At 65.4% G+C, this 57,671-nt stretch carries 51 protein-coding genes and 4 tRNA genes; 45 read left to right on the top strand and 10 right to left on the bottom strand.

All coding sequences use genetic code 11. From position 1 onward, the window contains the following. Positions 1-49: 49 nt before the first annotated feature. Together IHE57_RS15035 and IHE57_RS15030 are read right to left on the bottom strand one after the other, a co-directional pair. A complete protein-coding gene (locus IHE57_RS15035; RefSeq protein ID WP_209325084.1) occupies positions 50-664 on the bottom strand; it encodes a GDSL-type esterase/lipase family protein in 615 nt (204 codons plus the stop codon). Beyond that, positions 661-4,383, bottom strand: a complete 3,723-nt coding sequence (locus IHE57_RS15030) for a multifunctional oxoglutarate decarboxylase/oxoglutarate dehydrogenase thiamine pyrophosphate-binding subunit/dihydrolipoyllysine-residue succinyltransferase subunit (protein ID WP_209325085.1) — start codon at positions 4,381-4,383, stop codon at positions 661-663. The genes IHE57_RS15035 and IHE57_RS15030 overlap by 4 nt, the downstream gene beginning before the upstream one ends. A gap of 101 nt (positions 4,384-4,484) precedes the next feature. Here IHE57_RS15030 and guaB1 point away from each other — a divergent pair, with 101 nt between their 5' ends. The 29 genes from guaB1 (at position 4,485) to murA (ending at position 35,884) form a co-directional block, all read left to right on the top strand. Beyond that, complete coding sequence (gene guaB1 / locus IHE57_RS15025; protein ID WP_209374383.1) at positions 4,485-5,942, top strand: GMP reductase; 1,458 nt, start codon at positions 4,485-4,487, stop codon at positions 5,940-5,942. A gap of 131 nt (positions 5,943-6,073) precedes the next feature. Further along, on the top strand, positions 6,074-7,405 hold the full coding sequence (locus tag IHE57_RS15020) for a hemolysin family protein (RefSeq protein ID WP_209325087.1): 1,332 nt from the start codon (positions 6,074-6,076) through the stop codon (positions 7,403-7,405). Continuing rightward, entirely contained in the window at positions 7,402-8,463 is a 1,062-nt protein-coding gene (locus IHE57_RS15015) for a hemolysin family protein (RefSeq protein WP_209374381.1), read from the top strand. The genes IHE57_RS15020 and IHE57_RS15015 overlap by 4 nt, the downstream gene beginning before the upstream one ends. A 293-nt stretch (positions 8,464-8,756) precedes the next feature. Beyond that, positions 8,757-9,815 carry a M15 family metallopeptidase gene (locus tag IHE57_RS15010; protein ID WP_209374379.1) on the top strand — a complete coding sequence of 353 codons (1,059 nt, stop codon included), beginning with the start codon at positions 8,757-8,759 and terminating at the stop codon, positions 9,813-9,815. Between the two features lie 112 nt (positions 9,816-9,927). Beyond that, positions 9,928-10,003 (top strand) — tRNA-Arg (locus IHE57_RS15005). A 123-nt stretch (positions 10,004-10,126) separates the two neighbouring features. Then, a complete protein-coding gene (locus IHE57_RS15000; protein WP_209374377.1) occupies positions 10,127-10,933 on the top strand; it encodes an ABC transporter ATP-binding protein in 807 nt (268 codons plus the stop codon). Then, positions 10,930-13,479, top strand: a complete 2,550-nt coding sequence (locus IHE57_RS14995; protein WP_209374375.1) for an ABC transporter permease — start codon at positions 10,930-10,932, stop codon at positions 13,477-13,479. The genes IHE57_RS15000 and IHE57_RS14995 overlap by 4 nt, the downstream gene beginning before the upstream one ends. Before the next feature lie 81 nt (positions 13,480-13,560). Then, positions 13,561-14,736 carry an MFS transporter gene (locus IHE57_RS14990; RefSeq protein WP_209374373.1) on the top strand — a complete coding sequence of 392 codons (1,176 nt, stop codon included), beginning with the start codon at positions 13,561-13,563 and terminating at the stop codon, positions 14,734-14,736. A 92-nt stretch (positions 14,737-14,828) separates the two neighbouring features. Further along, positions 14,829-15,599 (top strand): DALR anticodon-binding domain-containing protein, encoded by a 771-nt coding sequence (locus IHE57_RS14985; RefSeq protein WP_209374371.1) that lies wholly within the window; start codon positions 14,829-14,831, stop codon positions 15,597-15,599. Beyond that, on the top strand, positions 15,599-17,041 hold the full coding sequence (gene lysA, locus IHE57_RS14980) for a diaminopimelate decarboxylase (protein WP_209374369.1): 1,443 nt from the start codon (positions 15,599-15,601) through the stop codon (positions 17,039-17,041). The genes IHE57_RS14985 and lysA overlap by 1 nt, the downstream gene beginning before the upstream one ends. Before the next feature lie 32 nt (positions 17,042-17,073). Beyond that, positions 17,074-18,381, top strand: a complete 1,308-nt coding sequence (locus IHE57_RS14975) for a homoserine dehydrogenase (RefSeq protein WP_209374367.1) — start codon at positions 17,074-17,076, stop codon at positions 18,379-18,381. A gap of 2 nt (positions 18,382-18,383) precedes the next feature. Next, positions 18,384-19,469: a threonine synthase gene (gene thrC / locus IHE57_RS14970; protein WP_209374365.1), complete on the top strand. Its 1,086-nt coding sequence runs from the start codon at positions 18,384-18,386 to the stop codon at positions 19,467-19,469. 2 nt (positions 19,470-19,471) lie between these two features. Then, on the top strand, positions 19,472-20,374 hold the full coding sequence (gene thrB / locus IHE57_RS14965; RefSeq protein ID WP_366933983.1) for a homoserine kinase: 903 nt from the start codon (positions 19,472-19,474) through the stop codon (positions 20,372-20,374). A gap of 224 nt (positions 20,375-20,598) precedes the next feature. Beyond that, positions 20,599-22,668: a transcription termination factor Rho gene (gene rho, locus IHE57_RS14960; protein ID WP_209374363.1), complete on the top strand. Its 2,070-nt coding sequence runs from the start codon at positions 20,599-20,601 to the stop codon at positions 22,666-22,668. 1 nt (position 22,669) lies between these two features. After that, the gene (gene prfA, locus IHE57_RS14955) at positions 22,670-23,746 is read left to right on the top strand and encodes a peptide chain release factor 1 (RefSeq protein ID WP_209374361.1); all 1,077 of its coding nucleotides are present in this window, start codon (positions 22,670-22,672) and stop codon (positions 23,744-23,746) included. Between the two features lies 1 nt (position 23,747). After that, positions 23,748-24,659: a peptide chain release factor N(5)-glutamine methyltransferase gene (gene prmC / locus IHE57_RS14950; RefSeq protein WP_209374391.1), complete on the top strand. Its 912-nt coding sequence runs from the start codon at positions 23,748-23,750 to the stop codon at positions 24,657-24,659. 50 nt (positions 24,660-24,709) lie between these two features. Further along, the gene (locus IHE57_RS14945) at positions 24,710-25,360 is read left to right on the top strand and encodes an L-threonylcarbamoyladenylate synthase (RefSeq protein ID WP_209374359.1); all 651 of its coding nucleotides are present in this window, start codon (positions 24,710-24,712) and stop codon (positions 25,358-25,360) included. Continuing rightward, positions 25,361-26,470, top strand: coding sequence for an MraY family glycosyltransferase (locus tag IHE57_RS14940; RefSeq protein WP_209325101.1), 1,110 nt, complete (start codon positions 25,361-25,363; stop codon positions 26,468-26,470). It begins immediately after the preceding gene. Then, complete coding sequence (locus tag IHE57_RS14935; protein WP_209325102.1) at positions 26,467-26,913, top strand: Cg1360 family ATP-synthase-associated protein; 447 nt, start codon at positions 26,467-26,469, stop codon at positions 26,911-26,913. Before IHE57_RS14940 ends, IHE57_RS14935 begins: the two co-directional genes overlap by 4 nt. A 252-nt stretch (positions 26,914-27,165) precedes the next feature. Next, positions 27,166-27,978 carry a F0F1 ATP synthase subunit A gene (atpB, locus tag IHE57_RS14930; RefSeq protein WP_343071866.1) on the top strand — a complete coding sequence of 271 codons (813 nt, stop codon included), beginning with the start codon at positions 27,166-27,168 and terminating at the stop codon, positions 27,976-27,978. 79 nt (positions 27,979-28,057) lie between these two features. Continuing rightward, positions 28,058-28,282 carry a F0F1 ATP synthase subunit C gene (gene atpE / locus IHE57_RS14925; RefSeq protein WP_209325103.1) on the top strand — a complete coding sequence of 75 codons (225 nt, stop codon included), beginning with the start codon at positions 28,058-28,060 and terminating at the stop codon, positions 28,280-28,282. 19 nt (positions 28,283-28,301) lie between these two features. Continuing rightward, complete coding sequence (locus tag IHE57_RS14920) at positions 28,302-28,853, top strand: F0F1 ATP synthase subunit B (RefSeq protein WP_209325104.1); 552 nt, start codon at positions 28,302-28,304, stop codon at positions 28,851-28,853. Then, positions 28,853-29,659, top strand: a complete 807-nt coding sequence (locus IHE57_RS14915; RefSeq protein ID WP_209374357.1) for a F0F1 ATP synthase subunit delta — start codon at positions 28,853-28,855, stop codon at positions 29,657-29,659. The genes IHE57_RS14920 and IHE57_RS14915 overlap by 1 nt, the downstream gene beginning before the upstream one ends. Positions 29,660-29,743: 84 nt before the next feature. Beyond that, positions 29,744-31,378: a F0F1 ATP synthase subunit alpha gene (atpA, locus tag IHE57_RS14910; RefSeq protein ID WP_209325106.1), complete on the top strand. Its 1,635-nt coding sequence runs from the start codon at positions 29,744-29,746 to the stop codon at positions 31,376-31,378. Positions 31,379-31,409: 31 nt separating this feature from the next. Continuing rightward, the gene (locus IHE57_RS14905) at positions 31,410-32,342 is read left to right on the top strand and encodes a F0F1 ATP synthase subunit gamma (RefSeq protein WP_209325107.1); all 933 of its coding nucleotides are present in this window, start codon (positions 31,410-31,412) and stop codon (positions 32,340-32,342) included. A gap of 26 nt (positions 32,343-32,368) precedes the next feature. Beyond that, on the top strand, positions 32,369-33,817 hold the full coding sequence (gene atpD, locus IHE57_RS14900) for a F0F1 ATP synthase subunit beta (protein ID WP_209325108.1): 1,449 nt from the start codon (positions 32,369-32,371) through the stop codon (positions 33,815-33,817). 3 nt (positions 33,818-33,820) lie between these two features. Next, positions 33,821-34,081 carry a F0F1 ATP synthase subunit epsilon gene (locus IHE57_RS14895; RefSeq protein ID WP_209325109.1) on the top strand — a complete coding sequence of 87 codons (261 nt, stop codon included), beginning with the start codon at positions 33,821-33,823 and terminating at the stop codon, positions 34,079-34,081. A gap of 22 nt (positions 34,082-34,103) precedes the next feature. Continuing rightward, positions 34,104-34,571, top strand: coding sequence for a DUF2550 domain-containing protein (locus IHE57_RS14890; protein ID WP_209325110.1), 468 nt, complete (start codon positions 34,104-34,106; stop codon positions 34,569-34,571). Beyond that, the gene (gene murA, locus IHE57_RS14885) at positions 34,571-35,884 is read left to right on the top strand and encodes a UDP-N-acetylglucosamine 1-carboxyvinyltransferase (RefSeq protein WP_209374355.1); all 1,314 of its coding nucleotides are present in this window, start codon (positions 34,571-34,573) and stop codon (positions 35,882-35,884) included. Before IHE57_RS14890 ends, murA begins: the two co-directional genes overlap by 1 nt. 88 nt (positions 35,885-35,972) lie before the next feature. On the opposite strand, the gene nucS is transcribed toward murA, so the two are convergent. After that, positions 35,973-36,668 (bottom strand): endonuclease NucS, encoded by a 696-nt coding sequence (gene nucS / locus IHE57_RS14880; protein ID WP_209325112.1) that lies wholly within the window; start codon positions 36,666-36,668, stop codon positions 35,973-35,975. Positions 36,669-36,698: 30 nt separating this feature from the next. Between nucS and IHE57_RS14875 the strand changes: the two genes are divergently transcribed. Further along, a complete protein-coding gene (locus tag IHE57_RS14875) occupies positions 36,699-36,995 on the top strand; it encodes an Rv1322 family protein (RefSeq protein ID WP_253720362.1) in 297 nt (98 codons plus the stop codon). A gap of 98 nt (positions 36,996-37,093) precedes the next feature. On the opposite strand, the gene IHE57_RS14870 is transcribed toward IHE57_RS14875, so the two are convergent. Next, positions 37,094-38,689 (bottom strand): cell division protein, encoded by a 1,596-nt coding sequence (locus tag IHE57_RS14870; RefSeq protein WP_209374353.1) that lies wholly within the window; start codon positions 38,687-38,689, stop codon positions 37,094-37,096. A gap of 230 nt (positions 38,690-38,919) precedes the next feature. Here IHE57_RS14870 and IHE57_RS14865 point away from each other — a divergent pair, with 230 nt between their 5' ends. From IHE57_RS14865 to ettA, 9 genes are all read left to right on the top strand, one after another. After that, positions 38,920-40,110, top strand: coding sequence for an acetyl-CoA C-acetyltransferase (locus IHE57_RS14865; protein ID WP_209325114.1), 1,191 nt, complete (start codon positions 38,920-38,922; stop codon positions 40,108-40,110). Positions 40,111-40,178: 68 nt separating this feature from the next. Continuing rightward, a complete protein-coding gene (locus IHE57_RS14860; RefSeq protein ID WP_209374351.1) occupies positions 40,179-40,493 on the top strand; it encodes a thiamine-binding protein in 315 nt (104 codons plus the stop codon). 79 nt (positions 40,494-40,572) lie between these two features. Then, positions 40,573-40,779 carry a hypothetical protein gene (locus tag IHE57_RS14855; RefSeq protein WP_209374349.1) on the top strand — a complete coding sequence of 69 codons (207 nt, stop codon included), beginning with the start codon at positions 40,573-40,575 and terminating at the stop codon, positions 40,777-40,779. Between the two features lie 108 nt (positions 40,780-40,887). Further along, positions 40,888-40,961 (top strand) — tRNA-Arg (locus IHE57_RS14850). A gap of 220 nt (positions 40,962-41,181) precedes the next feature. Continuing rightward, positions 41,182-42,879 (top strand): dynamin family protein, encoded by a 1,698-nt coding sequence (locus IHE57_RS14845; RefSeq protein ID WP_216630057.1) that lies wholly within the window; start codon positions 41,182-41,184, stop codon positions 42,877-42,879. Next, positions 42,876-44,456, top strand: coding sequence for a GTPase (locus tag IHE57_RS14840; protein ID WP_209325117.1), 1,581 nt, complete (start codon positions 42,876-42,878; stop codon positions 44,454-44,456). The genes IHE57_RS14845 and IHE57_RS14840 overlap by 4 nt, the downstream gene beginning before the upstream one ends. A gap of 170 nt (positions 44,457-44,626) precedes the next feature. Then, positions 44,627-45,283, top strand: a complete 657-nt coding sequence (locus IHE57_RS14835; RefSeq protein ID WP_209374347.1) for a single-stranded DNA-binding protein — start codon at positions 44,627-44,629, stop codon at positions 45,281-45,283. Between the two features lie 77 nt (positions 45,284-45,360). Continuing rightward, positions 45,361-46,044 carry a DUF6993 domain-containing protein gene (locus tag IHE57_RS14830; RefSeq protein WP_209325119.1) on the top strand — a complete coding sequence of 228 codons (684 nt, stop codon included), beginning with the start codon at positions 45,361-45,363 and terminating at the stop codon, positions 46,042-46,044. Positions 46,045-46,090: 46 nt separating this feature from the next. After that, entirely contained in the window at positions 46,091-47,773 is a 1,683-nt protein-coding gene (gene ettA, locus IHE57_RS14825) for an energy-dependent translational throttle protein EttA (protein ID WP_209325120.1), read from the top strand. Positions 47,774-47,920: 147 nt separating this feature from the next. On the opposite strand, the gene IHE57_RS14820 is transcribed toward ettA, so the two are convergent. Together IHE57_RS14820 and IHE57_RS14815 are read right to left on the bottom strand one after the other, a co-directional pair. Continuing rightward, positions 47,921-48,154 carry a hypothetical protein gene (locus tag IHE57_RS14820; protein WP_209374345.1) on the bottom strand — a complete coding sequence of 78 codons (234 nt, stop codon included), beginning with the start codon at positions 48,152-48,154 and terminating at the stop codon, positions 47,921-47,923. After that, positions 48,151-49,059 carry an acyl-CoA thioesterase gene (locus IHE57_RS14815; protein WP_209374343.1) on the bottom strand — a complete coding sequence of 303 codons (909 nt, stop codon included), beginning with the start codon at positions 49,057-49,059 and terminating at the stop codon, positions 48,151-48,153. The genes IHE57_RS14820 and IHE57_RS14815 overlap by 4 nt, the downstream gene beginning before the upstream one ends. Positions 49,060-49,153: 94 nt before the next feature. On the opposite strand from IHE57_RS14815, the gene IHE57_RS14810 reads away from it, so the two are divergent. Continuing rightward, positions 49,154-49,696, top strand: a complete 543-nt coding sequence (locus IHE57_RS14810) for an acyl-CoA thioesterase (protein ID WP_209325123.1) — start codon at positions 49,154-49,156, stop codon at positions 49,694-49,696. Beyond that, positions 49,693-50,361 (top strand): DUF8185 domain-containing protein, encoded by a 669-nt coding sequence (locus tag IHE57_RS14805; protein WP_209374341.1) that lies wholly within the window; start codon positions 49,693-49,695, stop codon positions 50,359-50,361. The genes IHE57_RS14810 and IHE57_RS14805 overlap by 4 nt, the downstream gene beginning before the upstream one ends. 23 nt (positions 50,362-50,384) lie before the next feature. Here the strand turns inward: IHE57_RS14805 and IHE57_RS14800 are convergent, their stop codons facing one another. Genes IHE57_RS14800 through pepN form a run of 3 tightly spaced genes read right to left on the bottom strand, consistent with a single transcriptional unit; the run spans position 50,385 to position 54,576 of the window. Then, positions 50,385-50,789 carry a globin gene (locus IHE57_RS14800; RefSeq protein ID WP_209325125.1) on the bottom strand — a complete coding sequence of 135 codons (405 nt, stop codon included), beginning with the start codon at positions 50,787-50,789 and terminating at the stop codon, positions 50,385-50,387. Then, positions 50,773-51,918, bottom strand: coding sequence for a mechanosensitive ion channel family protein (locus tag IHE57_RS14795; protein WP_209374339.1), 1,146 nt, complete (start codon positions 51,916-51,918; stop codon positions 50,773-50,775). Before IHE57_RS14795 ends, IHE57_RS14800 begins: the two co-directional genes overlap by 17 nt. Before the next feature lie 12 nt (positions 51,919-51,930). Next, on the bottom strand, positions 51,931-54,576 hold the full coding sequence (gene pepN, locus IHE57_RS14790; protein ID WP_209374330.1) for an aminopeptidase N: 2,646 nt from the start codon (positions 54,574-54,576) through the stop codon (positions 51,931-51,933). Positions 54,577-54,769: 193 nt separating this feature from the next. On the opposite strand from pepN, the gene IHE57_RS14785 reads away from it, so the two are divergent. The 3 genes from IHE57_RS14785 (at position 54,770) to IHE57_RS14775 (ending at position 57,040) form a co-directional block, all read left to right on the top strand. Next, positions 54,770-55,375, top strand: a complete 606-nt coding sequence (locus tag IHE57_RS14785; protein ID WP_209325128.1) for a mycothiol-dependent nitroreductase Rv2466c family protein — start codon at positions 54,770-54,772, stop codon at positions 55,373-55,375. 65 nt (positions 55,376-55,440) lie between these two features. Next, a complete protein-coding gene (locus tag IHE57_RS14780; RefSeq protein ID WP_209374328.1) occupies positions 55,441-55,914 on the top strand; it encodes a ribose-5-phosphate isomerase in 474 nt (157 codons plus the stop codon). A 13-nt stretch (positions 55,915-55,927) separates the two neighbouring features. After that, the gene (locus IHE57_RS14775) at positions 55,928-57,040 is read left to right on the top strand and encodes an alcohol dehydrogenase catalytic domain-containing protein (protein ID WP_209374326.1); all 1,113 of its coding nucleotides are present in this window, start codon (positions 55,928-55,930) and stop codon (positions 57,038-57,040) included. Between the two features lie 122 nt (positions 57,041-57,162). Here the strand turns inward: IHE57_RS14775 and IHE57_RS14770 are convergent. Beyond that, a tRNA-Pro gene (locus IHE57_RS14770) sits at positions 57,163-57,236 on the bottom strand. A gap of 187 nt (positions 57,237-57,423) precedes the next feature. Here IHE57_RS14770 and IHE57_RS14765 point away from each other — a divergent pair. Beyond that, positions 57,424-57,494, top strand: a tRNA-Gly gene (locus IHE57_RS14765). The last annotated feature ends 177 nt before the right edge of the window (positions 57,495-57,671 follow it).

Here is a 57,671-nt window from a genome sequence, read left to right as displayed (position 1 = left end):
GGTGCGGGCACCGGGCACATGCGCTCCTGCCGGCGAGGAAGCTTCGCACTCAGCTGTCGCCGAGGACGTCGCGGACTCCCAGCCAGTTGAACCAGCCGCGATGGAGGACCAGCCAGGCCAGCAGACCGTAGCCCTCCTGCGCGGGCAGATGATCTCGCGATGAGGCGACCTCGCGCTGCCAGACGGGATGTCCGAGCAGGGGAGTGAAGGCATCGACATAGGTGATCCCACGCCTCTTCGCCACATCGGAGAAGCTCGTATTGAGCTCCGCGATGCGACGATTGCGATCTCCGTCGTGCTCCGGCGGAGGCCCGAGCACGAACGTCGACACCTTCCTGGCCAGCGCTTCGTCGAGGACGTTGGCCACGTCGAGGCGAGCCCTGGCGACCGAACGACCTGTATCGAGATCACCCGAGCCCAGAGCCAGCACCAGACGATTGTCACCGTCGGGGGTGAACCGCAGCGACGCCTCGGCGATGGTCCGGGCGTGGAGGCCGGAGGAGTCCTCGCCGGGCACCGCCAGAGGATAGACCTTGAGGTCGGGCAGACTCGGCAGAGTCCTTGCGGTCACCCGGCCGACCCACCCGAGACCACGGCCATCGCCGTGGCCGGCGACCAGGGGGCCTCCGACCACGGCGATGGTTGTGGTGACGTCGCTGCTCACCGGCTGAGGATCCGGTCGACGAGATCCTGCTGCTGCACCTCGTGGATGTGCTTGAGTCCCGTTGAGGTGGCGGCGGAAGCCGGCCGTGAGGTCACCTTGAGCTCACGGCCGCCGAGCAGCGCGGGCAGATGCAGAGCCATGAACGGCCACGCGCCCTGGTTCTCCGGTTCCTCCTGCGCCCACACGATCTCGGCATCGGCCGGGTAACGGTCGAGGACAGCGGTGATTGCCTCCTCGTCGAGCGGGTAGAGCTGCTCGAGACGGACGAGGGCCGTCTTCGTGTCGTTCTCCTTCTCCCGCTTGGCCTTGAGCTCCCAGTAGAGCTTGCCGGACACCATCACGACGCGGTCGACCTGACCGGCATCGATCTCGGCGTCGTCGATGACCGCTTGGAAGCTGCCCGTGGTGAAGTCCTCCGGCGAGTTCGCGGCGGCCTTGAGGCGCAGCATCGACTTCGGGGTGAAGACGATGAGCGGACGCTTGTTCGTCGTCGTCGCGTGACGGCGCAGCAGGTGGAAGTACGAGGCGCCGTTGGAGGGGTAGGCGACCGTCATGTTCGACTCCGCGCACAGCTGCAGGTAGCGCTCGATCCGGCCCGAGGAGTGGTCGGGTCCCTGACCCTCATACCCATGGGGCAGGAGCATGACGACTCCGGAGTTCTGCTGCCACTTCTGCTCGGATGACGAGATGAACTCGTCGATGACGGTCTGCGCACCCTGCGCGAAGTCACCGAACTGAGCCTCCCAGGCCACCAGTGCGTCCTTGCGTTGGACGGAATAGCCGTATTCGAAGCCGACTGCGGCGTATTCGCTCAGCAGCGAGTCATAGACCAGGAATCGAGCCTGATCCTCGGTGAGATTCTGCAGCGGGGTCCACTCGTTTCCGTTGACCGAATCGATGAGCACGGAGTGGCGCTGGACGAAGGTGCCGCGGCGGGAATCCTGTCCGGCCAGACGCACCGGCACTCCGTCCATGAGGAGCGAACCGAAGGCGATGAGCTCGGCGAAGCCCCAGTCGATGCCGCCCGACAGGGACATCTCCTTGCGCTTCTCCAGCAGGGCCCGCAGCTTCTTGTGGATCGTGAAGTCCGCGGGCACCTCGGCGAACGCCTCTCCGATGCGCTGGAGGGTCTCGGTGCTGATGGCCGTGTCGGCATCGTTGTACGTCTCGATGTCGCTGGGCTCGTAAGGAGCGTTGAAGGCCTCACCGTCATAGGGACCGGTCTCGGCCTCCTTGGTCTCGGCGAACGCCGACTCCAGCTTCGACTGGTAGTCCTTGAGCGCCTCGGCGGCCTCCTCGTCGGTGATGCACTTCCTGCCCACGAGGGATTCGGTGTAGAGCTTGCGCACCGAACCCTTCTTCTCGATGAGGGAGTACATCAGCGGCTGTGTCATCGAGGGGTCGTCGCCCTCGTTGTGGCCCCGGCGACGGTAGCAGACGAGATCGATGACGACGTCGCGGTTGAATTCCTGCCGGTACTCGAAGGCCAGGCGGGCGGCGCGCACGACCGCTTCCGGGTCATCGCCGTTGACGTGGAAGATCGGGGCGTTGATCGACTTCGCCACGTCCGTGCAGTAGAAGGACGAACGCGCCGAGGCGGGCGGAGTGGTGAACCCGACCTGGTTGTTGATGACGATATGGACGGTTCCACCGGTGCGGTAGCCGCGCAGCTCCGAGAGGTTGAGCGTTTCGGTGACCACGCCCTGACCGGCGAAGGCGGCATCGCCGTGAACGAGGACCGGCAACACCGTGAATCCCGATTCGCCCTGGTCGATGAGGTCCTGTTTGGCACGGACGATGCCCTCGAGGACCGGGTCGACGGTCTCCAGGTGGCTGGGATTGGCCGCCACGTAGACGTCGGTCGTGTTGCCCGACGGAGAGGTGAAGGAGCCCTGCGTCCCGAGGTGGTACTTGACATCGCCGGAGCCCTGCACGCTGTCCGGGTTCATGGTGCCGTCGAATTCGCGGAAGATCTGCCCATAGCTCTTGCCCGCGATGTTCGTCAGCACGTTGAGGCGACCGCGGTGTGCCATGCCGATCGCGACCTCGTCGAGTCCGGTGTCCGCGGACTGATTGAGGATCTCGTCGAGCATGACGATCGCGGACTCGCCGCCTTCGAGGCTGAAGCGCTTCTGCCCGATGTACTTCGTCTGCAGGAAGGTCTCGAACGCTTCCGCGGCGTTGAGTCGACCGAGGATGTGTCCCTGCTCGGAGCGAGTCAGCTCCTGATGGGGCACCTCGATCTTCGACTGGAACCAGCGCCGCTGCACCGGGTCGGCGATGTGCATGTACTCGAAGCCGATGGTGCGGCAGTAGCTCTCACGCAGCAGTCCGAGGATGTTGCGGAAGGGCATCATCGCCTTGGCGCCGAAACCGCCGGTGGGGAACTCGCGTTCGAGATCCCACAGCGTCAGACCGTGCTGGTTGATGTCGAGATCCGGATGGGACCGCTGACGGTAGACCAGGGGGTCGATGTTGGCCATGAGGTGGCCGCGGGTGCGGTAGGCGTCGATGAGCTCGATGACGCGGGCGGTCTTGTTGACGTCGTCCTGATCCTCGGCGGAGACGTCGGGCACCCAGCGGACGGGCTCATAGGGCAGGCGCAGCGATTCGAAGACGTCGTCGTAGAAGCCGTCCTCGCCCAGCAGGTAGCTGTGGACGAGTTTGAGGAACTCGCCGGAGCCCGCGCCCTGGATGACACGGTGATCATAGGTCGAGGTCAGGGTCAGCACCTTGGACACGGCCAGGGTGTTGATGGTCTGCTGGCTCGCGCCCTGGAACTCGGCGGGGTAGTCGAGAGCGCCGACGCCGATGATGCAGCCCTGCCCCTTGGTCAGGCGCGGCACCGAGTGCACGGTGCCGATGCCGCCGGGGTTGGTCAGCGAGACCGTGGTGCCGGCGAAGTCGTCGGCGGTGAGCTTGCCCTTGCGCGCCTTGTCGACGAGGCCGTCGTAGGCGTCGACGAACTGGCGGAAGGTCAGGGTTTCGGCCTTCTTGACATTGGGCACGAGCAGCGTGCGTGTGCCGTCCTTCTTCGGCACGTCGATGGCCAGTCCGAAGTTGATGTGGGCCGGCGAGACCATCACGGGCTTGCCGTCGCGGACATCGTAGGACACGTTCTGCGAGGGGAAATTCTGCAGCGCACGGATGACGGCGTAGCCGATGAGGTGCGTGAAGGAGACTTTGCCGCCGCGGGTGCGCTTGAGATGCGAGTTGATGACGATGCGGTTGTCGATGAGCGCCTTGGCAGGCAGTGACCGGACGGAGGTGGCGGTCGGGACTTCGATCGACTCATCCATGTTCTTGGCGATGAGCTTCGCGGGGCCGCGCAGGGGAGTGATCGTCTCCTCCGGGGCGGCCTTCGGCGCGGTCTCCTTGGCAGTGACCTGGGGGACGGACTTCGTCTCGGCCTTCAGAGTCTCGGACTCGGCCGAAGACGGCGAGACGCCGCGCGAGGTCTCCCGTGCAGTGGATGGAGCCGCCGAGGAACCGGAGGCCTTGGCCTCCGGCTTCGCAGCGGGCTTGTCGGCCGGCTTCGCAGCGGGCTGGGAAGCAGCGGTCTGGGAGCCGCCGCTGTTCTTCTCGTACTTGTCGAAGAACGGCCACCAGGACTTGTCGACCGAGTTCTTATCTGACTTGTACTGCTCATACAATTCCTCGACCAGCCACTCGTTGGACCCGAAGTCTTCAACGGTGCGGTTCGGAGTATTGACGGACACGGCGCTGATCGCCTACTTCCTGATTCAAGACTTGCTGCTTAACGACAACCCCAGCCTAACGCGATGTGCCCCGCAATGTGCACATAAGGGACAATAGTGTTATGCGTTTCATCTCAAATGACCCGAACAGTGATCTGACCTACTCCGATGTGTTCCTCGTCCCGAACTCATCGTCGCTGACCTCCCGCTTCGACGTCGACCTCGCAACGACCGATCCGACGGGGTCGACGACTCCTCTCGTGGCCGCGAACATGACCGCCGTCTCGGGGCGGCGGATGGCCGAGACAATGGCTCGCCGAGGCGGACTGGCGGTGCTTCCCCAGGACATCCCGCTGACCGCGGCCCGGGACACCATCACCTGGGTCAAGAGCCGCGATCGGATCTTCGAGTCCGCTCTGCGCTTCGCGCCGGAGGACACGGTGCTCAACGCGCTGCACGTGCTGGCCAAGCGCCCCCACGGCTTCGGAGTCGTCGTCGATGCCGCCGGACGACTCGAGGGCATCATCGATGCGGCGGGTCTGCGCGACGTCGATCGCTTCACCTCGGTCTCCGAGCTCCTCGACACCTCACCGCACATCATCCGCGCCTCAGAGATCGACTGGGCCGATGATGCGCAGCTCGAATCCCTCTTCGAGTCCATGACCGAATCCCGCGCGGAATTCGCCGCGGTCGTCGACGACGGCAATACCGTGCTCGGCGGTCTGACGCCGAAGTCCCTGCTGCGCTCGTCGATCTACGCTCCGAACGTCGACGAGCACGACCGGCTCAAGATCGCCGCGGCCATCGGTGTCAACGGCGCGGCGGTCGAGCGGGCCACCGCGCTGGTCGAGGCCGGTGCCGATGCCCTCGTCGTCGACACAGCCCACGGGCACCAGGTGAAGATGCTCGATGTGCTCTCCGCGATCGCCGATGCCGACCTCGGCGTGCCGATCGTCGCCGGCAACGTCGTCACCGCCGAAGGCGTGCGGGATCTCGTTTCGGCCGGTGCGCAGATCGTCAAGGTCGGGGTGGGCCCCGGAGCGATGTGCACGACGAGGATGATGACAGCGGTCGGACGCCCGCAGTTCTCCGCTGTGCTCGAATGCGCCGAGGCCGCCCGTGGACTCGGGGCCCATGTCTGGGCCGACGGGGGAGTCCGCTACCCCCGCGACGTCGCCCTGGCACTCGCGGCCGGCGCTTCGCAGGTCATGGTCGGCTCCTGGTTCGCCGGCACCCACGAATCGCCCGGTGACCTCCTCGTCGACGGCGAGGGGCGGAAATACAAGGAGAGCTTCGGCATGGCCTCTGCGCGTGCGGTGGCCAATCGAACCCGTACGGAGTCGGCATTCTCCCGGGCTCGGAAGGGACTGTTCGAAGAGGGCATCTCTTCGTCGACCATGTACATCGACCCTGAATCTCCTGGGGTCGAGGACCTGCTCGATGGGATCACCTCGGGCGTACGCAGCTCCTTCACGTACGCCGGGGCCCGGAATCTCGAGGAATTCGCGCAGTTGGCCGCGGTCGGCGTGCAGAGCGCTGCCGGTTACGAAGAGGGCAGGCCGCTGTCCGGAAGTTGGTAAGATCTCTCCATGCACAGTGACAGTCCCGGCCGGCGGGAAGCCGGCGCCCCTGACGACGACCCTCATCCCGCGAGGGTCCGTCTTCTCACTCCTGCAGATCTGCCTACCGCGAACGGCGGGGATCGTCGCTGATGGAATGGCTGTTCCTCGCTCTCGCTCTGTTCCTCATCCTCGGTACGGGCGTGTTCGTCGCGGCCGAGTTCTCATTGCTCACCCTCGATCGCCACACTGCCGACAAAGCCGTCGACGCCGGAGTCGTCGGGGCGAAGACGCTGCGCCGGTCGATGACCCACCTGTCCACCCAGCTGTCGGCGGCGCAGGTGGGCATCACGATCACGACGCTGCTCACGGGCTATCTCATGGAGCCGTCCCTGGGCAAGCTGCTGGCTCCTGTGTTCGAGGACTGGGGAGCCGGCCCCGGACTCGCCGCTCCGCTGGCGCTGACCATCGCCCTCATCATCTCCACAGTGGGGTCGATGATCTTCGGTGAGCTCGTGCCGAAGAACCTCGCGATCGCGGTGCCGCTGGCCACCGGACGGATCGCCGCCCCGATCCAGTATGTGTTCTCGATCGTCTTCAAGCCGGTCATCGCCGTGCTCAACGGCACGGCCAACAAGATCCTGCTGTCGATGGGCGTCGAACCGCAGGAGGAGGGCTCGGTCGGCCGGTCTCCGGAGGAGCTAACCTCGCTCGTGAGGCACTCCGCCGAGGAGGGCGTGCTCGACGAGCAGACAGCCGATCTGCTCGAGCGCACGCTGAGCTTCTCCGAGCGGACCGCCGAAGATGTGATGACTCCGCGCACACGCATGTCGACGGTGGCCAAGGACACGACGGCACGCCAGATCATCGAACAGGCCCGGGAGACCGGCTTCTCCCGCTTTCCCGTCGCCGGCGAGGACAAGGACCACATCGTGGGCGTCGTCCACGTCAAACAGGCGTTCGCGGTGCCGCCGGCGAACCGCGACGACGCCTATGCGGGCGGTCTCATGACCGAAGTCACCGAGATCCCGGAGACGCAGAGGCTCGACCCGCTGCTCATGGAGCTGCGGGCCACCGGCCTCCAGATGGCCGTGGTCGTCGACGAATTCGGCGGCACCGCCGGAGTGGTCACCCTCGAGGACGTCGTCGAGGAACTCGTCGGCGAGGTCGCGGACGAGCACGACCGGATGCGGGTTGCTGCGCGGCCGGCGCGCGACGGTTCCTGGATCGTGCCGGGACAGCTGCGACCCGACGAGATCTCGTCGACGATGGGCATCACCATCCCGGAGGACTCCGATTACGAGACCTTGGCCGGGTTCGTGCTCAAAGAGCTCGGCCGGATTCCGGAGCCCGGTGACCAAGTGCGCACCGATGAGGCGCTCATCCGTGTGGAGCGGATGCACGGGCGACGGATCGAACGCCTGCGGGTGGTGCTGCGCTCCACCGATGCGGGCGCCGTCGAAGCGGGAGGTGAGAGCCTGTGAGCACCGATTGGTTCGGTTTGATCTGGTTGGTCGTGCTCCTGCTGGGCAACTCGTTCTTCGTCGCCGCGGAATTCGCCGTGGTCGCGGCAAAACGCTCGCAGGTCGAACCCCGTGCGGCCGAGGGTTCAGCTGCCGCGAAGACCGCTCTCTACGCGATGGAGCACGTCTCTGTGATGCTGGCGATCTGCCAGCTCGGCATCACCGTGTGCTCACTGCTGCTGGGCAATGTGGCCGAACCGGCCATCCACCATCTGCTCGCCGGTCCGCTCGAGGGACTCGGCATCCCAGCCGGGCTGTCCTCGACGATCTCCTTCATTCTCGCGTTGGGGGTGGTCACCTACCTGCACGTGGTCATCGGCGAGATGGTGCCCAAGAACCTCGCTCTGGCGGCTTCCGGCCAAGCAGTGATGCTGCTGGCCACGCCTCTGGTCTTCCTCGCCCGCGTCTTCGGCTTCGTCATCCGGCCGCTCAACGGTCTGGCCAACGGGATCCTCCATCTGTTCAAGATCGAGGCCCGTGACGAGGTGAACGAGGCGTACACGATCGAGCAGGTCGAATCGATCGTGGCCGAGTCGAAGCGCGAGGGCCTCCTCAGCGACGATACGGGCCTGCTCAAGGGGGCCCTGGAGTTCAGCGACAAGACCGCCGCCGACATCATGGTCCCGATGTCCGAGCTCGTCGCGATCTCTGACAAGGTGACGCCGAACGAACTTGTGACCCTGGTCGGCAAGACCGGCTTCTCGAGGTACTTCGTCGTCGGCGAGGACGGATATCCCCAGCACTACCTCCACATCAAGGACGTCCTGTACGCCGACACCGATGACGCCTTCGGCGCACCCGTTCCGAGCAAGCGGTTCCGACCGCTGTTCACGGTCACCGCCGATGACGAGATCGAAGAGGCGCTGGCGCAGATGCAGAAGGTCGGGATCCACGTGGCCCGGGTCATCGACGCGCAGGCGCACGTGCTCGGTCTGCTCTTCCTCGAGGACGTGCTCGAGGAGCTCGTCGGCGAGGTCCAGGACGCCATGCAGCGAGGACGTTTCGACTTTCGCCGCTGAGGTCGCCGGGCGGTGATCGTCGAGCTTGTCGCCGACGATCACCGCCCGCACACCCGTTTGTAACGGATGGTAACGAACCGGGCTCCATCGTGGTCGCGCGATAGGTCGCCTGTAGTTCTTCGTGACCGTTCGAGACTTCGAATGACCAGGTCACACACGGTGTATGAACGAAAAGTGACATTCGGTAACGAGGTCGTTATAGTGTTGTGACATAAGCTTTTCGGACGCCCGGATCCGGGTCTCCAGCGCACAGCCGCAGTCATGTACAACCACAGCCGACAGTATGGAGCACTATGTCGAGTGAGCTCTCGACCGCCGAGGCGCCGCAGGTCCGCCGCCGCGATCTGCGCAAGCACCACGCCTCGTCGCCGATTTCGACGATCTTCTCCAGAACGCCCGCGACACCGTCGTCGCGCGTGCCTGAAACCGATCTCTCCGCCACGCTGTCCCCGCGCCGCGCCGCCATGGCCGCCGAGGCACGTGGCGCTGCCGGTTCGCCGCGCCGGGCCGCTATGGCCAAGGAGTTCGCACAGGGGCAGTCCCAGGTGATGACTCCGGCCGGACGCACCTCGACGCTGGCCGCCGCCGAGCTCGGCAGCCGCGGCTCCGACGGTTCGCTGCTGCGCTCGGTCCGTCGGCGTCAGGTCACGACCTTCTCCGCCCTGGCGACCGTCTCGGTCACGGGCACCGCCATCGCAGCGGTGATGGTCGCCGGCAACCTCAGCGGCAACCAGGAAGTGAAGGTCGACGACTCCGCTGCACGGGCGCAGCCGCGGGCGATCAACGCCGAATCCGTCTCCGCCGACATCAAGGTCGACGAGGACGACAAGACGTCGACGACGATCGGCGCACCGAGTGCCAAGCAGACCAAGGTCGAAGCCGCATCGCGCGCGATCACGAAGACCGTGCTGCCCGGCTGCGAGGGCGAGGCGCCGAAGGGCGACGCCAGCAACGGCGAGCTTCCCGACGAGTGGCTGTGCAAGATCGGAGTCGGCAACCACAAGCTGCGCACCGATGCCGCGGTCTCCTTCGCGAAGATGAACGCCGCCTTCAAGAAGGACACCGGGAAGGAGCTTGCGGTCACCGATTCCTACCGGTCGCTGGAATCACAGGTCTCCGTGGCCGCCCGCAAACCGGGCTTCGCCGCACGACCCGGAACCTCGAACCACGGTTGGGGGCTGGCACTCGATCTCGGAGCCGGAACCTCGAGCGGCACCGGCGAGCAGTACGACTGGCTGGTCGCGAACGCGAAGAAGTACGGCTGGGAGAACCCGGACTGGGCCAAGCGCAACTCCTACGAACTCTGGCACTGGGAATACGTTCCCGGCCGCAAGGACATGAAGGGCGCCTGAGCTCCGAATCCGATGCTGCTTCGCAGCGCCGACGCCGCGTGCAATCGACATCCGATTGCACGCGGCGTCGTTTTGGGAGGTGCCGTGCATCGGTGATAGCATTGCATCCGTTGCCCGCGTAGCTCAGTGGATAGAGCGTCTGCCTCCGGAGCAGAAGGTCGTAGGTTCGAATCCTGTCGCGGGCACCATGGCACCGTCCATCTCACCAGCTGAGGTGGGCGGTTCTGCATTTCCGTTCCGAGTGGTCGACGGCTCGGGCAGCATCTAAGGTAGTCGGAGAGGAATCCCGAACTGCGATATGAGGCCCTTTGATGTCGAAACCGTCCGATGCGACCGGCCGTGCGGCCGCGAACGCCGATGCGGTCTCAGCCGGCGCCACAGTGAGCGAGCCCGATATCATCCTCCGGGCGCAGAGCCTGCGCAAGAGCTTCGGCCGCGGCGAGACCGCCGTCGACGCACTCGATGACATCAGCGTCGACTTCGAATCGGGTCGCTTCACCGCCATCATGGGGCCCTCCGGCTCAGGGAAGTCGACCTTCATGCATGTGCTCGCCGGTCTCGACCGAGTCGACTCGGGATCGATCGTCATGCGCGGGAAGGACATCACCCGTCTCAACGATCGGCAGCTGACCCAGCTGCGTCGTGACCGAGTCGGATTCATCTTCCAGGCGTTCAATCTCGTCCCGACGCTCAGCGCCGAGCAGAACATCGAGCTGCCCGTGTCGCTGGCTCGGAAGCGGATCGACCGCGAGTGGAAGGCCGAGGTCGTCGAACGCCTCGAACTCGGCGACCGACTGCAGCACCGACCGCACGAACTCTCCGGCGGCCAGCAGCAGCGTGTGGCCGTAGCACGCGCTCTGCTGACCCGGCCCGATGTCATCTTCGCCGATGAGCCCACCGGCAATCTCGACTCCCATGCCGGTGCCGAGGTGCTCTCACTGCTCGGTCGCGCTACGAGCCTGTACGGCCAGACGATCATCATGGTCACCCACGATCCGGTAGCGGCCTCCCATGCCCACCGGGTCGTCCTCCTCAAGGACGGACGGGCCACCGGAGAGGTCCGGCAGCCCACCCGGGAGAGTGTGGTCACGGCCCTGAGCGAACTGAGCTCCCTGTGATCGCTGTCGCTCTGGCGCAGATCCGGATCCACTGGGCCCGCTTCCTCGCGATCGGTCTCGGAATCGCTCTGGCGGCGGGCTTCGTGGCGACGACCCTCATCATCAACTCCTCCCTGCAGAACAGCCTCGAGGACGCCGTCGGTCGTTCGTTCTCGCAGGCCGACCTCACGGTCATCCCCGACAAGGACGTGTTCGTCGGCGGAGACGAGGTCGCGCCGCTGCTCGGCCCCCTGGCCGAGACCGAGGGAGTCCGTTCCGCCTCGCTGTCGGCACGGACGCTGACCGCCGGGCGGGGTTCCGCCTTCTCCGAGAGCTCGTTCGCCCTGTCCCCGGTCCCGGCTGATGCAGGGCTGGACGCCTTCGACATCGTTTCAGGCGAACGCCCGCAATCGACCACCGACCTCGTGCTCGACACGCGCACGGCGAAGAGCCTCGGCGTCGGGATCGGCGACGAGATCCGCTTCACCGTCGATTCCGTCCCCGTGGAGACCGGTGAGGAGGATATGCCCGTCTACCGCGGACCGAGTCACAACAGCGTCACCTTCACAGTCGTCGGTCTCGCACAGATGGGGGAGGACCCGGCCCTGCCCGGAGCCAATCGCGCCCTGACGACCGCCTCCGGCTACCAGGATTACTTCGCGCAGCAGGGCGACGTCATCGCGATCCAGATCGCACTCGACGAGGGTGCCGACGCCGAAAGGGTGCGGTCGAAGCTGCAGTCGGTCATCGGATCCTCTCAGCTGGACGGCAGCCTCGAGGCGCTCACCGTCGGCGATGCCGTCGAGGTGAAGACCGATCGCCTGTCCGGAGGCAATGCCGTGATCACCGCGCTGCTGCTCGTCTTCGCCGGCATCTCGGTCGTCGTGGCGATCCTGGTCGTCTCCAACACCTTCTCGGTCATCGTGGCCGGGCGCCGTCGTGAACTCGCCCTGCTGCGCTGCCTCGGCGCGTCCCGCGGGCAGATGTACGGCTCCGTCGTCGCCGAAGGCCTCGTCGTCGGTCTGCTCGGATCGATCCTCGGCGTCCTCGCCGGCGTCGGCGTCAGCCACGCGCTGATGCTGGCGGCCGTGCGCTACTGGCCCGAGGAATTTCCCTACGACACCCTCACCGTTCCCGTCTCGGCTCTGATCACCGGTATCGCCGTCGGAGCACTGCTGACGATTCTGGCCACGATCCGCCCCGCCCGCAGCGCCATCGCCGTGACACCTCTCGAAGCACTCCAGCCCTTCGACGTCTCCTTCGCTCCGTCCACGCGGAACCGTCCCCGTCAGCTCATCGGCATCGGCTGCCTCGTCGTCGGCGCCGTGCTCGTCATCGTCTCCCTCTACGCGGTGTCGGCGGCACAGGCGTGGATCATCGGCGGTGCCCTCGGCGGGGGACTCATCGTCACCGGACTCGTCATCAGCTCTGTGCGGATCATCCCGCCGCTCGTCGGGTGGATCGGCGAAGTGCTGATCAGCCCCTGGGGGATGCCGGGTCAGCTGGCCACCCTGAACACCCTGCGCAATCCGCGGCGCACGGCGACCACCGCGACGGCCCTGGTCATCGGCGTCACGCTCGTCGCGACCATCCTCGTCGGCGGGATGTCGACGAAGGCGACGCTGGGCCACGGCCTCGACCAGCGCTATCCGGTCGATATCTCAGTGCCGCTGTCCGGCCTCGTCGCCGATGATTCGCTCGAGGAGGTGCGCGAGATCCCCGGAGTCGCCCACGCGATCTCCGCTCACCGCGCCGAGGCGGTCGAGGACTACAAAGACTCCCGCCCGGAGATCTATGTCATCGATCCCGAAACCGCTTCGACGGTCCTCGGTGACTCTGCCGCAGATCTGGTGACCGGCCGGGTGGTGGTGCCCGAGGACTACCCCGACTCGACGGTGCGGATCAGAGGGCTCAACGAGATGAACGTTCCCGTGCACAAGGAAGGCCTGTCCAGTCTGGCGTTCTTCACCACTCCCGAGGTGGGCAACAGCATCGGGGTGTCGGCGACGTCGACCGCGGTGCTCGTGCGCCTCGACGAGGACGTCGATGTCGATGAGATCAGCCGGATCCAGCAGTCCGTCGCCGAGGCTCTCGACGTGCCCAGCGGCGAGGTCGGCGGTTCCGCCGTCGCCCGCGGCGCCTATTCCGATTTCATCGACGTCATGCTCGCCGGAGCTGTGGCGCTGCTCCTCGTCTCCGTCCTCATTGCGCTCATCGGCGTCTCGAACACTGTGAGCCTCTCGGTCATCGAACGCAGGCGGGAGAACGCACTCATGCGTGCACTGGGCCTGAGCATCGCGCAGCTGCGCGCCCTGCTGGCCCTGGAAGCAGTGCTCATCTCCTCGGTGGCCGCACTCCTGGGCATCGTCCTGGGCAGCGCTCTGGGCATCGTCGGCACGCGGCTGCTCACCTATGAGTACTCCACCGATCTCATCGTCGACTTCTCAGTGCCTTCCTTCCTCGGCATCCTCGCCGTCGCGATCCTCGCCGGCATCCTCTCGGCACTGGCCCCGGCCCGTCGGGCCGCGCGACTCTCGCCCGTGGAGGGGCTCAAACTCGACTATTGAGATGATTCCCCGGTCGCGTCGAGGCCCTCGGCTCGACCCCGGTCGGCGGTCCGGCCGAACGCGTTTGATAGGAAAGAGGGCATGAACTCTGCGCGGACACGCATTCTGATCGTCGTCGGGATCGTCGTCGCCGCATTCAATCTGCGCCCGGGGGTCACCGGTCTCTCGCCGCTGCTCGACGTCATGGGCGAGGAGATCCATCTGAGTGCGGCGTTCCTGGCCATCATCGGCATGCTCCCTCCGCTGCTCTACGGCCTCAGCGGCTTTCTCACCCCACGGCTCTACTCGCGCTTCACTGATCTGGGTCTCGCTCTGGCGGCGATGGCGATGGTCACCATCGGACTCGGGGCCCGGGCCGTCATAGACTCCCCACCGGTGTTCCTCGCCCTCAGCGTGCTCGCGCTGCTGGGGATGGGTATCGGCAACGTCGTCCTTCCGCCATTGGTGAAGTCGTATTTCCCCGACCGGGTAGCACTGATGTCGACCGTCCACGTCGGTCTGCTCCAATTCGGGACCTTCATTCCGCCTCTCGTGGCGGTACCCCTGGCCACAGGGTTCGGCTGGCGCGGCTCCCTGCTCGTGTGGGCAGGGTTCGCCGCCTGCGGGGTCTGCGTGTGGATCGTCATCCGGCTGCTGCGGCCCGCGCCCTCCGCCGAGGTGGCCGCCGCGGTCGTCGGAGGCAGCGAACTGGCGAGACTGATGCGCAGCCGACGCGCCTGGGCGCTGATGACGATGACGGGACTGACCTCGTTCAACAACTTCATCCTCTTCACCTGGCTGCCGACGCTGCTGACACGATCCGGATTCGACGCGGCCTTCGCCGGTGCCATGCTCGCACTGGTCACCGCGATACCCCTCGTCCTCGGCTTCGTCCTCCCGGCCCTGGCGCAGAAGCTGACCTCGGCCTACCTCATCGTCGTCGGATTCTGCCTCAGCCTGGCCGTGGGCTACATCGGGCTCTGGCTGCTGCCGACCGCGGCTCCGGTGCTGTGGACCGTTCTGCTGGGCGTCGGGATCTCGACCTTCCCGCTGGCGCTCACCCTCATCACCCTGCGCGCCCGGGACGCGGACTCGGCGGCGGCGCTGTCGGGGTTCGTCCAAGGCGGAGGCTATCTTCTCGCAGCGACGGGCCCGCTGGTCTTCGCATTCCTCATCCAGAGCTTCGAGAGCATGTGGCCGGCTTTCGCGGTGGTGCTCGCTTCGGTGGCGGTCAAATTCCTCGTCAGCCATGCCGCCTGCCGCCCCGGCGCGATCTGATCGCAGCGGGCCGTGAGGTGCGTCGTCTCGTCATGAGAGCGAAGATGACGACAGATTCGTCCTCGCACGGGGCCTCCGAGTACTCTGTTCGGGTGACCCCGGAAGATCTGCAGACCGCACTCGCGCGCGCATTGACGCTGGCCGAATCCGGTCTCGTGGCACCGGGAGCCGCCGATGGGCCGATCGACGTCGTCGCGCCTCGTCGCCCGGAGAACGGGGACTGGTCGACGACTGCGGCGCTGCGAGCCGCCGCTCACCCGTCCGGGCGAAAGGCGCTCGCCGAACACATCTGCGACCACCTGCTGACTCTTCCCGAGGTCGCTGCCGCCGACACCGCCGACCCCGGCTTCGTCAACATCAGCCTCACGCCGACCGCTCGTGCCCGGGCGGCCATCGACGCCGCCTGCGCTCTGCAGCCACCCCGCGGCCCCTGGTCGAACGCCGGCTCGGGTCCATGGTCGGACGCTGCCGTCGATCCGAATGTGATCGGCGCTCTCCAACTTCGCCATGCTGCTGCCTGCAGAGAACGGCGGCGCGCGCGGGCCGCCGGAATCACGACCGACGAGGCCGACTCCTCGACGCTCGACCACCCCAGTGAGGCTCGATTGCTCAATGCGCTGGCGGCGCTTCCGGGAGCCGTCGACCGTTCGCGACGCCTCCGGCGCGCCGCACCGCTGGTCACAGGGCTGAGCGATGTGGCCGACGCGGTCGAGGAGTGGCTGAGCCGCTGTGCGGTGACACCGACGATCGATGAGGACATCACTGCGAGACATTCAGCCCGGCTCGTCCTCGTCCGAGCCGCCATCATCGTCCTCGCCGCAGGACTTCGACAACTGGGCGCTGCGGCGCCGGAGAGGATCTGATGCCCGCACATATCGCAGGGACGCTGCATGCGACGCCGGCCCCGGTGTGGCTGCCCTACCCTGATGACGTCAACGCGCTGCTGCCGAGCCTGTGGTCGGACAACGTCGCGAAGACCGACGAAGGGGTGCTCACCATCGCCGGACACTCCGTGACCGATCTGGCCGCCGACTACGGCACGCCCACCCTCGTCATGGACGTGGCCGACTTCAGATCCCGTGCTCAGGCCTATGCCTCGACGTTCGCGAATGCCTTCTCGACGGAGAAGGGACTGGCCGGCGCCGATGTCTACTACGCGGGCAAGGCCTTCCTGTGCACGGCTGTGGCCCGTTGGGTCCACGAAGCAGGACTCGGCCTCGACACCTGTTCGCTGGGGGAGATGATGGTGGCGCGGGCCGCCGGAGTCCCCGGCGAACGCGTGGGGCTGCACGGAAACAACAAGTCCGTCGCCGAACTCGAATACGCCCTCGACTACGGGGTCGGGCGGATCTTCGTCGACAGCCTCGACGAGGTCGAGCGGCTCGAGGCGATCGCCGCGGCGAAGGGCGTCCTCGCCCCGGTCATGCTGCGTGTGACCGTGGGCGTCGAAGCCCACACCCACGACTTCATCGCCACTGCCCACGAGGATCAGAAGTTCGGGCTGTCGCTGGCGGACGGGACCGCAGCCCGGGCCGCGGAGATGGTCGCGGACTCCGCTCATCTGCGTCTCGACGGGCTCCATTCGCACATCGGCTCGCAGATCTTCGACATCTCCGGCTTCCAGGTCGCCGCAGCCCGTGTGCTGGCCTTCCGCGCGGAGATCATGGCCGAACACGGTGTGGATCTGCCCGACGTCGACCTCGGCGGCGGCTTCGGCATCCGCTACACCACGCAGGACACACCGATCCCGGTTGCGGAGATGGCGGAGGAGCTGGCCGCGGCGGTGGCCAAGGAATGCCGAGGTCTCGGGACGAACGTGCCGCGGATCTCGATCGAACCCGGACGAGCCGTCGTCTCCCCGTCCGTGTTCACCCTCTACGAGGTCGGAACCGTCAAGCAGGTGAGCACCGACAGCGGAACCCGCACCTATGTCGCCGTCGACGGCGGTATGAGTGACAACATCCGCACGGCGCTCTACGACGCGGACTATTCCTGCACGCTGGCCAATCGAGCCTCGAATGCCGAACCGGCGATCGTGCGGGTCGTGGGCAAGCACTGCGAATCCGGGGACATCATCGTCCGGGACGAGTACCTGGGTGCCGATGTCACCGCCGGCGACCTCGTCGCCGTCCCCTCCACCGGTGCCTACTGCCGACCCCTGGCCAGCAACTACAACCACCTGCCCCGACCGGGAGTGCTCGCGGTCGATGCCGATAGAGTTGAGTGGATCGTTCTGCCCGAGGACCACTCGCAGATGTTCGCCACCGATCCGGGGATGGCCGGTGGAGAGCCGGGCGGCAGATGAACGTCAACGACAACAGCGGAAAAGGTGAGGATATGCAGGCACTGAAGGTTGCCATGCTCGGATGCGGTGTCGTCGGCACGGAGGTCGCCGCACGCATTCAGAACCGTGCCGACGGCCTGGCCGAACGCATCGGCGCGCCACTGGAGCTCAGCGCAATCGTCGTGCGGGATGCCTCGAAGGCCCGCCCGGGAATCGACCCGAAGCTGCTCACGACCGATGCCGAGGCGGCCATCTCCGGCACCGATATCGTCGTCGAGCTCATGGGCGGGATCGAACCCGCCAGATCGCTCATCACCGCGGCGCTGCGGCAGGGATCCTCCGTGGTCACGGCGAACAAGGTCCTGCTGGCCGCGAGCTACGGCGAGCTCATGTCCGTCGCCGACGTCGCCGGAGTCCGGCTCGAGCACGAAGCGGCAGTGGCCGGTGCCATCCCGATCATCCGCCCCGTCGGTGACTCGCTGGCCGGCGATCGGATCGACCGCATCATCGGCATCGTCAACGGCACCACGAACTACATCCTCGACCAGATGGACTCCGAGGGCTGGGACTTCGACCGTGCTCTGGCCACGGCTCAGGAGCTCGGCTATGCAGAGGCGGATCCCACTGCGGATGTGGGCGGACACGATGCGGCCGCGAAAGCCGCGATACTCTCGTCCCTGGCCTTCCACGCACCGGTGTCGATCGACGACGTCCATGTCGAGGGCATCGAGGGCATCACCGCTGAGATGGTCGAGACCGCGCGCGATCAGGGTTTCGTCATCAAGCTCCTGGCCGTGTGCGAACGCGTGACCTCCTCGCCGACCGGAGCGGGGCTCTCCGCCAGGGTCTATCCCGCCCTGCTCGACCGCAACCATGCTCTGGCGTCCGTGCGAGGAGCCTTCAACGCGGTCTTCGTCGAGGCCGAAGCGGCCGGAGAGCTGATGTTCTACGGGCAGGGCGCCGGGGGAGCCCCGACTGCTTCTGCCGTGCTCGGCGATATCGTGTCCGTGGCCAGGCGCAAGGTCCTCGGCGGGCGTGGGCAGTACGAGCGGCCGTTCCACGAGGACTCCCGCATCCTGCCCATCGCCTCGATCACGACCAGGTACCACATCACGCTCGACGTCGTCGACCGGCCCGGTGTCCTGGCAGCGGTCTCCGAGGTCTTCGCCGATGAAGGCGCGTCGATCGAACTCATGCGCCAGACGGTCGGCGACATCGACGCGCAGGGGGTCCAGCACGCCAAGCTGGTGCTGGCCACCCATTCGAATACCGACTCCACTCTGAGGAGGACGGTCGATCGTCTCATCGATCTGTCCGTCGTCCACGCCGTCAAATCCGTGATCCGCGTAGAAGGACAGTGAGAATGAATTACCCCAGACACCAGTGGCAGGGCGTCGTCGAGGAGTATCGGAGTCTCCTCGACATCTCCGCGAGCACCCCGGCCGTCACACTCGGCGAGGGCGGGACACCGCTGATCAAGGCGGACAAGCTCAGCGAACGCACCGGCGCCCAGGTGTGGGTGAAATACGAAGGCCTCAACCCGACGGCCTCGTTCAAGGACCGCGGGATGACGATGGCGATCACGAAGGCCGCGGCTCAGGGGGCCAAAGCCGTCATCTGCGCATCGACCGGCAACACCTCGGCCTCGGCGGCGGCCTATGCCACGAAGGCGGGACTGACCTGCGCCGTTCTCGTGCCCGCCGGCAAGATCGCTCCGGGCAAGATGAGCCAGGCGATCGCCCATGGTGCGACTCTGCTCGAGGTCGACGGCAACTTCGACGACTGCCTGACTCTGTGCCGCAAACTCTCGGAGTCCTACCCGGTCCACCTCGTCAACTCGGTCAACCCCGACCGCATCGAGGGACAGAAGACCGCAGCGTTCGAGGTCGTCGACGTGCTCGGCGATGCCCCGGACATCCATGTCCTGCCCGTCGGCAACGCCGGCAACATCACGGCCTACTGGAAGGGCTACAACGAGTATCGGGACTTCGGAGTCGCGAAGAAGGTGCCGCAGATGTGGGGATTCCAGGCCGCCGGTGCCGCACCCCTGGTGCTCGGACATCCGGTCGACGAGCCTGACACGATCGCGACCGCGATCCGCATCGGCAACCCGGCGAGCTGGAGCCGAGCGGAGTCGGCCCGTGACGATTCCGGAGGTCTCATCGACTGCGTCACCGACGATGAGATCCTTCGCGCGCACAAGTTCCTGTCCCGCGAAGAGGGCATCTTCGTCGAGCCGGGTTCGGCCGCCTCGGTGGCAGGTCTGCTCAAGACCGCCGAGGCCGGCAGGGTTCCGGCCGGAGCGACGATCGCCGTGACCGTGACGGGACACGGGCTCAAGGACCCATCCTGGGCGCTGCACACCGAGGACGGGTCCGAGATCGAGACCCAGCAGGTCTCGGTCGACGCGGTCAGCGCCGCTCGCGCCCTGGGCCTCGAGGACAGCTGAGCGTGCGTCTGCGACTCGAGGTCCCGGCCACCTCGGCGAATCTGGGACCGGGATACGACGCCTTCGGCCTTGCCCTGGACATCGTCGACACGCTCACCCTGACGGTGCACGACGCGCCCGTCGACACGACTTCCTGCGTCACGGTGTCGGGAGAGGGAGCTGATGCGCTGCCACGGGACCACACGCATCTGGTCATGCGGGTCATCGCCGAGGTGCTCGCCGCCGAATTCCCCACTGCAGACAAGAGCCTGTTCGGGCGGCTGGAACTCGACTGCGTCAACAGGATCCCGCATTCCCGGGGACTGGGCTCCTCGGCCGCGGCGGTCGTGGCGGGGATCGGGCTGGCCGCCGAGCTCGGACGCTGTGCGACGGGTACGCAACTCGGACGGGAGCGCATGCTGGAGATCGCCACGGACTTCGAGGGCCATCCCGACAACGCTGCCCCCGCGATCTTCGGCGGTCTGACCATCTCCCTGTCGGCGCCGGCTCGGACGTGGCAGGTGCCGGTGCGCACGCTCGACGGGGTCACCGTGCTGATCCCCGGTGTCCGTCTGGACACCGACGTCGCTCGCGGCCTCATCCCAGCCGTCGTCGATCACACGATGGCCGCAGAGAATTCGGCACGTTCGGGGCTGCTCGTGCATGGGCTCGTCAACGACCGTGCGGTGCTGTTCGAAGCCACCCGAGACAACCTGCATCAGGAGTTCCGTCGCAGCGCCTACCCGGAGTCGATGGCCCTCGTCGACGGGCTGCGTGCGCAGGGGCTGCCGGCCGTCGTCTCCGGAGCCGGGCCGACAGTTCTCGTCCTCGCAGACTCGGTTCCCGCAAGCGCGGTCCCCGACGGCGTGATCGCCAGGCGAACCTCGATTGACCTCGGGGGATACCGGGTGCGCCGAGAAAATTGAGGAAACGATTCGCAAGATCGGCTCCGAGCAAGTAGACTATGGGTGTTCCGACAGTGCACGGCTTCCCGCTGTTCTTCACGGGTCCGTCGCCGATGTCAAACATTCTGGAACATCTCCTGCTCATTCTTTAGCAGGTTTTCTTTCACAACGCACCGTCAATGGTGTTTCCGTCGCCGTGAGCAAACGGCACATGCCGCACGGCCGAAAGAGGGAGAAGGACCTTCGTGTCTGAAACCACCACTCACGATTCCACGCCGCGCACAGGCAGCCTCACAGCTCTGCGTCTGCCGCAGCTTCAGGAGATGGCCGCCGGCCTGGGAATCAAGGGTTACCGTCGCCTTCGCAAGAGCGAACTGATCGACGCCATCAACAGCCATTCGGGCGGCTCCGCAGAAGCGGCCGCGAAATCCGCCCCTGCCGAGAAGAAGCCCGCCGCCGACGCATCGCGCGGCAAGGCATCGAAGTCGGCGGAGAAGCAGGACGAGCCGAAGCAGGGCGAGCAGAAGGAAGAGACGACGAATCGTCGTTCCTCACGTCGCGCCGCCGCAGCAGCGTCCGAGGACGCCCCGGCGCTCATCGTCGAACCGAGTTCCGATGCTCCAGCTCAGTCCGAGTCCGCACCCGAGCAGCCGGGCGGCTCCTCATCCGAGGACGCTGACGGTGACCAGGACCGTCAGCGTTCGCGTCGCAGCCGGTCGCGTTCGCGCGGCTCGGAGTCGCAGACCGAGAGCCGCGAACAGGAATCGGACGACTCCTCCGAGAGAGGACGTCAGGACCGCGGTTCCGATCGCGATGGCCGCGGCGGACGTGACAACGACCGTCGCAGCCGACAGAGCGATCGCACCGATGATGATCGCAGCGGCCACGACAAGAGCCGCGGCGGCAATGACCGCGACAGCAGCGACCGCAACGGCGGCGGAAACGATCGCGGCGGAAACGATCGCGGCGGCAGCGACCGAGGCAATGGCGGAAATGATCGCGGCGGCGACCGCGGACACCGCAACGACCGGGACAACCGCAACGACCGTCGCAATCGCGGCAGCGACGATGACGATCGCGGCAACCGTCGTGGACGCGGTCGGGATCGCAAGCGCCGTGGCCGCGGCAACGACGAGCCGGACATCCGTCACGATGATGTGCTCATCCCCGTCGGCGGCATCCTCGACGTCCATGACAACTACGCTTTCCTTCGCACCTCGGGTTATCTCTCGGGGCCCAATGACGTCTATGTCTCGGCCTCCATGGTGCGCAAGAACGGTCTGCGCAAGGGTGACGCCGTCGCCGGTGCGATCCGTCAGCCGCGGGAGAACGAACAGCGCAACAGCAAGCGTGAGAAGTTCGATGCCCTCGTCCGGCTCGACTCGGTCAACGGTCTCACCGTCGACGATGCGCGCAGCCGCGTCGAATTCTCGAAGCTCACGCCGCTCTACCCCCAGGAGCGTCTGCGTCTCGAGACGACGTCGAAGCTGCACTCGACCCGCCTCATCGATCTCATCACGCCCATCGGCAAGGGCCAGCGCGGTCTCATCGTCGCGCCTCCGAAGGCGGGCAAGACCACGATCATGCAGCAGATCGCGAATGCGATCACGGAGAACAATCCCGAAGCCCATCTGATGGTCGTCCTCGTCGACGAACGTCCCGAAGAAGTCACGGACATGCAGCGCGCAGTCAAGGGCGAGGTCATCGCTTCGACCTTCGACCGTCCTGCCGACGATCACACCACGATCGCCGAACTCGCGATCGAACGCGCCAAGCGGCTTGTCGAGATGGGCTCGGACGTGGTTGTGCTGCTCGACAACATCACTCGACTCGGGCGCGCCTACAACATCGCTCAGCCGGCCTCAGGTCGCATCCTCTCCGGCGGCGTCGACGCCAATGCGCTCTACCCGCCGAAGAAGTTCTTCGGTGCCGCCCGCAACATCGAGGGCGGCGGCTCGCTGACCATCCTCGCCACGGCCCTGGTGGAGACCGGATCGAAGATGGACGAAGTCATCTTCGAGGAATTCAAGGGCACTGGCAACATGGAGCTGCGCCTGAGCCGTCAGCTCGCGGACAAGCGCATCTTCCCGGCCATCGACGTGAACTCGTCGAGCACGCGCCGCGAGGAGATGCTCATGACCGCCGAAGAGACGAAGGTCATGTGGCAGCTGCGCCGGCTGCTGTCCGGTCTCGAACAGCAGCAAGCCGTCGAACTGCTCATGTCCAAGCTCAAGGAGACAGGTTCGAACGTCGAGTTCCTCATGCAGGTGCAGAAGACCACCCCCCTGCCGAAGTCCTCGACCGACAACAGCTGAGATGGCCGACGACACCCTCACGGCCAGCGTCAGCGCACTGCTCGATGAGCATGCGCGGGTGCAGGAGGAGCTCTCCGATCCCGCGGTCCACGCTGACGCCGGCCGGGCCAAGAAGCTGACCAGGCGGTACGCGGAACTCGAGAAGGTCGCCGCTGCCGCCCGTCGCTTCTCCCAGCTCGAGGCCGATCATTCCGCGGCCCTCGAGCTGGCGGAGGACGATCCCGACTTCGCCGCCGAGGCGAAGCGTCTGTCCGCGGAGATGGCGGATGTCGAGGCCGAGCTCAAGGATCTTCTCGTGCCCAGCGATCCTGATGACGCCCGCGACGCGATCATCGAGATCAAGGCCGGTGAGGGCGGTGACGAATCGGCGCTCTTCGCGGGGGATCTGCTTCGCATGTATCAGCGCTGGGTCGATTCGCGCGGCTGGTCGAGTCAGATACTCGACGCCACCCACTCGGACCTCGGCGGCTACAAGGACGTCACCATGGCAGTGAAGGCCAAAGACGACGGGGCCTACGGCTGGGTGAAGTTCGAAGGCGGCGTGCACCGAGTCCAACGCGTGCCCGTGACCGAATCGCAAGGTCGCATCCACACCTCCGCCGCCGGCGTGCTCGTCTTCCCCGAGGTCGACGCGCCGGAGGAGATCCACCTGGACGATCACGACCTGCGCATCGACGTCTACCGGTCATCGGGCCCCGGGGGACAGTCCGTCAACACCACGGACTCCGCTGTCCGGATCACCCACCTGCCGACCGGCATCACGGCCAGCTGCCAGAACGAGAAGTCGCAGCTGCAGAACAAGGACGCCGCGATGCGCATGCTGCGCGCCCGGATCCTGGCCAAGCAGGCGGAGGAAGCCGCCGCCGAGGCCGCCGACATCAGACGCTCACAGGTGCGCACCGTCGACCGTTCCGAACGCATCCGAACGTACAACTTCCCGGAGAACCGGATCACGGACCATCGCACCGGCTTCAAGGCCTACAACCTCGACCAGGTGCTGGCCGGCGACCTCGACCCGGTCATCGGCTCCTGCCGCGAGGCCGACAGAGCCGCGAGACTCGACGCCCTGGGAGACTGAACTGGACACCCGCCGGACCACACGCGTCTCCGAACTTCTGCGCGGTGCGATCACACTTCTCACCGAAGCCGGAGTGCCCACGCCCGAAGCGGATGCCGTGGCACTGCTCGCCCATGCCTGGGGCATCGACCGAGCGGCCTTGGGTCGGCGCCGGCTGTTCGACGACCCGGTGCCGACGGACATCGCCTCGGAGTTCGCTCGGCTCTGCGAACGCCGGCGACAGCGGACACCCTTGCAGCATCTGACCGGAACCGCATTCTTCCGGCACCTCGAGCTGCGAGTGGGACCCGGGGTGTTCGTGCCCCGACCGGAGACCGAACTCATCGTCGGAGCGGCGCTCGAGGAACTCAACGCAGCCCGGAGATCACGACGTCCGTTCGTCATCGATCTGTGCTCGGGCTCCGGAGCGATCAGCCTCGCCCTGGCCGCCGAACATGGGGAAGTGGATGTCCTCGGCGTAGAACGCGAGGCTGCGGCGCTGGACTGGTCGCGGACGAATCTCGCGCGGACCCGCCTCGGCGATTCGACCGTCGAATTCCTCCACGGAGATGCGACGACGATCGCACGGACGCGTCCCGACCTGATCGGACGCGCCGACGTCGTGGTGACGAATCCTCCTTATGTGCCCGATGATGCGGTTCCGCGAGATCCCGAGGTCGCCGACCATGATCCCGGCGCCGCACTCTACGGCGGAGGCACCGGGCTCGAGATCCCCGCTCTCATCGTCTCCGAGGCCGAAGCGCTGCTGCGACCGGGCGGTCTGTTCCTCATGGAGCACGGGGAGGAGCAGGGTGCCGGTGTCCGGGAACTGCTGGGGTCCACGGCCAGTCTGAGACAGGCCGAGACCTACCCGGACTACACTGGACGCGACCGCTACACGGTGGCCCGCCGTGAGGCGGACTGCGACCGGTGACCGTCCGAAGCCACTGAGACCACTGCCAAGAGATTCGAAACGGAGAACTCGTGTCGAGACGATTCGACGTCAGCCAAGCCGAAATCCGCGACCTCGTGTTCGACGAATGCGCGCGCGTGGCCGAGACCGGCAATCTGCTCGTCATCCCCACCGACACCGTCTACGGGATCGCCGCCGATGCCTTCAGCGCTTCGGCCGTGGCGGCGCTTCTGGCAGCGAAGGGCCGTGGCAGAGATATGCCGCCTCCGGTGCTCGTTCCCCGTTCCGAGACCATCTTCGGACTCGTCGACGGCGTCGACGAGACGATCCTGGCGCTGACTTCCCGCTTCTGGCCCGGACCGCTGACGATCATCGCCAACGCCCAGCCGTCTCTCGACTGGGACCTCGGAGACACTCACGGCACCGTGGCCGTGCGCATGCCCGATGACGAATACGCCCTGGCGCTGCTGACTCGCACGGGGCCGCTCGCGGTCTCGAGCGCCAATATCTCGGGGCAGCCCGCCGCCACCACCGCCGACGAGGCACAGGAGATGCTCGGCGACGATGTCGACATCTATGTCGACGGGGGAGCACGGGAATCGGGCATGTCGTCGACCATCGTCGATCTCAGCGGAGATTCTCCGCGCGTCGTGCGCCGCGGGCCCATCTCCGCCGAACAGCTGCGCGAAGTCGTCCCCCAGCTCATCGACCTGGACGGCTGAGTGCGCGCCTACCTCTTCATCCTCATCGTCTCCGCCCTCGTGGCGTACCTGCTGACCCCGATGGTCAAGCGGGTGGCGGAACGCGGCCGGATCTTCTCGCCCCTGCGCGAACGAGACGTGCATTCCGTGCCGACCCCGCGGCTCGGGGGAGTGGCGATGTTCGGCGGACTGCTCGCCGGCCTCGTCTTCGCGTCCCAGACACCGTTCCTGCAGCGGATCTTCGTCGATACCGGACCGATCATCGGCGTCGCCGGAGCCGCTGGGCTGCTGTGTCTGCTCGGCATCGTCGACGATGTCTGGGACCTCCATTGGATGGCCAAACTCGCCGGCCAGGCGCTGGCCGCCGGATTCATGGCGATCAAAGGCGTGGCGCTGCTGTCCATCCCCTTCGGCGGAGTCATCATCGGCTCACCGCGCATGTCGCTCATCATCACCGTGCTCGTCGTCCTCGTGACGATCAACGCGGTCAACTTCGTCGACGGCCTCGACGGACTGGCCGCAGGCGTCGTCGCCATCGGTGGCAGCGCCTTCTTCATCTACTCCTACTGGCTGGCCCGTGACGCCTCACCGGAGTCTTACGCGAACCTCGCCTCGCTCATCATCGCGATCCTCGTCGGAGCCTGCCTCGGCTTCCTGCCGCACAATTTCAATCCCGCCCGCATCTTCATGGGCGACTCGGGTTCGATGCTCATCGGACTGCTGCTGGCCGCCTCGACGATCAGGGTCACCGGCCAGGTGGATCCTGCGCTCATCGGTCAGGAACGTGCCTTCGCGACCTTCATGCCGATCATCCTGCCGGTCGCCGTGATGTTCCTTCCCCTGCTCGACCTGGGGCTGGCCGTGGTGCGCAGGCTGAGGGCCGGGCAGTCACCGTTCTCCGCCGATGCCAAACACCTTCATCACCGGATGCTGCGCCTGGGGCATTCCCATGCCCGCGCAGTTCTCATCCTCTACACGTGGACGGCGCTCATCGCCTTCGGTTCGGTCCTGCTCCTGTTCCAGGGATGGCTCTTCGTCGTCTGCGTCGTCGGCGGCCTCGTCGCCGTCACCCTGATCTTCACGTTCTACCCACTGCGAATGCGTCAGAAAGCCAGAGAGGAAATCTCGTGACCGATCCGAGCCCGCGCACCGAAACCGCTGTCGAAGCGGCCTGGACCAAGGTATGGAGAACTCTGCTCATCCGAGGCATCGTCCTCGTCCTCGTCGTCGCGGCACTCGGCATGGGCATCGGATGGCTTGCCGCCGATACGACGGGACTCGTCGGCGGCGCCGTGGGCGGGGGACTCGCGGCGGTCTTCATCGTCATCACGCTCGTGATCATGTACATCGGGCGGAACATGGGACTGACGACCATCGCCGGGCTCCTCGGCGTCGGATTCCTGTTCAAGGCCTTCATCTTCATGATCGTCATCTGGCGGATCAAGGACGCGACCTGGCTCGATGGGACCGTGGCGTTCCTGACCATCGTCGTCGCCGTCCTCAGCACTTCGATCGTCGAGGCTGTGACCGTCGTCAGAGGACGTGTGCCGTACGTCGATCCCGAAGCGAAATGATGTGCCGTGACCGGGCGAATCAGCCCCCGAAGGGGCGGTTGGGAACTGCGGTGACGTATCCGATAAAATCGCTGACAGAAATTGCACAGAAAAGCCTGATGAATTTGTCGGTGACTCTCTACAGTTGGTAGAGTGAACCCGGTGCTGGGGCGGAAGTTCGCCCTCTGTCGCTCCTGAACCTCATGCCACGCATCGTTCGCGTGGCCAAGGCCAGGCCATCAAGGCCCTTGACCATGGGAGAGAAACAACAACGTGGGAACTCTTAACGCCGCGAACACAATGATCAATGCTGCAGAAGGCGGCTTCCACGCTCCTTCGATGTCGGAGTTCTTCCCGGCACCGTTCCTCTTCGAGGGCACCCCGTTCGAGATGAACCGGGTGATGCTCATTCGCCTGATCGCGACCGTCGCCGTCGTCCTGGTCCTCGCCGTGTGGGCCAAGCGCATGAAGCTCGTCCCCGGTCGCTTCCAGTCCTCGATGGAACTCGCGATGGAGTTCGTCACCGTCGGCATCGCCGAGGACACGATGGGTAAGGAGAGGGCGAAGAAGTTCATGCCGCTCATCGTGGCCATCTTCTTCGGCATCCTGTTCTGGAACGTCACGAAGCTCATTCCGTTCCTCAACATGCCCGGAACCGGAGTCATCGGGCTTCCGCTGGTCATCACCCTCGCCGTCTATGTGACCTACCACTGGGCCGGCATCGCCCAGAAGGGGCTCGGGCGCTACCTCAAGGATGCGCTCATCCTGCCCGGCGTCCCGCCGGCCATGCACATCCTGCTCATTCCGATCGAGTTCATCACGAAGTTCGTCACCCAGCCCTTCACGCTCGCGATCCGACTCTTCGCGAACATGATGGTCGGCCACCTGCTGCTGGTCCTCTGCTTCTCGGCCACGAGCTTCTTCCTCTTCGATGCCTCGAACGGATTCCAGTTCTTCTCCATCCTGACCTTCGCCGGAGGAATGTTCGTCTTCCTCCTCGAAATGCTGGTCGTGGTCCTGCAGGCATACATCTTCGCCCTGCTCGCCTGCGTCTACATCAATTCGGCCGTCTCGGAAGAACACTGAGTCAGCCCCCAGATCCGTAACTCACGAGTTGCACGGTCGGGCCAACCACCCGACTTCATTATGAAAGGAAAAGCATCCTATGGATATGCTCGCCGCAGTTGAAGGTAGCGTTTCGACGATCGGTTACGGCCTCGCCGCAATCGGCCCCGGTGTCGGTCTCGGCATCGTCATCGGAAAGACCATCGAAGGAACCGCTCGCCAGCCCGAGATGGCCGGCGCCCTGCGCGGAAACATGTTCCTCGGCATCGCTCTGATCGAGGCCCTGGCCCTCATCGGCATCGCGACCCCGTTCTTCCTTCCCTGATCTCGAAGAGGACTGAAAGATGACTCCGGTAAACATTGTTGCGGCGGCGGAGAACCCGCTTCTCCCAGCGCTGTACGACATCATCTGGAGTGCCGTCTGTCTGCTGATCGTCTTCCTCGTCGTCTGGAAGTACGTCCTCCCGGCGTTCAATAGGACCCTCGATGAGCGTGCGGCGCGCATCCAGGGTGGCATTGAGAAGGCCGAGAAGGTGCAGGCCGAAGCCGACCAGGCTCTGGCCGAGTATCAGAAGCAGCTCGCCGACGGTCGTGCAGAAGCAGCACGACTGCGCGCCGAGGCTCAGGAAGAAGGCGCTCAGATCATCGCCGACATGAAGGCACAGGCTCACACCGAGGCTGACCGCATCATCGCTTCGGCTCAGAACCAGATCGAGGCCGAACGTCAGACCGCCATGGTGCAGCTGCGCTCCGAGGTCGGCACTCTCGCCACGGATCTCGCCTCGCGCATCGTCGGCGAGTCCCTCACCGACGATCAGCGCTCAGCCAATGTGGTCGATCGCTTCATCTCCGATCTCGAGTCCAACTCGTCCGCTCAGCCGGTCAAGGGGGCGTGATGCTCCAGTCGAGCAGATTGTCCCTGCAGGCCGTCCTCGAAACCGCGAATTCCGAGATCTCGGGGGGAGACCCACGTCAGATCGGTGAGGGCACTCTGGCCGTCGTCGGAGTTCTCGCCGAGAACGTCGCACTGCGCAAGGCCTTGGCGGACTCCTCCGAGTCGGCCGAGAAGAAGCAGCACCTGTTGCGGGCTCTGTTCTCGACTCGGACCACGGATGCGGTTCTGCGGATCAGCGACAAGGCCGTCGGCCTGCGCTGGGCCCGGACCCAGGACCTGGTCACCAGCCTCGAGGTCGCAGGCGTCACAGCGATTGCCGCTGCTGCGCAGGCGACCGGTCAGCTCGGTCAGGTCGAAGAGGAGATCTTCCGCTTCGCGCGTCTGCTGGAATCCAACCACGAGCTGGCCCGTGCGCTTGACTCGCAGGCCGCAGCTGAGAGCAAACGCACTCTCATCTCGGATCTGCTCTCAGGCAAGGCGCAGCCCGATACCATCAAGCTGATCGAACAGGCGGCACTGCATCCGCGCGGGCTCCGCGTGAATACCGCGCTCGACCAGTACAGCGATATCCTCGCAGCCCGACAGCAGCGTTCGGTTGCGGATGTCACCGTCGCCAAGCCGTTGAGCGAGTCCCAGATCGAAAGGCTGCAGACGGCACTGTCGGCCAGCTACGGTCGCGAACTCGTTCTGAACGTCCAGGTCGATCCCGAGGTCCTCGGGGGAGTCCGGGTCCAGGTCGGCGACGAGATGATGAATTCGACCGTGGCCGATCGACTGGCCGATGTGCAGCGCAAGCTCGCAGGTTGACACTAGTGGCCGGCTCCTCCGGCAGCACAGGCGGCCCACCGGTCGTCGGACGCAAGATTTGAGTAAAGGAAGCAGGGAAACCAGATGGCGGAACTGACAATTCGCCCGGAAGAGATCCGGGACGCTCTCGGGAAGTTCGTTGAATCGTACAACCCCGAGAGCTCGGAGAAGACCGAGGTCGGCAAGGTCGTCACTGCCGGTGACGGAATCGCCCACGTATCGGGTCTGCCAGGCACGATGGCCAACGAACTCCTGCGGTTCGAAGACGGCACCTTGGGCCTGGCCCAGAACCTCGACGAGCGTGAGATCGGCGTCGTCATCCTCGGCGAATTCTCCGGAATCGCTGAAGAGCAGAACGTCTACCGCACCGGCGAGGTCCTGTCGATCCCGGTCGGCGACGGCTACCTCGGTCGCGTGGTCGACCCGCTCGGACGTCCCGTGGACGGGCTCGGTGACATCGAGACCGTCGGCCGTCGTGAGCTCGAACTTCAGGCCGCAGGCGTGATGGATCGCCAGGAAGTCCGCGAGCCGCTCCAGACCGGCTACAAGAGCATCGATGCGATGATCCCCGTCGGCCGTGGCCAGCGTCAGCTGGTCATCGGTGACCGCAAGACGGGCAAGACCGCTCTGGCGATCGATACGATCATCAACCAGAAGGCCAACTGGGAGACCGGTGACCCGAAGCAGCAGGTTCGCTGCATCTACGTCGCCGTGGGCCAGAAGGGCTCGACCATCGCCGGCGTGCGCCGCTCGCTCGAAGAGGCGGGCGCGCTCGAATACACGACCATCGTGTCCTCACCTGCTTCCGATCCGGCTGGCTTCAAGTACCTCGCACCGTACTCCGGCTCGGCCATCGGTCAGCACTGGATGTACGACGGCAAGCATGTCCTCATCGTGTTCGACGATCTGTCGAAGCAGGCTGAGGCCTACCGCGCGGTTTCACTGCTGCTGCGTCGCCCGCCGGGCCGTGAAGCCTACCCGGGTGACGTCTTCTACCTGCACTCGCGCCTGCTCGAACGCTGTGCGAAGCTCTCCGATGAGCTCGGCGGCGGTTCGATGACCGGCCTGCCGATCATCGAGACCAAGGCGAACGACGTCGGTGCATTCATTCCGACGAACGTCATCTCGATCACCGACGGTCAGATCTTCCTGCAGTCGGATCTCTTCAACGCCGGTCAGCGTCCCGCTGTCGACGTCGGCGTCTCCGTGTCGCGCGTCGGCGGTGCCGCACAGACGAAGGCGCTCAAGAGCGTCTCCGGCACGCTGAAGATCTCGTTGGCGCAGTACCGTTCGCTCGAGGCTTTCGCGATGTTCGCTTCCGACCTCGACGATGCGACCAAGCGCGATCTGGCTCGCGGAGCGCGTCTGACCGAGCTGCTCAAGCAGGGTCAGTACACTCCGATGCCCTTCGAGAAGCAGACCGTGTCGATCTTCGCCGGCACCAACGGCTTCCTCGACGACATCCCGGTCGACGATGTGCTCCGGTTCGAATCCGAACTGCACGACCACATCGAGCGCAAGACGGGGATCTTCACGACGATTCGGGAGACCCTCAAGCTCGACGACGACACCACAGAAGAGCTGAAGAACGCACTGTCCGAGTTCTCTCAGAATTTCGTCAGCTCCGATCAGGGTGGGTCGAAGGCCGGCAGCGAAGAGACCGCCACCGCGTCCTCCGACGAGGTCGAGCAGGAGCAGATCGTTCGGCAGAAGCGTTGAACCTGTTCCGTAACGGCGAAAGGAAGAACTGATGGGAGCCCAGCAGAGGGTCTTCAAGCAGAAGATCCGCTCGACTCAGTCCTTGAGGAAGATCTTCAAGGCGATGGAGCTCATCGCTGCTTCGCGGATTCAGAAAGCCATTGCGCGTTCGCAGGCCGCAAGTCCGTACGCCAACGCCCTCACACGGGCGGTGTCGGCGGTGGCCAGCGAATCCAACGTCGAGCACGTGCTGACCACGGAATCGGAGAACGTCTCACGGGCCGCTGTGCTCGTGATCGGTCCCGACCGTGGGTTCGCCGGCGCCTATTCGGCGAACCTGCTCCGCGAAGCCGAAGAACTCATTCGGCTTCTGCACAGCGAGGGCAAGGACGTGCAGCTGTTCACGATCGGCAGCAAGGCGAAGAACTACTACACCTTCCGCGATCGCAAGATCGAGAGGTCCTGGACCGGCATCTCCGAGAGCCCGACCGCTGAGAACGCACGGGAGATCGGCGAGGCCCTGTTGGAGAACTTCGATCCGGAGTCCGCTGACTCCGGACTCGACGAGATCTACATCGTGTTCACGAAGTTCGTCTCCAGTGTCACGCATGATCCGGAATACCGGCGGCTGCTGCCCCTGGAGGTCGTCGATGCCGGCGAGGCGTCGACGGGTGGTGGTTCCGCAGAGTCGTCCGGCGCAGCTGCGTTCCCGCTCTACGAGTTCGAACCCAGCGCCGAGGCCGTCCTCGATTCCCTGCTGCCGCGATACATCGATTCGCGCATCCTCTCGGCCCTGCTGAGTGCCTCGGCATCCGAACAGGCTTCGCGACAGGCGGCGATGAAGACGGCCACGGACAACGCGGATGATCTCATCAAGACCTACACCCGGTTGGCCAACACGGCCCGCCAGGCGGAAATCACCCAGGAACTCACCGAGATCGTCGGTGGGGCGGATGCCCTCGCGGCATCGGCAGCCGGCGACTGACCGGCGAGAGCAGAGAGAAAGAGACCATGACTGCCACAGCAACGGAAACCTCTCCGGCACAGGGCACCGCCCTCGGCCGGATTTCCCGAGTCATCGGCCCGGTTGTCGACATCGAGTTCCCGCTCGACTCCGTGCCAGAGATCTACAACGCATTGACCACGACGGTGGATCTGTCCGAGGGAACCAGGAAGCTGACCTTCGAGGTCGGCCTGCACCTGGGCAACGGACTCGTCCGCGCCGTGTCGCTGCAGCCGACCGACGGCCTGGTCCGCGGTCAGGAAGTCATCGACTCCGGTGCACCGATCTCGGTGCCCGTCGGCGATGTCACCAAGCACCACGTGTGGAACACCACCGGTGACTGCCTCAACCTCGCCGAGGGCGAGGAGCTGGAGATCTCCGAACGGTGGCCCATCCACCGTCCGGCTCCGGCCTTCGACGAGCTCGAGTCCAAAACCGAGATCCTTGAGGTCGGCATCAAGAGCATCGACCTCCTGACCCCCTATGTCCAGGGTGGAAAGATCGGTCTGTTCGGCGGCGCCGGCGTGGGCAAGACGGTGCTCATCCAGGAGATGATCTTCCGCATCGCGCACAACCACTCGGGCACTTCGGTGTTCGCCGGTGTGGGTGAGCGTACCCGTGAGGGCAACGATCTCATCATGGAGATGGACGAGGCCGGAGTGTTCAAGGACACCGCTCTGGTCTTCGGACAGATGGACGAGCCGCCAGGCACCCGTCTGCGCGTGGCCCTGTCGGCGCTGACCATGGCGGAGTACTTCCGCGATGTGCAGAACCAGGACGTGCTGCTGTTCATCGACAACATCTTCCGTTTCACCCAGGCCGGCTCCGAGGTCTCGACCCTGCTTGGTCGTATGCCCTCTGCCGTGGGCTACCAGCCCAACCTGGCCGACGAGATGGGTCTGCTGCAGGAGCGGATCACCTCGACGCGCGGTCACTCGATCACGTCGATGCAGGCGATCTACGTTCCGGCCGATGACTACACGGACCCGGCTCCGGCGACGACGTTCGCTCACCTGGATGCCACCACCGAGCTCAGCCGTGACATCGCCTCGCGCGGTCTGTACCCGGCGATCGACCCGCTGGCGTCGTCCTCGCGCATCCTCGATCCGCTGGTCGTCGGTGAAGAGCACTACCGGGTGGCCAATGAGGTCAAGGCGATCCTCCAGAAGAACAAGGAGCTGCAGGACATCATCGCCATCCTCGGCGTCGACGAACTCGGCGAAGAGGACAAGCTCGTCGTTCACCGTGCGCGCCGCATCGAGCAGTTCCTCTCGCAGAACACCTACACCGCTGAGAAGTTCACTCAGGTCCCCGGATCGACCGTGCCGCTGGCCGACACGATCGAGGGCTTCGACAAGATCTGCTCCGGTGAGGTCGACCATGTTCCGGAACAGGCATTCTTCAACGTCGGCGGGCTCGATGATGTCATGCGCAACTACGAAGAGATGCAGAAGTAAGCCATGGCGACACTCGAAGTGAATGTCGTGGCTGCAGATCGCGAGGTATGGGTCGGTGAGGCCAAACGCGTCATCGCTCGTACGCTCGACGGCGAGATCGGCGTCCTGCCAGGTCACGAACCTGTGCTCGGCGTCGTCGCCGACGGCGAAGCGCGTATTCTCACGACTGGGGAGGACACCGTCCGGGTCAAGGCCGATGGCGGTTTCCTCTCTGTCGAGAACAATCGCGTGATCATTGCCGCTGATCAGGCCGAACTTCTCTGATCTGCAGGTTACACTGGCAACCGTGAACCCTTCCGTCCTGCTGATCGTTCTGCTCTCGTTGGTAGGACTCGCGCTTGCTCTGATCGTCGTAGTGACGATCCGACGCAGGTCCATTTCGAAGCTCTCCGGTGCTTTTGACTGTTCCATCAACGTGGGCGAGGAGTATTCTTCTCGCCCACGTTGGCGTTTGGGCGTAGCGGTGTTCTCGGTCGGCTCCTTGGATTGGTACCCCGTGTTCGCCTTGACTCGTCGTGCGGCGTTCCGTCTGCCGCGTGCCGACCTCGACATCCTCGTGCGGCGCAAACCGACCTCGGGGGAGCAGTATTCGGTTCTTCCCGATGCCGTCGTCGTCGACTGCTCCTACGGCAAAGCGGACGGCCGTCCGCGATCGGTGTCGCTGGCGATGGACACCGAGTCGCTGTCCACTATGGCTTCCTGGCTCGAGTCCTCGCCTCCCGGATTCAACCCGACGATGGGACGTTTCACCTGATGGATGTCTTCCGTTTGACAGGACCTGCACGGCTGCAGGGCGCGATCGACGTCAGGGGCGCGAAGAACAGCGTCCTGAAGCTGATGGCCGCGAGTCTGCTAGCCGTGGGCCGGACGACGATCACCAATGTCCCGGCCATCCTCGATGTGAGGATCATGGTCGAACTCCTCGTGCGCCTCGGATGCGTCGTCGATTACGATTCCGAAGGCGGGGTCGTGAGCATCGATGTGCCGAAGGAAGTGGGCATCCAGGCCGACTACGAACTCGTCCGCGCGATGCGTGCCTCGATTTCGGTGCTCGGCCCTCTCACTGCTCGGATGCGCGCCGCCCACGTTGCGCTGCCCGGTGGAGATGCCATCGGCTCCCGTGGCCTCGATATGCACCAGGCCGGGCTCGAAGCGCTCGGCGCGGAGGTCCATCTCGATCACGGCTATTTCGTGGCCGAGGCACCTGAGGGGCTGCGCGGCACGGACATCGTCCTCGAATTCCCCTCCGTCGGTGCGACGGAGAATCTCATCATGGCCGCGACGCTGGCTCGCGGTACGACCACCATCTCGAATGCCGCACGCGAGCCCGAGATCGTCGACATCTGCACGATGCTCGTCGAAATGGGCGCGCGGATCGACGGCATCGGCACCTCCGATCTCACGATCACCGGTGTCGAGTCGCTGCGGCCCGTGACCCACCGGACCGTGGGCGACCGCATCGTCGCCGGTACCTTCGGCTTCGGTGCCGCTCTCAGCGCCGGCGATGTCACCGTGCGGGGCGTGGGCCTCGAGCTCATGCCCAATATCGGGCTGAAGCTGCGCGATTCCGGAGCCACTGTCGACGACCTCGGCGAGATCACCCTGAGCGACGGATCCCGAGGCCGTGGCTTCCGCGTGATCGGAGCAGAACGTCCGCATGCGATCAGGGTGGCGACCATGCCGTTTCCGGGATTCCCCACGGATCTTCAGCCCTTCGTCATCGCTCTGAACTCGGTCTCCGACGGCATCGGACTGCTGTCGGAGAATCTGTTCGAAGCACGCTGGCGCTTCGTTCAGGAGATCGCGCGGCTCGGCGCGAAGGTCCGCATCGACGGCAACCACGCCTTGGTCACAGGCACTGACAGCCTCTCCGGTGCCGAGGTCGAAGCCTCGGATATCCGAGCCGGTGCCGGCCTGGTCATGGCGGCGCTGCGCGCAGGGGGAGTGACCGAAGTGTCGGGAATCGACCACATCGAACGCGGCTATGAGAACTTCGTGGCCAACCTGCGCAGCCTCGGCGTCGACATCGAACGGGTCGTCAAGCCCGACGCCCTGAGCTTCGAATAGGTTCAGAGGTCGGAGCGGGCCCTTCGGTACGAGGCTCGTTCACGTCCCTGCGCGTTCTTCGTGCCCCTCCTCTCGCGGGGGAGAGTGATCAGAACAGTCGGGACTCGGGATCGTCCATGCCGCGCAGAGCGTCATAGTCGAGAACGACGCAGCGGATCCCTCGGTCCTCGGCCAGAGTGCGCGCCTGAGGTCTGATCTCCTGCGCCGCGAAGATCCCCTGCACGGGGCTGAGCCGCGGATCGCGATTCATCAGCTCGAGGTATCGGGTGAGCTGCTCGACCCCGTCGATGTCACCGCGACGTTTGATCTCGACCGCCACGGACTTCTCGACATGGTCCCTGGCGAGGATGTCGACCGGACCGATCGCGGTCATATATTCACGCCGAACCAGACTGTAGCCCTCTCCGAGGGTCTCGATGTGCTCGGCAAGCAGTTCCTGCAGATGCGCTTCGACGCCGTCCTTGACCAGGCCCGGGTCGACACCGAACTCGTATGTGTCATCGGAGATCACCTCGGCGATGGAGATGATGAGGCGGTCGCCGGTCTTCGTCTGCGATACCTCCCATACTTCGGCCAGGCCGACCGCGGTCTGCTCCGCGTCGGGCTCGAGATGCCTGATCGTGCACGGAGGCGTCATCCAGTTGAGCGGCTTGTAGGAACCGCCGTCGGAATGGATGAGGATCGACCCGTCGGCTTTGAGCATGATGAGGCGGGTGGCCATCGGGAGGTGAGCGGTCAGACGACCGGCATAATCAACGGAGCATTGGGCTATGACAAGACGCACGCGGATCAGCCTACGTGAGACAATGGCCCAATGCCACGATCTTCATCCTCGCGTCGCAAGAACAAATGGCAGAGGCCAGCCCGAGACCTGTCCGAGACCACGGCAGGGATGCGGACGACACGTTCCCTCCCGGTCGGAGACTGGTCGGTGCAGACGATCAAGGGCAGCGATTCCGGGAGGGTCTATGTGTGCCCGGGCTGCAGTCGCGAGGTGAGCGCGGCCTCGACCCATATAGTCGCCTGGCGACAGGACGCCCGGCACGGCATCGAGATCGGAGTCGAGAGCAGACGGCATTGGCATACCCGCTGCTTCGAGCGGTTCCGGTGATCGCGATCGACAATGACGAGGGGACCCGCGAACGGGTCCCCTCGTCATTGTCGTGCCCACGGCCGTGCAGATGATCTCAGCGACGGCCGCGGACGGAATCAACGCAGCGAATTGCGCGAACGCTTCGTCTTCGAACTGTTCTTCTTCGATCCCGAGACCTGAGCGTCGATGGCGATGGTGTCCTCATCGGTGGCTCCGTTGGGCAGCTCCCCTCCTCTGCCCTCCCGATCATCGGACTGTGCATCGGAGTCAGACCCGTCACCGGAGCCCGCTGCACCAGATGCCTCGGTGTCAGAGTCCGCGTCGCCGGAACCCTTGTCCTCGGCGTCGCTCGATTCTCCGGGTTTCTGCGCATCGTCGGTCCCGCTCGCCGAAGGCTTCTCCGCATCCTCGTTCTCGCCGGTCTCGCTCGCTGGATCCTGAGCAGCCTTCGCATCCTCGGATTCGGCGGAACCGTCTTCGGCCAGCAGGTCCTCGAGCTCCTGGCCGTTCGCGATCTGCTCGGTGGCATGAGAAGCCGACTCGGCCTTCGCAGGATCGACGCTGTCGCCGCCCATGACCCCCGGCATGGCGAAGAGAGAGCGCAGCTGATCGAGCTGGGCGGTGATCGTCTTACGCTGCTTCGTGAGCAGGTCGACCTGGGACTGCGCGGAGGCCACATTGCGCTTGGCCTCGGCGGCCGACTCCTCGATGGTCGCCTCGGCGGTGGCGCGGGCCTCGGAGATGAGAGTCTGTGCGCGGGACTTGCCGTCGGCGATGATCTCATCGGCCTTCTTCACCGCATCGGTGCGAGTCTTCTCCGCCCGCTCCGCGGCTTCCTTGGCCTCGTTGTCGGCCTTAGCGGCGCGTGCCTGCGCCTCTTCGATGAGCTTCTTGTTCTCTGACTGAGCCTGCTCGTACTGCTTCTTGCGCTCGGACTCCGCTTCCTTGCGCTTCGCCGCGAGCTCGACGTCGAAGTCGTTGCCGGCCTTCTTCGAGGCCTCATCGCGAGCCTTGGCAGCTGCGAGCAGCTCATCGGCCTGCGCCTGTGCCGCAGCCACGGTCTCCTCGGCCTCGGCCTTGGCGTCGGCTCGCAGATCCGCCGCATCCTTCTCGGCAGTGGCGCGAAGTTCGGACAGTTCGAGGTCGAGGCTCTCACGCGCCTCCTTGGCCGAGGCGGCGTTGGCCTCCTTGGCCTGGGTGGTCTCGCGTTCGGTGCTCGCCTTGAGTTCGGCGGCGCGCTTCTCGGCGGCCTTGACCGTCTCCTCGGCGCGCAGCTCGGCCGATGAGATGATCGCATCGGCTTCGGAGCGAGCATTGGACAGGGTGTCATTGCTCTCGGTGTGCATCCGGGCGCGAGCCGAAGCCGCCTCGGCGCGAGCCTTGTTCCGGATGGTCTCGGCATCCGAATTGGCCTGGGCCAGCGTCTCGCGGGCCTGGGACTCGGCGATCTTGAGCAGATGGTCGATCCGGCTTCCGGGAGGACCCGACGCCTCGGCGTTGTCGTTCGCCGCCTTCTTGAGCTGAGCCTTGGCCTCCGAGAGTTCACCCGCGATCTGCAGCTTCGCCCGATCGGCATTGATGACCTGGCTCCGCGCGTCGGCCAGCGCCTTGCGGACCGACTCGACTTCGGTGCGCAACTGCTGCAGGCGCGAATCGACTTCACTCTTTTCGTAGCCGCGCATCGCTGTGCGGAATTCTTCGGTGGGCGTCACTGAAGCGAACTCCTGTCGTCTTGGGAGGGGATGATCTGGGCTGTCCTCGTTCTACTCTAACGGAGACTCCATGAGTGTTGGGTGCGAATGAGCGAGGTTGGACAGCGTCATTCCGAAGTGTGTCGGTCGACCCCGTGATGGAGGCCACAGACTCCTCGACTAGGCTGGGAGGCGTCGAAAAGCACACGTGCCGGGATACGGGTCCAGGCGCGGGAATCCGAGGAGGAAATATGGCTGATGCAGTGATCGTCGCCGGAGCACGCACACCGTTCGGTCGGTTGCAGGGTGAGCTGTCCAAACTCAGCGCCGTCGAACTCGGTGGGAACGCCATCGCCGGTGCGCTTGACCGGGCCGGCATCAAGGGCGACGACGTCGAATACGTCATCATGGGTCAGGTGCTGCAGGCGGGAAACGGCCAGGGCCCCGCGCGCCAGGCCGCCGTCAAGGCCGGGATCCCCATGACAGTCCCCGCTGTGACCGTGAATAAGCTGTGCCTGTCAGGCATCAACACGATCACCCAGGCGGCGCAGCTGGTCCGCGCCGGTGAGTACGACGTCGTCGTCGCCGGCGGCCAGGAGTCGATGAGCCAGGCTCCGCACATGCTCGAGAAGTCGCGCTCGGGCTACAAGTACGGTGATGTCATCGTCAAGGACCATATGGACTACGACGGCCTGTGGGACGCCTTCACCGACCAGGCGATGGGTGGTCTGACCGAAGAGGCGAATGCAGGGGACCGGGAGTTCTCCCGCGCAGAGCAGGACGCTTTCTCTGCGCGCTCACACCAGCGGGCGGCGCAGGCCCAGCAGGCCGGAGCCTTCGACGACGAGATCGTACCGGTGACCATCAGTTCGCGCAAGGGCGATGTCACAGTCTCCGCCGACGAGGGGGTGCGTCCGGACACGACAGCCGACTCCCTGGGCAAGCTGCGTCCGTCCTTCCGCAAGGACGGGACCATCACGGCCGGCAACGCCTCTCAGATCTCCGACGGAGCCTGCGCCGTGGTGGTCATGTCACGTGAGAAGGCCGAGGAGCTGGGTGCGCCGATCCTCGCCGAAGTCCGCTCCCATGCTTGGACCGCGGGCCCGGATTCCAGCCTGCAGCACCAGCCCTCGCAGGCGATCAAGGTCGCCGCCGATCGCGAAGGAGTGGCCGCGGATTCATTCGATCTCTACGAGATCAACGAGGCGTTCGCCGCTGTCGGGCTCGCCAGCTCGAAGGATCTCGGCGTCGACGAGGAGAAGGTCAACGTCAACGGCGGTGCCGTGGCGCTCGGCCATCCCATCGGGGCGTCCGGCGCTCGCATCGTGCTCACTCTGGCCCTCGAACTCCGACGCCGAGGCGGGGGATCCGGAATCGCGGCTCTGTGCGGCGGCGGCGGTCAGGGTGACTCGCTGATCGTCAACGTTCCGAATCAGGCCTGATTCGTCAGGTCCCGGCAAAGCGGCGGGGAACCGTTCGGTCTCCCCGCCTCTGAGGAAGGAGAACCACCATGCTCGCAGCATTCTCAGTCGCACCGAGCGGGGGAGAAGGACCGGAGGCCTCTGTCCACGAGGCCGTTGCCGCCGCCGTCGACATCGTCAGACGCTCCGGTCTGCCCCATCGGACGGACTCGATGTTCACGACGATCGAGGGCGAATGGGACGAAGTCTTCGCCGTCATCAAAGAGGCGACAGAGGCGGTCGGAGAATTCGGCACCAGGGTTTCGCTCGTGGTCAAGGCCGATATACGCCCGGGATACACCGGCGAGATCGAAGGAAAGCTCGATCGTCTGGAGAAGGCGATCGACGCGCGTCGCGAAGACTGATTCGAATTCTTCGGGAATTCACAGTGACGCGGCTCACGTGAAGCGCTACCCTTTTTCCAACGGAAGAAGGAGATGAACAATGAACGGTGCCAAGTACTTCTCGATCGCCACTGCGCTGACTCTGGTGGCTCTGCTGGGCTTCATGCTCGCAGGGTTCTTCCCGATCGTCGTCGACTTCGCCTTCGGCATCGAAGCCGTTGCCGTGGTGCTGGCGATGACCGGCGTTGCGGTGGTGTCCTTCGTGACCATCCGCAGCTCCCTTGAGCAGGCAGCGCGTCGCCACTGATCAAGCAATTCGAACCTGCGGCTCCGGACCGTGGGCGCGGACCCCGACGGTCCCGTCCCGCCCGGAGCCGCTTTCGGTTCTCCCACGACCATCGGTTACGATGTGTGAGCCTCCGTAGCTCAGTCGGATAGAGCAACCGCCTTCTAAGCGGTAGGTCGCGGGTTCGAGCCCCGCCGGGGGCGCTTCTCCTGCCTCGGCCCTCGTCCGGTCGTACCGACCCTCTCCGCTTCCAGTCGCACCGACTCTCTTCCAAATGTGCATTCTGAGCTGTCGCCGCACCCATCGTTATGTCATCGCGGACGGCTGAAGTCTAGAACGAGACGGAGCAGCCACGGGCAATTCTGTGCGGATACGGCGTGGCAATTGGTGCCGAGCTGGGAAAACATAGAGAGTGGATGCGTGATGACAGAGAGCAAGAGCGCCGTGACGCCGCCGATCGGCCAAGCGTTGAACGATATCGTCAAGCGCGTTTCCGAGACCCGCTTCACCCTGCGAACCGAGGACTTCGAGGCCGGTCGCGCAGCACACTCGGCGCTGTCCGCAGAGCTCAACGACTATGTTCTGCCGAGGATCAACCGGGCCCGGACCCCGTTTCTCATCGCCGTCGGCGGTTCGACCGGCGCCGGCAAATCGACGCTGGTCAACTCGCTCGTCGGCCGGACCGTGAGCCCGACCGGGGTCCGCCGTCCGACCACGGGCAATCCCGTGGTGATTCACAATCCCGCTGACGCGAAGCACTTCGAGCCCGACCACTATCTGCCGGACCTGCCGCGCAGCACCGACCCGGAGTCACCGACACCGGGCGTTGTCCTCATCGCCGATGAGGGCATCGAAGCGGGCACCGCGATCCTCGACTGTCCTGACATCGATTCCATCTCCGAGTCGAATCGCGCGCTCTCACGCAGGACCTTGCTCAGCGCCGATCTGTGGCTGTTCGTGACCACTGCGAATCGATATGCCGATGCCGCACCCTGGGCCCTGCTGAAGACGGCGGCCGTGCGCAGCACCTCGGTCGCCATCGTTCTCGACCGAGTTCCGCCCGAAGCCAATCGCGAAGTCAGGCATCATCTGTCGAGCCTGCTCTCCGAGGCCCAACTGGCGAACTCGCCGATCTTCTCCGTGGCCGAACTCGAACTCGAGGACGGGCTGCTCCCTCATTCGGCGATCTATCCCATCCGCTCCTGGATCACGCAAGTCGGAGCCGAGGGCACGTCGTTGGAGCGCATCCGCAGTCGCACACTGACCGGGGCCGTGTCGGCGCTGCCCGGAGAGGTCCGCGATCTTGCGGCTTTCGCACAGTCGCAGGAACAGGCGCACAGCCGACTGGCCGAGGCAGTGGAGAGCCGTTTCGGGGCAGCGGATGCACGACTGACCGAGGTGTTCTCCGACGGCCGAGTCCTGCATGGCGAGGTCAACGCCAGGTGGCAGGACTTCGTGGGCACGGGACAGCTCTTCCGTGGTCTCGAACCGACGATGGCGCGCATGCGCGATCGGATCTCTGCGGCCGTGACGGGTAAGCACGATGCGGCGACTCCCTTGCACATCGCAATCCTGCGCAGTGCTGCCGTATCTCTGCGAGAACAGGCGATCGCGGTCGTCGACGAGGTGAACGCCGAATGGCGCAATACCGCGGCCGGAGCCGCCCTCATCGAAGAGCGACCGGAGTTGCGGCATGTCGCGGCAGGCCTCGAAGACTCGGTCAAGTCCGCAGTCAGCGGCTGGTCCGATGAGGTGAATGCGCTCGTGCGTGACATCGGGCAGGGAAAGAAGTCGAAGGCACGGATCCTCTCATTCGGCGTGGCAGGCGTGTGCGCAGTCGTCGAATACGCATCATTCTGGGACCCGAGGCGCTCCGCCGGCGCGGAGCCGGCAGCTGGCCAGGGAGCAGGGGTGGCTCTCAACCTGGCCGAAACGATCTTCGGCGAGGCCGAGGCCGCCGAACTCCTCGCTTCGATCCGGCAGCGCTTCCTGACGGTTGCCTCGGGAATCGTCGGAGGCTGCCGCACCCCATTCGACAACGCACTGAGACTATCCGCGGTACCGGCGCGGCAAGCGAGCGCGCTGCGTTCGTCCGGTGAACGACTTGAGGTGGCATTGTGAACAGTTCTGCACAGACCGAGATCCGACGCCTGGCCGATGGCATCCGGCATTCGCTGTCGCTGAGCGCCGACAAGCTCGCCGAGGATGTTCGCACCGATGCTCAGAACCTGCTCGATCGGGCCGAGGACCGGCTGGGGCTGGGCGAGGACTTCACAGTCGTGGCGTTCGCCGGTTCGACGGGTTCTGGTAAGTCTTCTCTGTTCAACGCGGTCGCCGGTCTCGAGATCGCCCGGGTCGGAGTTCGGCGGCCGACGACCTCACGCCCAACCGCATGCGTGTGGGGCCAGGGCGGAAAGGACGTCCTCGACTGGCTGAGTGTGCCGGAGAGGAGCCGTACGTGGCGCGAATCCGCACTCGACGGTGACGACCAGCGGCGTCTGCACGGCCTGATCCTTCTCGACCTTCCCGACCACGATTCGACGGCGGTTGAGCACCGCGTCGAGTCCGACCGGCTCGTCGGATTGGTCGACGTCGTCTTCTGGGTGGTCGACCCGCAGAAGTACGCGGACTTCTCCCTGCACTCGGAGTATCTGACCAAACTCGCCGAGAACAGCGCGAACATGGTCGTCGTTCTCAACCAGATCGACAAGCTCAGTCCCGAGGAGCAGAAGGCGGCGGCCGATCATCTGCGCCACCTGCTCAACGAGGACGGACTGAGCGAGACGAATGTGCGGATCTCCTCGGCCGTGACGAGGGAGGGCATCCCCGAGATTCGCAGCATTCTCGCCGACACCGTCGATTCGAATGAGGCGGCGGCCGAAAGGCTGCTGGCGGATATGCAGGCGATGGCCAAGCGGATCCGAACCGAGCTCGGTGCGCCCGTGGCCTCTCCGGACGAACTTCCGGGCGCATCCCGTCTCGTCGAGACGATGTCGGAGGCCGCGGGTGTCGAAGCGGTGGCCCAGACGGTCCATGATGATTACATCCGCCGTGCCTATCGGAGGACCGGGTACCCCGTGCTGGCTTGGATGCAGCGCAACGCTCCGGACCCCCTCGGGGCCAAACACGGGCAGGGGCGCGATGAGCTCATCCGTGCTTCCGTGCCCGCCACGACCAAGGCGCAGAGTTCACATGTGCGGCTGATGGCACACGAACTGATCACAGAATCGGTGTCGACGATGCCACGGGCCTGGCAGAACGAGGCGGCAGAGGCCGAGAAGCGGAGTACCGACGAACTCTCGGAGACTCTCGACTCGGCCGTCACGGCTGTGGACATCAAACGTCAGGTGCCCGGTTGGTGGTCGCTGGCCAACGTATTCCAGATGATCTTCTTCGCCGCGACCATCATCGGTGTCATCGGTGTCATCGCCTCTGCACTGGTCGCCGCGATCGGTTCCGGGACGCTGCCTGTCTGGTGCTGGATCGTCAGCATCGGTCTGCTGGTCATCGGCCTCATCGGTTCGTTGGTCACCTCGCTGATGGCGAAATCTGCCCGGAGCAGGGGAGCGAAAGAGGCAGCGGCCGAGGTCGATGGGCGCCTGCGAGATGCCGTCGGTCGCGTCGCCCGGAGCTCTTATCTGGATCCCGTGAAGGTCGTCATCGGTGAGCATCGGCGAGCCTATGAGATGCTTCACTGAGACTTGAGCGCACAAGCTGCGGGACTCGTGGTCGAATGCCCTGTGGACGGAGGAGATCTTTCCACAGGGCATTCTGCGTGTCTGGACATCGTCGTTGTGATCGGGCTGACTGAAGAACCTCGCGTCCGTCGACGGCCGCGTTGAGTCATCCATCAGAAGAGGAGCCACCGATGTCCGCCATTCCGATCACCGTCACCGGCACCATCGCCACCGAACCCGCCGGTCGAACCCTGCCCTCCGGCCGAGCCTGTTCGTCCTTCCGGCTCGCGGTCAATCATTGGCGCGTGGACAGGACCACGGGAGAGTTCATCGACGACGGCACATCGTGGTTCAGTGTCGACTGCTACGGCGACCTGGCCAGCAATACCTCCACCTCGCTGCGCCTCGGCACGGCAGTCATCGTGACCGGCAACCTCAAGATCCGCGAGTGGGAGACCGAAGAGCGCAGCGGCATCGCACCGACGGTCGTCGCCGAACACATCGGTCCGGACCTCCGCTACGGAACCGCACACTATCGAAAGGCCAAGAGTCCCGATCGGGCTCCGGTCCCGTCCAACCGGGCGACGGGGGAGACGGAGTCATCCCGGGACCCGGCATGGGGCGGCCTCGGGGAGACCGCTTCGTTCGGGGACGAGAGCATGTTCTCGGCCTCTCGCACCCATACGTCCCCAGCAGCGGAAACCGGGCACAGCGGGATGGGCGACCCATCCGGTGACCGACAGGGCAGGGACGCTGGCGAGGGGGAAGCCGAGGCCGCCGAGCAGTCCGCCGAGGAGGTCGACAACGCGATCGCGCGCGACACAGCCGACGCTGCCGCGCCGTTCTGACCGATTCGCTGCAGTCGTCGCTCCCACGGATCGGCTAAAGTGAGACTGTCCCCCGTCCCCTCCCGCCGAGGTTTCAGATGCGTCTCGTTCCTGTGCTGGGTGCCGCAGCACTGACTGCGGCATTGTCGGGCTGCTCTCTGCTCGGCTTCGGCGGCGAGGAGCCTCAGCCCGAGCCGAAGAAGACGCACGCGACTCCGGTCGCCGAGGTGGACAAGGTTCTCAAAGCGCTCAAACCGATCACCGGGGAGAAGGACTCGGTTCCGTCGACGAAGAAGTTCTTCTCCACGATGCTCGACGCCGGCTACGAGCCCGAGCAGCTCGAGGCCACGATCGACGAATCGCCGCTGGGCAATGATGTTCCTTCGAAGATGTTCGGGATCAAGACGGACAAGGGATGCGTAGTCGGAGAGATCCGGTCGGGCAAGGCGACGGCCGAGCTCATGCAGCCGACCGAGTCGACAGGGTCGTGTCTCTTCGGTGAGGTCGAACGGCCCAAGGGCGTGAAAGCCCCCAAGGGGGAGAAGCGGGACGAAGACGGTGATTCCAACGGAGCCGGGCATCTGCCGGGCGAGGACATCAACGGTGAGGACGGCCCGACCGAGAGCCCGCAGCCGAGCGAGGACCCGTCCGGCTCCGAAGACGCCAGCGGCTCCGAGACTTCGTCGGATGCTGAGGAGGCTGTCGAAGGCAGCGCCGCCTCATCGAGTTCGGCCGATGGTGGCGACTCCTCGGGAGAGGCGCCCTCGCTCGGGGGAGGCTGAGACCAATTAGCGCTTGAGTGCGCCGAAACGATAGCCTGAGACCACTATGGCCGAATTCATCTACACCATGCACAAGGCGCGTAAGGCGCACGGTGACAAAGTCATCCTCGACGATGTATCGATGTCGTTCTATCCCGGAGCGAAGATCGGTATGGTCGGCCCGAACGGAGCCGGCAAATCAACCATCCTCAAGATCATGGCGGGCCTCGAGCAGCCGTCGAACGGCGAAGCTCGCCTCAGCCCCGGATACACGGTGGGCATCCTCATGCAGGAGCCGCCCCTGAACGAAGAGAAGACGGTCCTCGGCAATGTCGAGGAGGGCGTCGGCGAGATCAAGTCGAAGCTCGACCGCTTCAACGCGATCTCCGAGGAGATGTCGGACCCGGACGCCGACTTCGACGCGCTGATGGAAGAGATGGGCAAACTGCAGGAGGCCATCGACGCCGCCGATGCCTGGGACCTCGATTCCCAGCTCGAACAGGCGATGGACGCCCTGCGCTGCCCGCCGCCGGACGCGCAAGTCTCGGTGCTCTCCGGTGGTGAACGTCGACGTGTGGCGCTGTGCAAGCTTCTGTTGGAGAAACCGGACCTGCTGCTCCTCGACGAGCCGACGAACCACCTGGACGCGGAATCGGTGCTGTGGCTCGAGCAGCACCTGAAGACCTATCCCGGCGCGGTCATCGCCATCACGCACGACAGGTACTTCCTCGACCACGTCGCCGAATGGATCGCCGAGGTCGATCGCGGTCACCTCTACCCGTACGAGGGCAATTACTCGACCTACCTCGAGAAGAAGCGCGAACGTCTCCAGGTGCAGGGCAAGAAGGACGCGAAGCTGGCCAAGCGGCTGCAGGACGAACTCGAGTGGGTGCGGTCGAACCCGAAGGCCAAGCAGACGAAGTCGAAGGCCCGTCTGGCACGGTATGAGGAGATGGCTGCCGAGGCGGAGAAGACGCGCAAGCTCGACTTCGAAGAGATCCAGATCCCGGCCGGACCGCGCCTCGGCGATGTCGTCATCGAGGCCGACGGCCTCGAGAAGGGCTTCGATGGGCGGCAGCTCATCGAGGGGCTCAGCTTCTCCCTGCCCCGCAACGGCATCGTCGGTGTCATCGGACCCAACGGCGTCGGAAAGTCGACCCTGTTCAAGACGATCGTGGGCCTCGAAGAGCTCGACGGCGGTGAGCTCAAGGTCGGCGACTCCGTGAAGATCTCCTATGTCGATCAGTCACGCGGAGGCATCGACCCGGAGAAGACCCTGTGGGAAGTCGTCTCCGACGGACTCGACTTCATCCAAGTGGGGTCGGTGGAGATGCCCTCTCGTGCCTATGTCTCGGCTTTCGGATTCAAAGGACCGGATCAGCAGAAGAAAGCCGGAGTCCTCTCCGGCGGTGAGCGCAACCGCCTCAACCTCGCGCTCACACTCAAGCAGGGCGGAAACCTGCTCCTGCTCGACGAGCCGACGAACGACCTCGATGTCGAGACCCTGGGCTCCTTGGAGAACGCGCTTCTCGAGTTCCCCGGCTGTGCCGTGGTCGTCTCCCACGACAGGTGGTTCCTCGACCGGGTGGCCACGCACATCCTCGCGTGGGAGGGTACGGAGGAGAACCCTGCGAAGTGGTACTGGTTCGAGGGCAACTTCGAAGCCTATGAGAAGAACAAGGTCGAACGCCTCGGCGAGGATGCGGCTCGCCCGCATCGCGTGACGCACCGTCGTCTCACTCGCGACTGATCGGTTCGGACAGACGCACAGGTGCCCCGGTCTCTGTCGACCGGGGCACCTGTGCATCTGTCCGCCGGATGGGTCTCGCAGCCGAGTTCGGACTCAGGTGCTGGCCGCCAGCCGAGTTCGGGCTCGGGACGGGACGCCTGCGGATGTTCAGGAGCTCAGCAGTCGGGCCAGGCGGCCCACCCCATTGAGCACCAGACGAACGAGGACGGTGCCGAGCACGCCTGCGACGATCGACAGAACAGCCACGAGACCCATATGCATCCCAGTGTTGGCTCGCAGGAAGAGCAGAGCCAGCATCGAGATGACGATGAACAACGCCACATTGACCAACCGGCTGAGGATGGTGCCGATGATGTCCATCATCGTCGACTCATCGTTCAACGTGTCTCCTTGATTCGGACCATACCCTCCTGCGCCACCGTGGCCAGCAGGGTGCCGTCCTGAGCGAAGATGCGGCCATAGCCGAGTCCACGTCCTCCCTGGGCAGCCGGTGATTCCTGGACGTATAGCATCCATTCATCGACCCTGACCCGTCGGTGCCACCACATGGCATGATCGAGACTGGCGACTCGCAGCCCGGGGCTCCTCCAGGTCAGCTGCTGACTGCGCAGCACGGGCTCGAGCAGGTTGAAGTCGCTGGCATAGGCCAGTGCTGCGGCGTTGAGCACCGGATCGCCGCCGAAGGGCGCACTCGTGCGGAACCAGGAATGCTGCTCACGCCCTGCGGGAGCGGCGGCCTCGGGCGCGTGCAGGGACGCTTCGACGGGGCGGACCTCGAAGGGACGCTTGCTCAACCAGTCGGTGACCTGCGGCGAATCGTCGTCTCCGATGATCTCGAGCAGCTCGGGGCAGTCCTCGGGAGAGGGCAGCCCTGTCGGCATCTCCTCGGCGTGTTCGAGGCCCGGCTGCTCGTCCTGGAAGGACGCGATGAGGGACAGGATCGGCGCGCCTTTCTGATACGCGTGCACCCGCCGGGCCGAGAACGACCGTCCATCGCGGAGCCTCTCGACGCCGAACTCGATGGGCTCGCTGACGTCGCCGGCCCGCAGGAAATATCCGTGCAGGGAGTGGATGAGTCTGTCATCGGGAAGCGTCGACGCCGCGGCGACGATGCACTGTGCGAGCACCTGGCCGCCGTAGACGCGGCCATCCGGCTTGTACTGACTGTGGCCGAGGAAGAAATCCGTCTCGCTCGATGCCGAGGTGAAGTCGAGCCTCCGCAGGTCGAGGAGCTCTTGCAGCCGTGCAACGTTCGTCTCTGCCGCGGCGGATGCTTCATCGGTCATGGGTTTCTCCCTCGGACGACAGTGCCAATGGCGCGTACGAGTCACGATCCTATCGCGTGCCGCACCACAGAGAGGAAGGTGGCATGATGGGAGCATGCACTCAGGCGCCACCGATCCTCTTCTCGACGACTTCACCCGTGTACTGCTGGAACTGAGATGGGGTGACATGGACGCCTACGGGCACGTCAACAATGTCACCCAGCTGAGGCTGCTCGAAGAGGCACGTGTGAGGGCACTCGGATCACCGACCCACAGTTCCGACGCTCCGACCACGCCCGGTCTCTACGGCATCGCTGAGCCCATCAGCGGAGCGGAGATCCCCGCGGTCTTCGCCGCGGCCTCGGCGACGACCGAGCTGCTCGTGGCCTCCCACTCGATCGAATACCGTGCACCGATTCCCTATCGCACCGGCCCCATCGCCGTCGATCTGATCGTCAGCGAGGTCAAACCCGCCTCGGTGACGGTCGGATACGTCATCTGCGAACCGGACGGCTCCCGGGCCTATACTGTCGCCGAGACCGTCATCGTCTTCATCGACAGAGCGAGCGGGCGCCCGCGGCGCCTGAGCGAATCGGAGATCGATGCCATGGAATCCGTTCTCCGCCCATCCGTACCGCTGCGGAGCAGCCGACGATGACAGTGCTCGAAATCTCCGACTCGTTGGCGATGGCCGACCTCGCCGCGTTCACCTCGCTTGCCCAGCGCGCCGATGCCGACGGCGCGATGCGGCTGCAGGTGATCTCCGACATTCTCGTCGCGTCCGTGGCCCCTCTCTACCCGCACGGGATCGGCGACTCGACGCCCTTGGTGCTGGGGATGAGGATGCTGCGGCTTCGCGGATCCGGACTCGACGGCTTCGATGAGGTGGTGCCGCTGTCTAACCTCCTCGACCGCTTCGCGCGGGAGGAGAACGGCACCTCGCTGCCGGTTCCTCCGAACTCGGTGCTCGTGTCGTGGACCGGGATCGCTCCACCTCGGGGAGGCTGGGACGCCCGCGATACGATCTCTGTCGGTCACCTGCACTCGACCGCGGCGACCGGTGTCGAAGAGATCAGCAACGGGGCACCGGAAGGGTCGGGAGCGCACGCCGTCAAGGCCCTGCGGTCTCGTGTCTGGTCGCGTGAGATGACGGGATCGCACGGCACCCGGCTGCCCGGGGGACTGGCGTTCGCCGCCACGGCGCTGCGTTTCATCCCCGCCAGGGGGCGAGACGATGATGCGGAGCTGAGCGTGATGGAATCTGCGGGTTGGCTGCGCCTCGTCACCCCGGGCGGCCACCTGCTCACCCGCACTCGCGGGTGAGCCGCGGAAGGCGCTGCTGAGTTTCAGCGGATGTTCGGATTGGCCGTGTTGACCATCGCAGTCGCGGCGCGCTGGAAGTAGTCCCAGAACATCTCGTCGTAGAGCGGAGGCAGGCTCACATCGTCGAGCGCCGCACGCATGCACCGCAGCCACCGGTCTCGGGCATCGAAGTCGATCGAGTAGTCGAAATGCCGCATCCGCAGCCGGGGATGGCCTCGTTCCTCCTGATACGTCGACGGACCGCCGAAGTACTGTTCGAGGAAGGTCTGCAGACGATGCTTGGCGCCGGTGAGTTCGTGTCCGTCGGGGTACATGGCGATGAGCTGAGCGTCCTCGTCGACGTGGTCGTAGAACACATCGACGAGGCGGGTGAAGGTCTCGTGACCACCTACGGCCTCGAAGACCGAATCGTTACTCGTCTGCGTCATCGTTCGATCCTTCGCTCGGGGAGTCCTGCTGGGCAGTGGTGCGGATCTCCTGGTCGCTGGGCAGGCGCGAGGGCGCCGGGTCATTCCGGGAATTCGTGGCGGAAGCCGTACGCTTCTGCCGCACGGGGGCGAGGGCGTCGGTCTCTTCCTTCGCGGCGTCGGAGGATCCGTCACCGCTGGGCAGCGTACGCAGGACCGTCTCCTGGACCATGCCGATCTGCGCACCGCGCTTGGCCATCTCCGTCATGAGTTCGGCCCGGAAGGCCCTCTCGACCATCCACTGCAGGTTCGGCTTCGTCTTGACCATGGTGCGGATGACGCGGTGGGAGCCCGACAGAGATTGGACACCGGCGATCTCCGGGTTCTCGATCATCGCACGGGAGAGCTCGGGGTCCTTCCGGAGCGAGTGGGTGACGGCCTCGGTCATCTCACGGTAGTCGTCCATCGAGGTCGCGTAGTCGATGGGGATGTCGAGGACGGCGCGCGCCCAACCCTGTGAGAGGTTGCCCACGCGCAGGATCTCACCATTGCGCACATGCCACAGGGTGCCCGTGAGGTCCCGGACCTGAGTGCGGCGTAGACCGACGTCCTCGACCTCTCCGACGGCCTCGCCGAGGTCGACGGTGTCACCGATGCCGTACTGGTCCTCGATGACGATGAAGAATCCCGAGAGGTAATCGCGGACGAGCTCCTGGGCACCGAAGGCGATGGCCACACCGGCGATGCCTGCCGAGGCCAGGATCGGCGCGATGTTGAAGTTGAGGGCATCGAGGACCATGAGCGCGGCGATCACGCTGATGAGGATCGTCGTCACCGACGACAGCATCCGCCCGACGGTCCGCGCCCGCTGGGCACGCCGTTCCTTGATCGTCTGCTGATCGATGCCCGTCCTCTGCGCCTCCAGCGCGGTGGAGGAGAACTTCGCGAACCCGGCCGCCTCGGCCTTCTCACTGCCGACCGTGCCCTTGGCCACCGCTGCGGTGAAACGGCGAATGAAGAGACGGACGATGAGATTGACGACCATCGCCCCGATGATGATGACGGTGATCCTCAGGGGACTGCCGAGGAGGAAGGACCAATCGAAGTCGTTCGCGGCTTGGACAGTGTTTTCCATTGCGTCAGAAGTCATGATGTCTCGAGACTAGCTGTCGATATTCAATGATCCATTGGAAGCGCTGGACACACGCTGAACCCGCAGCGCTCGTTCGGCATCGGCGAGGTTCTCCCGCATGAGGCGGAGCAGACCCTTCGGCGCGGCAGGGTGATCGGTGAGCCACTGGCGGGTGGCCTCGACCGTGCCTTCACTCACAGGCGGGTACAGGCGCATAGTCATCGTCTGCGCCATCTCCAGGGTCCGGGTCTCCCACCAGCCGGCCACGCGAGCGAAGTACTCCTCGGAGAAAGGCCGCAGCGGCGCGTCGGAGGCGATGATCTCGCCGGACGGCCTCTGCAGTCCCGCGCCGAAGCCCAGCGCCAGCGCTCCGAGTTCGGAGTTCGGCAGGCCCGCGTCATCGACGAGGCGAGTGAAGGTCCACGACTTCGCCGCCGTGGTGGGACGGGACGCGCGAGCGGTGGCGGCCTGGCGGACACCTGTGGCGCTGGGATCGCGGCGGCTCATCTCGGCGACTGCCGCGTCCTCGACAGCGTCGTGGGCGCAGAGCCCGATGAGGATCTCCCAGGTGAGGTCCGTGTCCAGGGTGATTCCGAAGACGGACCCGGTCTCCGGAGTCAGCCAGGACGACAATCGGTCCAGCTGCTCCTCGGTGCTCGCGTGCTTGATGAACCCGCGCACGAACTGGAACGCCTGATCACTGCCCTCGGGCACCGTGGCGAGCAGCTCGAGGAAGCGGTCCGCCAACCGGGCATGCATGGTCTCGCGCTGCTGCGGCGGCAGGTATGCCGAGACCGCCGAGTCGAGCTGACGCATCTGCGTGAGCAGCCCCGAGGAATGCGTGATCGCGCCCAGATGGGTCATGACCGTGTCGATGTAGTCCTGGACGGGACGCTCACCGTCGCGGACTTCGTCCCACAGCGTGGCGAGGACGAGCAGCTGGGTGAGAGAGTCGTCGAAGTCGCTCAGCCTCCGCGCGGCGGTGCCCATGCTCGCTTCGTCGAAGCGGACCTTCGTGTAGCTGAGGTCGGCATCGTTGACGATGATGACATCCGGACGGGGCAGTCCTCGCGCCTCCTCGACCTCGACGGATTCGCCGTCGAGGTCGAGTGGGAACGAGTGGGTGAGCGCCAGACGCCCGTCTCCGCCGTCCGAGTAGAAGCCGATGGCCAACCGATGGGGTCGCAGCGACGGCGTGGGCTGCCCTTCGAGCGACCACGGAAGCTGGTCGACGCGCAGAGACGAGATCGCACCGTCGTCTCCGGTCTCGACCGCGGCCTCGATGAGGTTGACCCCGGACTCCTCGAGCCACAGCCGCGACCAGCTGGTGAGATCCCGACCCGAAGTGGCCTCGAGCTCGTCGAGGAGATCGGCGAGTTCGGTGTTCGACCAGGCGTGTTTGTCGAAGTAGCGCTTGAGCCCGGTGAAGAACTGTTCTCGCCCGACCCACGCCACCAGCTGTTTGAGCACGGAGGCACCCTTGGCGTACGTGATTCCGTCGAAGTTGACCTCGACGTCGGCGAGATCCTCGATCGGAGCGACGATCGGGTGAGTGCTCGGCAGCTGGTCCTGTCGGTAGGCCCAGGACTTCTCGATCGTGGCGAAGGTCGTCCAGGCCTCGGCGAAGTCCGTTGCCTCGGCGGTGGCCAGAGTCGACATGAATTCGGCGAAGGACTCGTTGAGCCACAGATCGTTCCACCAGCGCATGGTCACGAGATCGCCGAACCACATGTGTGCGAGCTCGTGGAGGACGGTCACGGTCCGACGTTCGACCAGGGCCTCGGTCGGACGGGAACGGAACACGTAGTTCTCGAGGATCGTCACAGCCCCGGCATTCTCCATCGCGCCGGCGTTGAACTCGGGCACGAAGAGCTGATCGTACTTCTCGAACGGGTAGGACACGCCGAACTCGCGCTCGAAGAACTCGAATCCGGCCTTCGTGACGCCGAACAGATTCTCGGCATCGAGGTGTTCGAACAGCGAGGAGCGGCAGTAGAGGCCCAATGGAACGAGGGATCCGTCGGACGAAGTCAGCTCCGAATGGACGGAACGGTAGGGCCCGGCGATGATCGCGGTGATATAGGACGAGATCGGCGTCGTGGGAGCGAACTGCCACACCGCCATCGACGGCAGCGGCGTCTCACCGAGCTCGGTGAATGTCTCCGCCGGGCTTCCCGGTGTCGGGGTGGGAGAGTTCGAGACGACGGTCCACTTGTCCGGAGCGACGACGGTGAAGGAGAACGGGGCTTTGATGTCGGGCTGTTCGAAGACGGGGAAGACGCGTCGGGCATCCGGGACCTCGAACTGCGAGTACAGGTAGATCTCGTCGTCGATGGGATCGACGAAGCGGTGCAGACCTTCGCCGGTGTTCATGTAATGGAAATGGGCGTCGACGATGAGTTCGTTCTCGGCGGTCAACCCCGGGAGGGCGATGCGGGCAGGGCCGACCACCTCGGCGAGGTCGAGGTCGAGGCCGTTGAGCCGGACGCGTTCGACACTGGCGGTGATGGCGTCGATGAATGTCGACGACTCCGGTGCTGCAGTGAAGCGGATGCGTGAGCGCACGCGGAAACTCTCACCAACTCCTGTGAGGATCAGGGTGTGCTCGTAGCTCGAGACGTCCACGAGTGCGGAACGTTCGCGTGCTTCGTCGCGGGTGAGGTTGTGTTGCGGCACAGTGAGGTGACCTTCGCTTCGGGAACCGGGTGTACTCCGTCATTCTTTCATGGACGGACGTTCGCCCGGCGGCATTTCCCCTGACGACCGAGATTCGATCGCTTTCCCCGCTCTCGGCTCGCCTTGATAGATTGAGCACCGAAGAGGCGGGCGCCCCCGAGGTTCCCCGCGATCGAAAGAAGGAGGAGAGACAGTGAGCAAGGAAACACTCGAACTGTGGTTCGATACGGCCTGCCCGTGGGCCTGGATGACCTCCCGCTGGGGCCTCGAAGTGGCCGAGGTGCGTGATGTCGAGGTGAGGTTCCGCCCCATGAGCCTCAACTTCCTCAACCGCGACAAGGACATCGACGAGGACTACCGGGCACTGATGAACCGGGCGCTTGCCCCGATGCGCATCGTCACAGCCGCGATCTCCCTGCACGGCGAAGAGGTGGCCGAGCCCCTCTACACCGCAATCGGCACCCGCATCCACCCGGGCGGCGAGAAGGACTTCGACAAGGCGGTCACCGACGCCCTCGCCGAGGTGGGTCTTCCCGCCGATCTCAAGAAGTACGGGGAGACCGACGACTATGACGCCGCTCTCCAGGCCTCCCACGACGAAGCGCTGGCTCTCGTCGGCGATGATGTCGGCACCCCGATCTGCCGCGTGGCGGGCACCGCCTTCTTCGGACCGGTCGTGACTCCGGCACCGAAGGGCGAGGACGCCGGCCGACTCTTCGACGGAGTCCTCGCAGTCGCCTCGACACCAGGGTTCTTCGAGCTCAAACGCACCCGCGACCAGGGACCGAACTTCGACTGAAGCGGCCCGATCGCCCCTCCTCACCAGCACACACAGATCCGCAGCGATCACCGAAAGGCAGACATATGAAGGTTCACCTCGGCACCGACCACGCCGGATTCGATTTCAAGGAAGTCCTCAAGGGCCACCTCGCCGAGGCGGGGCACGAGGTCGTCGACCACGGCGCGCTCGAATACGACGCACTCGATGACTACCCGGCGTTCTGCATCGCCGCGGCTCAGGCTGTGGTCGAGGACCGGGCCGCCGGCGTCGAGGCGCTCGGAGTCGTCATCGGCGGGTCCGGAAACGGCGAGCAGATGGCGGCGAACCTGGTCAGCGGAGCACGCACCGCTCTGGCGTGGAACCCGGAGATCGCGAAGCTCGCACGGCAGCACAATGATGCTCAGATCGTCGCAGTCGGCGCTCGGCAGCATCCCGAGGACGAGGCGCTCGCCATCGTCGACGCCTTCCTGGCCGAACCCTTCTCGGGCGACGAGCGCCACGCACGTCGGATCGCCATCATGGCCGACTACGAGGAGCAGGGCCCAGCGGCCCTGTGAGAGGGAGGGCGCTGTGAAGATCCAGGGCGCGGTGCTGCGTGAGCTGGAGCGACCCAGGCCGTTCGCGCAGACGCAGCCGATGACGTTCGAAGAGCTTGAGCTCGACGATCCGGGACCCGGCGAAGTCCTCATCCGCATGCGGGCCGCCGGAGTCTGCCATTCGGACCTCTCCGTCGTCGACGGCAACAGGCCCAGACCCGTGCCGATGCTTCTCGGGCATGAGGGCGCAGGTGTCGTCGAGAAGCTCGGGGAGGGCGTCGACGACCTCGAGATCGGCCAGCAGGTCGTCACGGTGTTCCTGCCGCGATGCGGCATATGTGCGAACTGCCGCACCGACGGCAAACTGCCGTGCACTCCCGGCAGCGCGACGAACGGGGCCGGGACTCTGCCATTCGACGGTCACAAGGTCCGGCTGCACGACGGTTCCGGTGCCGAGGTGCTCCACCACCTCGGCGCGTCCGTGTTCGCCACGCACGCAGTGCTCAACCGCGCCTCAGTCGTACCCGTCGACGACGATGTTCCCGCTCCGATCGCCGCAGTGCTCGGCTGTGCTGTGCTCACCGGCGGGGGAGCGGTGCTCAACGCAGGCCGCCCCGGCGCCGGCGACGAAGTGATGATCGTCGGCCTCGGCGGGGTCGGCATGGCCGCGCTCATCACAGCGCTGTCGATCGAGACAGCCGGTGTCATCGGCGTCGATGCGAACCCGGACAAGCTCGTTCGGGCGAAGGAGCTCGGTGCTGCGGAGGTGTTCACGCCCGAGCAGCTCGGGGACCGCAGGGCACCCGTCGTCATCGAATGCGTCGGACATGCTCGTGCCTTCGAGACCGCTTTCGAAGCGACGGCAGTGGGAGGCACGACCGTGACCGTGGGGCTGCCCGCTCCGGACGCTCAGTCACATATCACGCCGGTGACGCTGACGGCAGAGGCGCGCACGGTCATCGGTTCCTATCTCGGCTCGGCCGTGCCCAGCCGAGACATCCCCGTCTACGCCGACCTGTGGCGGGCCGGAAAGCTGCCGGTTGACGAGCTCATCTCCGACACCATCGGACTGACCGATCTCAACTCCGCCTTCGACGCGCTTGCCGACGGCGCGGTCGTGCGCCAGATCATCGACTTCGAGGCCTGAAGCCGGCGAGGTGCCTGGGGTCGCCCGATTTCAGAGAGCGCCGAGCCCGTGTGCAGGCGGATGCCGGGTGAGACGGAGACAAACAGCCGCTCGGACCAGCAGGTCCGAGCGGCTGTTGTTCGTCGGGATGACAGGATTTGAACCTGCGACCCTCTGTTCCCAAAACAGATGCGCTACCAAGCTGCGCCACATCCCGCGACGGCATCTATCTAACCACAGCCGGGTTGCCGGTCGCACCTCCGCAGCAGACCTCGCGGGGCAATGCGATGCACCTCACAATGGCCGGGCGACTGGGCGCTGGAGCCGACTCCGCTGTGACGCAGTTCATGAAAGGCGGATTTGGCGGCGGCGGGAAGTCTGGACTATAGTCGATCTCGCACCACGGGGATGTAGCTCAATGGTAGAGCCTCAGTCTTCCAAACTGATGGTGCGGGTTCGATTCCCGTCATCCCCTCCGTGTGATGTCTCAGTACATCGGAAACACCCCGAACCCATGGTTCGGGGTGTTTTTCATTGCTTCTGATAACGGCGTGTGGGGTCGAGGACGAAGTCCTTGAGGGTTATAGGCCAAAATGTGTGTATGGGCAGGGCGTGTCGATGCTGGTCTTCACTGGGATCTGCCGCCCCAGCC

Source organism: Brevibacterium renqingii (assembly GCF_017808105.1).
GTDB lineage: Bacteria > Actinomycetota > Actinomycetes > Actinomycetales > Brevibacteriaceae > Brevibacterium > Brevibacterium renqingii.
Note: the sequence above shows the minus strand (reverse complement) of the source record. Positions and strands in the feature narration are given on the sequence as shown.

Bases quoted from the DNA above. Each gene is read 5' to 3' on its own strand.
- atpA (WP_209325106.1), top strand. From the start codon at position 29,744: ATGGCGGAACTGACAATTCGCCCGGAAGAGATCCGGGACGCTCTCGGG.
- IHE57_RS14800 (WP_209325125.1), bottom strand. From the start codon at position 50,789: ATGACGCAGACGAGTAACGATTCGGTCTTCGAGGCCGTAGGTGGTCAC.
- ettA (WP_209325120.1), top strand. From the start codon at position 46,091: ATGGCCGAATTCATCTACACCATGCACAAGGCGCGTAAGGCGCACGGT.
- IHE57_RS14905 (WP_209325107.1), top strand. From the start codon at position 31,410: ATGGGAGCCCAGCAGAGGGTCTTCAAGCAGAAGATCCGCTCGACTCAG.
- murA (WP_209374355.1), top strand. From the start codon at position 34,571: ATGGATGTCTTCCGTTTGACAGGACCTGCACGGCTGCAGGGCGCGATC.
- IHE57_RS14895 (WP_209325109.1), top strand. From the start codon at position 33,821: ATGGCGACACTCGAAGTGAATGTCGTGGCTGCAGATCGCGAGGTATGG.
- IHE57_RS14865 (WP_209325114.1), top strand. From the start codon at position 38,920: ATGGCTGATGCAGTGATCGTCGCCGGAGCACGCACACCGTTCGGTCGG.
- IHE57_RS15000 (WP_209374377.1), top strand. From the start codon at position 10,127: ATGTCGAAACCGTCCGATGCGACCGGCCGTGCGGCCGCGAACGCCGAT.
- IHE57_RS14975 (WP_209374367.1), top strand. From the start codon at position 17,074: ATGCAGGCACTGAAGGTTGCCATGCTCGGATGCGGTGTCGTCGGCACG.
- IHE57_RS14920 (WP_209325104.1), top strand. From the start codon at position 28,302: ATGACTCCGGTAAACATTGTTGCGGCGGCGGAGAACCCGCTTCTCCCA.
- guaB1 (WP_209374383.1), top strand. From the start codon at position 4,485: ATGCGTTTCATCTCAAATGACCCGAACAGTGATCTGACCTACTCCGAT.
- atpE (WP_209325103.1), top strand. From the start codon at position 28,058: ATGGATATGCTCGCCGCAGTTGAAGGTAGCGTTTCGACGATCGGTTAC.
- thrC (WP_209374365.1), top strand. From the start codon at position 18,384: ATGAATTACCCCAGACACCAGTGGCAGGGCGTCGTCGAGGAGTATCGG.
- IHE57_RS14780 (WP_209374328.1), top strand. From the start codon at position 55,441: ATGAAGGTTCACCTCGGCACCGACCACGCCGGATTCGATTTCAAGGAA.
- prfA (WP_209374361.1), top strand. From the start codon at position 22,670: ATGGCCGACGACACCCTCACGGCCAGCGTCAGCGCACTGCTCGATGAG.
- IHE57_RS14795 (WP_209374339.1), bottom strand. From the start codon at position 51,918: ATGACTTCTGACGCAATGGAAAACACTGTCCAAGCCGCGAACGACTTC.
- IHE57_RS14990 (WP_209374373.1), top strand. From the start codon at position 13,561: ATGAACTCTGCGCGGACACGCATTCTGATCGTCGTCGGGATCGTCGTC.
- IHE57_RS14815 (WP_209374343.1), bottom strand. From the start codon at position 49,059: ATGACCGATGAAGCATCCGCCGCGGCAGAGACGAACGTTGCACGGCTG.
- IHE57_RS14875 (WP_253720362.1), top strand. From the start codon at position 36,699: ATGCCACGATCTTCATCCTCGCGTCGCAAGAACAAATGGCAGAGGCCA.
- IHE57_RS14845 (WP_216630057.1), top strand. From the start codon at position 41,182: ATGACAGAGAGCAAGAGCGCCGTGACGCCGCCGATCGGCCAAGCGTTG.
- IHE57_RS14830 (WP_209325119.1), top strand. From the start codon at position 45,361: ATGCGTCTCGTTCCTGTGCTGGGTGCCGCAGCACTGACTGCGGCATTG.
- IHE57_RS14805 (WP_209374341.1), top strand. From the start codon at position 49,693: ATGACAGTGCTCGAAATCTCCGACTCGTTGGCGATGGCCGACCTCGCC.
- IHE57_RS14810 (WP_209325123.1), top strand. From the start codon at position 49,154: ATGCACTCAGGCGCCACCGATCCTCTTCTCGACGACTTCACCCGTGTA.
- atpD (WP_209325108.1), top strand. From the start codon at position 32,369: ATGACTGCCACAGCAACGGAAACCTCTCCGGCACAGGGCACCGCCCTC.
- IHE57_RS15010 (WP_209374379.1), top strand. From the start codon at position 8,757: ATGTCGAGTGAGCTCTCGACCGCCGAGGCGCCGCAGGTCCGCCGCCGC.
- IHE57_RS14855 (WP_209374349.1), top strand. From the start codon at position 40,573: ATGAACGGTGCCAAGTACTTCTCGATCGCCACTGCGCTGACTCTGGTG.
- IHE57_RS14860 (WP_209374351.1), top strand. From the start codon at position 40,179: ATGCTCGCAGCATTCTCAGTCGCACCGAGCGGGGGAGAAGGACCGGAG.
- IHE57_RS15020 (WP_209325087.1), top strand. From the start codon at position 6,074: ATGGAATGGCTGTTCCTCGCTCTCGCTCTGTTCCTCATCCTCGGTACG.
- IHE57_RS14915 (WP_209374357.1), top strand. From the start codon at position 28,853: ATGCTCCAGTCGAGCAGATTGTCCCTGCAGGCCGTCCTCGAAACCGCG.
- IHE57_RS14835 (WP_209374347.1), top strand. From the start codon at position 44,627: ATGTCCGCCATTCCGATCACCGTCACCGGCACCATCGCCACCGAACCC.
- lysA (WP_209374369.1), top strand. From the start codon at position 15,599: ATGCCCGCACATATCGCAGGGACGCTGCATGCGACGCCGGCCCCGGTG.